The organism is Xanthomonas sp. NCPPB 1128 (genome assembly GCF_001043115.1).
GTDB lineage: Bacteria > Pseudomonadota > Gammaproteobacteria > Xanthomonadales > Xanthomonadaceae > Xanthomonas_A.
The window spans coordinates 1-56,106 of sequence record NZ_LFME01000033.1 but is presented as its reverse complement, the minus strand read 5'-3'; the positions used below and the strand labels follow the sequence as shown (position 1 = coordinate 56,106).

48 protein-coding genes (1 of these 48 only partly in view) are annotated in these 56,106 nt (G+C 69.9%); 22 read left to right on the top strand and 26 right to left on the bottom strand.

What is annotated here, in order from left to right; genetic code table 11:
* The 4 genes from recB to ACP93_RS22030 form a co-directional block, all read right to left on the bottom strand.
* Positions 1-2,002: the 5' portion of an exodeoxyribonuclease V subunit beta gene (recB, locus tag ACP93_RS17535; protein WP_048491946.1), read on the bottom strand. Its footprint begins 1,835 nt before the window's first position; only the first 2,002 of its 3,837 coding nucleotides appear in the window; the start codon lies at positions 2,000-2,002; its stop codon lies off the left edge, out of view.
* Positions 1,999-5,406: an exodeoxyribonuclease V subunit gamma gene (gene recC, locus ACP93_RS17530; protein ID WP_048491945.1), complete on the bottom strand. Its 3,408-nt coding sequence runs from the start codon at positions 5,404-5,406 to the stop codon at positions 1,999-2,001. The genes recB and recC overlap by 4 nt, the downstream gene beginning before the upstream one ends.
* A 607-nt stretch (positions 5,407-6,013) precedes the next feature.
* The gene (locus ACP93_RS17525; RefSeq protein WP_204243716.1) at positions 6,014-11,059 is read right to left on the bottom strand and encodes a putative Ig domain-containing protein; all 5,046 of its coding nucleotides are present in this window, start codon (positions 11,057-11,059) and stop codon (positions 6,014-6,016) included.
* 109 nt (positions 11,060-11,168) lie between these two features.
* Positions 11,169-11,342: a hypothetical protein gene (locus ACP93_RS22030; protein ID WP_157862438.1), complete on the bottom strand. Its 174-nt coding sequence runs from the start codon at positions 11,340-11,342 to the stop codon at positions 11,169-11,171.
* On the opposite strand from ACP93_RS22030, the gene ACP93_RS17520 reads away from it, so the two are divergent.
* The 4 genes from ACP93_RS17520 to ACP93_RS17505 all read left to right on the top strand — a co-directional run bounded on the left by ACP93_RS17520 (position 11,326) and on the right by ACP93_RS17505 (position 13,648).
* Entirely contained in the window at positions 11,326-11,877 is a 552-nt protein-coding gene (locus tag ACP93_RS17520; protein ID WP_048491944.1) for a phage tail protein, read from the top strand. The genes ACP93_RS22030 and ACP93_RS17520 overlap by 17 nt on opposite strands.
* 67 nt (positions 11,878-11,944) lie before the next feature.
* Positions 11,945-12,472, top strand: a complete 528-nt coding sequence (locus ACP93_RS17515) for a phage tail protein (protein ID WP_048491943.1) — start codon at positions 11,945-11,947, stop codon at positions 12,470-12,472.
* 59 nt (positions 12,473-12,531) lie between these two features.
* Entirely contained in the window at positions 12,532-13,068 is a 537-nt protein-coding gene (locus tag ACP93_RS17510; RefSeq protein ID WP_048491942.1) for a phage tail protein, read from the top strand.
* A gap of 10 nt (positions 13,069-13,078) precedes the next feature.
* Entirely contained in the window at positions 13,079-13,648 is a 570-nt protein-coding gene (locus tag ACP93_RS17505) for a GNAT family N-acetyltransferase (RefSeq protein WP_048491941.1), read from the top strand.
* On the opposite strand, the gene ACP93_RS17500 is transcribed toward ACP93_RS17505, so the two are convergent.
* Positions 13,641-13,928: a DUF6916 family protein gene (locus ACP93_RS17500; protein ID WP_017909947.1), complete on the bottom strand. Its 288-nt coding sequence runs from the start codon at positions 13,926-13,928 to the stop codon at positions 13,641-13,643. The two genes, ACP93_RS17505 and ACP93_RS17500, sit on opposite strands and share 8 nt — an antisense overlap.
* Before the next feature lie 327 nt (positions 13,929-14,255).
* On the opposite strand from ACP93_RS17500, the gene ACP93_RS17495 reads away from it, so the two are divergent.
* From ACP93_RS17495 to ACP93_RS17470, 6 genes are all read left to right on the top strand, one after another.
* Positions 14,256-15,047 carry an ABC transporter ATP-binding protein gene (locus ACP93_RS17495; protein ID WP_048491940.1) on the top strand — a complete coding sequence of 264 codons (792 nt, stop codon included), beginning with the start codon at positions 14,256-14,258 and terminating at the stop codon, positions 15,045-15,047.
* Positions 15,047-15,796 carry an MlaE family lipid ABC transporter permease subunit gene (locus ACP93_RS17490; RefSeq protein ID WP_010341089.1) on the top strand — a complete coding sequence of 250 codons (750 nt, stop codon included), beginning with the start codon at positions 15,047-15,049 and terminating at the stop codon, positions 15,794-15,796. Before ACP93_RS17495 ends, ACP93_RS17490 begins: the two co-directional genes overlap by 1 nt.
* 103 nt (positions 15,797-15,899) lie before the next feature.
* Positions 15,900-16,439 carry an outer membrane lipid asymmetry maintenance protein MlaD gene (mlaD, locus tag ACP93_RS17485; RefSeq protein WP_048491939.1) on the top strand — a complete coding sequence of 180 codons (540 nt, stop codon included), beginning with the start codon at positions 15,900-15,902 and terminating at the stop codon, positions 16,437-16,439.
* Positions 16,436-17,101 carry an MlaC/ttg2D family ABC transporter substrate-binding protein gene (locus tag ACP93_RS17480; protein ID WP_048491938.1) on the top strand — a complete coding sequence of 222 codons (666 nt, stop codon included), beginning with the start codon at positions 16,436-16,438 and terminating at the stop codon, positions 17,099-17,101. The genes mlaD and ACP93_RS17480 overlap by 4 nt, the downstream gene beginning before the upstream one ends.
* The gene (locus tag ACP93_RS17475) at positions 17,091-17,408 is read left to right on the top strand and encodes an STAS domain-containing protein (RefSeq protein WP_048491937.1); all 318 of its coding nucleotides are present in this window, start codon (positions 17,091-17,093) and stop codon (positions 17,406-17,408) included. The genes ACP93_RS17480 and ACP93_RS17475 overlap by 11 nt, the downstream gene beginning before the upstream one ends.
* A 3-nt stretch (positions 17,409-17,411) precedes the next feature.
* Positions 17,412-18,500, top strand: a complete 1,089-nt coding sequence (locus ACP93_RS17470) for an MlaA family lipoprotein (protein ID WP_048491936.1) — start codon at positions 17,412-17,414, stop codon at positions 18,498-18,500.
* Positions 18,501-19,557: 1,057 nt separating this feature from the next.
* Here ACP93_RS17470 and ACP93_RS17465 read toward each other — a convergent pair.
* Together ACP93_RS17465 and rmuC are read right to left on the bottom strand one after the other, a co-directional pair.
* Positions 19,558-20,100, bottom strand: coding sequence for a glutathione peroxidase (locus ACP93_RS17465; RefSeq protein ID WP_048491935.1), 543 nt, complete (start codon positions 20,098-20,100; stop codon positions 19,558-19,560).
* A 538-nt stretch (positions 20,101-20,638) separates the two neighbouring features.
* Positions 20,639-22,228, bottom strand: a complete 1,590-nt coding sequence (gene rmuC, locus ACP93_RS17460; protein WP_048491934.1) for a DNA recombination protein RmuC — start codon at positions 22,226-22,228, stop codon at positions 20,639-20,641.
* A gap of 384 nt (positions 22,229-22,612) precedes the next feature.
* On the opposite strand from rmuC, the gene ACP93_RS17455 reads away from it, so the two are divergent.
* The 6 genes from ACP93_RS17455 (at position 22,613) to ACP93_RS17430 (ending at position 27,967) form a co-directional block, all read left to right on the top strand.
* Positions 22,613-22,939: a hypothetical protein gene (locus tag ACP93_RS17455; protein WP_048491933.1), complete on the top strand. Its 327-nt coding sequence runs from the start codon at positions 22,613-22,615 to the stop codon at positions 22,937-22,939.
* A gap of 125 nt (positions 22,940-23,064) precedes the next feature.
* Complete coding sequence (locus tag ACP93_RS17450) at positions 23,065-23,793, top strand: MgtC/SapB family protein (protein ID WP_048491932.1); 729 nt, start codon at positions 23,065-23,067, stop codon at positions 23,791-23,793.
* 45 nt (positions 23,794-23,838) lie between these two features.
* Positions 23,839-24,909, top strand: a complete 1,071-nt coding sequence (locus tag ACP93_RS17445; RefSeq protein ID WP_048491931.1) for a sensor histidine kinase — start codon at positions 23,839-23,841, stop codon at positions 24,907-24,909.
* Positions 24,906-25,526 carry a response regulator transcription factor gene (locus ACP93_RS17440; RefSeq protein ID WP_048491930.1) on the top strand — a complete coding sequence of 207 codons (621 nt, stop codon included), beginning with the start codon at positions 24,906-24,908 and terminating at the stop codon, positions 25,524-25,526. The genes ACP93_RS17445 and ACP93_RS17440 overlap by 4 nt, the downstream gene beginning before the upstream one ends.
* Before the next feature lie 270 nt (positions 25,527-25,796).
* Positions 25,797-27,230: an amino acid permease gene (locus tag ACP93_RS17435; RefSeq protein WP_048491929.1), complete on the top strand. Its 1,434-nt coding sequence runs from the start codon at positions 25,797-25,799 to the stop codon at positions 27,228-27,230.
* A gap of 8 nt (positions 27,231-27,238) precedes the next feature.
* Positions 27,239-27,967 carry a DUF6882 domain-containing protein gene (locus tag ACP93_RS17430; protein ID WP_048491928.1) on the top strand — a complete coding sequence of 243 codons (729 nt, stop codon included), beginning with the start codon at positions 27,239-27,241 and terminating at the stop codon, positions 27,965-27,967.
* A 45-nt stretch (positions 27,968-28,012) separates the two neighbouring features.
* Here the strand turns inward: ACP93_RS17430 and ACP93_RS17425 are convergent, their stop codons facing one another.
* From ACP93_RS17425 to ACP93_RS17415, 3 genes are all read right to left on the bottom strand, one after another.
* Positions 28,013-28,414 carry a DUF2628 domain-containing protein gene (locus tag ACP93_RS17425; RefSeq protein WP_048491927.1) on the bottom strand — a complete coding sequence of 134 codons (402 nt, stop codon included), beginning with the start codon at positions 28,412-28,414 and terminating at the stop codon, positions 28,013-28,015.
* A 977-nt stretch (positions 28,415-29,391) separates the two neighbouring features.
* Positions 29,392-30,549 (bottom strand): glycerate kinase, encoded by a 1,158-nt coding sequence (locus tag ACP93_RS17420; protein ID WP_048491926.1) that lies wholly within the window; start codon positions 30,547-30,549, stop codon positions 29,392-29,394.
* An 87-nt stretch (positions 30,550-30,636) separates the two neighbouring features.
* Positions 30,637-31,818, bottom strand: a complete 1,182-nt coding sequence (locus tag ACP93_RS17415) for a class I SAM-dependent rRNA methyltransferase (protein ID WP_048491948.1) — start codon at positions 31,816-31,818, stop codon at positions 30,637-30,639.
* A gap of 258 nt (positions 31,819-32,076) precedes the next feature.
* Here ACP93_RS17415 and ACP93_RS17410 point away from each other — a divergent pair, with 258 nt between their 5' ends.
* The 3 genes from ACP93_RS17410 (at position 32,077) to ACP93_RS17400 (ending at position 34,944) form a co-directional block, all read left to right on the top strand.
* A complete protein-coding gene (locus ACP93_RS17410; protein WP_048491925.1) occupies positions 32,077-33,030 on the top strand; it encodes a TerC family protein in 954 nt (317 codons plus the stop codon).
* A 103-nt stretch (positions 33,031-33,133) separates the two neighbouring features.
* The gene (locus ACP93_RS17405) at positions 33,134-33,916 is read left to right on the top strand and encodes a rhomboid family intramembrane serine protease (protein ID WP_048491924.1); all 783 of its coding nucleotides are present in this window, start codon (positions 33,134-33,136) and stop codon (positions 33,914-33,916) included.
* A gap of 197 nt (positions 33,917-34,113) precedes the next feature.
* Complete coding sequence (locus tag ACP93_RS17400; RefSeq protein WP_048491923.1) at positions 34,114-34,944, top strand: acid phosphatase; 831 nt, start codon at positions 34,114-34,116, stop codon at positions 34,942-34,944.
* Positions 34,945-34,996: 52 nt separating this feature from the next.
* On the opposite strand, the gene ACP93_RS17395 is transcribed toward ACP93_RS17400, so the two are convergent.
* The 3 genes from ACP93_RS17395 to ACP93_RS17385 are packed head-to-tail and all read right to left on the bottom strand — an operon-like array spanning position 34,997 to position 38,796.
* Positions 34,997-37,174, bottom strand: a complete 2,178-nt coding sequence (locus tag ACP93_RS17395; RefSeq protein WP_048491922.1) for a methyl-accepting chemotaxis protein — start codon at positions 37,172-37,174, stop codon at positions 34,997-34,999.
* Positions 37,175-37,193: 19 nt separating this feature from the next.
* Positions 37,194-37,616, bottom strand: a complete 423-nt coding sequence (locus ACP93_RS17390; RefSeq protein ID WP_048491921.1) for a type 2 periplasmic-binding domain-containing protein — start codon at positions 37,614-37,616, stop codon at positions 37,194-37,196.
* Positions 37,617-37,626: 10 nt separating this feature from the next.
* Positions 37,627-38,796: a hypothetical protein gene (locus ACP93_RS17385; RefSeq protein ID WP_048491920.1), complete on the bottom strand. Its 1,170-nt coding sequence runs from the start codon at positions 38,794-38,796 to the stop codon at positions 37,627-37,629.
* 291 nt (positions 38,797-39,087) lie between these two features.
* On the opposite strand from ACP93_RS17385, the gene ACP93_RS17380 reads away from it, so the two are divergent.
* Positions 39,088-40,101 carry a TIGR00266 family protein gene (locus tag ACP93_RS17380; protein WP_048491919.1) on the top strand — a complete coding sequence of 338 codons (1,014 nt, stop codon included), beginning with the start codon at positions 39,088-39,090 and terminating at the stop codon, positions 40,099-40,101.
* Between the two features lie 212 nt (positions 40,102-40,313).
* On the top strand, positions 40,314-41,345 hold the full coding sequence (locus ACP93_RS17375) for a patatin-like phospholipase family protein (protein WP_048491918.1): 1,032 nt from the start codon (positions 40,314-40,316) through the stop codon (positions 41,343-41,345).
* Positions 41,346-41,596: 251 nt separating this feature from the next.
* Here ACP93_RS17375 and ACP93_RS17370 read toward each other — a convergent pair whose 3' ends face one another.
* Positions 41,597-43,798 (bottom strand): TonB-dependent siderophore receptor, encoded by a 2,202-nt coding sequence (locus tag ACP93_RS17370; RefSeq protein WP_048491917.1) that lies wholly within the window; start codon positions 43,796-43,798, stop codon positions 41,597-41,599.
* A 232-nt stretch (positions 43,799-44,030) separates the two neighbouring features.
* Positions 44,031-44,510, bottom strand: coding sequence for an Lrp/AsnC family transcriptional regulator (locus ACP93_RS17365; protein WP_048491916.1), 480 nt, complete (start codon positions 44,508-44,510; stop codon positions 44,031-44,033).
* Between the two features lie 126 nt (positions 44,511-44,636).
* On the opposite strand from ACP93_RS17365, the gene phhA reads away from it, so the two are divergent.
* Entirely contained in the window at positions 44,637-45,527 is an 891-nt protein-coding gene (gene phhA / locus ACP93_RS17360) for a phenylalanine 4-monooxygenase (RefSeq protein WP_048491915.1), read from the top strand.
* A gap of 63 nt (positions 45,528-45,590) precedes the next feature.
* On the opposite strand, the gene ACP93_RS17355 is transcribed toward phhA, so the two are convergent.
* The 11 genes from ACP93_RS17355 to ACP93_RS17305 all read right to left on the bottom strand — a co-directional run bounded on the left by ACP93_RS17355 (position 45,591) and on the right by ACP93_RS17305 (position 55,895).
* Entirely contained in the window at positions 45,591-45,929 is a 339-nt protein-coding gene (locus tag ACP93_RS17355) for a hypothetical protein (protein WP_048491914.1), read from the bottom strand.
* A gap of 248 nt (positions 45,930-46,177) precedes the next feature.
* Positions 46,178-47,254 (bottom strand): cupin domain-containing protein, encoded by a 1,077-nt coding sequence (locus ACP93_RS17350; protein ID WP_048491913.1) that lies wholly within the window; start codon positions 47,252-47,254, stop codon positions 46,178-46,180.
* A 155-nt stretch (positions 47,255-47,409) separates the two neighbouring features.
* The gene (locus tag ACP93_RS17345) at positions 47,410-48,066 is read right to left on the bottom strand and encodes an RpiB/LacA/LacB family sugar-phosphate isomerase (protein ID WP_048491912.1); all 657 of its coding nucleotides are present in this window, start codon (positions 48,064-48,066) and stop codon (positions 47,410-47,412) included.
* Between the two features lie 105 nt (positions 48,067-48,171).
* Positions 48,172-48,927 carry a 2-dehydro-3-deoxy-D-gluconate 5-dehydrogenase KduD gene (kduD, locus tag ACP93_RS17340; RefSeq protein WP_048491911.1) on the bottom strand — a complete coding sequence of 252 codons (756 nt, stop codon included), beginning with the start codon at positions 48,925-48,927 and terminating at the stop codon, positions 48,172-48,174.
* 56 nt (positions 48,928-48,983) lie between these two features.
* Entirely contained in the window at positions 48,984-49,838 is an 855-nt protein-coding gene (gene kduI / locus ACP93_RS17335; protein ID WP_048491910.1) for a 5-dehydro-4-deoxy-D-glucuronate isomerase, read from the bottom strand.
* A gap of 158 nt (positions 49,839-49,996) precedes the next feature.
* Positions 49,997-50,386, bottom strand: coding sequence for a VOC family protein (locus ACP93_RS17330; RefSeq protein WP_048491909.1), 390 nt, complete (start codon positions 50,384-50,386; stop codon positions 49,997-49,999).
* Between the two features lie 592 nt (positions 50,387-50,978).
* A complete protein-coding gene (locus ACP93_RS17325) occupies positions 50,979-52,037 on the bottom strand; it encodes a LacI family DNA-binding transcriptional regulator (RefSeq protein ID WP_010343057.1) in 1,059 nt (352 codons plus the stop codon).
* Between the two features lie 188 nt (positions 52,038-52,225).
* Positions 52,226-53,509: a TRAP transporter large permease gene (locus ACP93_RS17320; protein ID WP_048491908.1), complete on the bottom strand. Its 1,284-nt coding sequence runs from the start codon at positions 53,507-53,509 to the stop codon at positions 52,226-52,228.
* A gap of 2 nt (positions 53,510-53,511) precedes the next feature.
* Positions 53,512-54,030: a TRAP transporter small permease gene (locus ACP93_RS17315; RefSeq protein ID WP_048491947.1), complete on the bottom strand. Its 519-nt coding sequence runs from the start codon at positions 54,028-54,030 to the stop codon at positions 53,512-53,514.
* A 10-nt stretch (positions 54,031-54,040) separates the two neighbouring features.
* Positions 54,041-55,036, bottom strand: coding sequence for a TRAP transporter substrate-binding protein (locus ACP93_RS17310; RefSeq protein WP_048491907.1), 996 nt, complete (start codon positions 55,034-55,036; stop codon positions 54,041-54,043).
* Between the two features lie 34 nt (positions 55,037-55,070).
* Positions 55,071-55,895, bottom strand: a complete 825-nt coding sequence (locus ACP93_RS17305; protein ID WP_048491906.1) for a 2-keto-4-pentenoate hydratase — start codon at positions 55,893-55,895, stop codon at positions 55,071-55,073.
* Positions 55,896-56,106 lie beyond the last annotated feature (211 nt).

Below are 56,106 nucleotides of genomic sequence, written 5' to 3'. Positions count from 1 at the left end.
CCAGCAGTTCCAGCGCCTCGTCGGTGGCGAACAGGCTGCGGCGGCCGGCGGCGACCGCGGGAATGCCGGCGGCGGCCAGCGCCTGCTGGATGCGCGTGGCTTCGCCATGGCTGCGCACCAGCACCGCGATGTCACCGGCCTGCACGGGGCGGCCGAGCAAGCTGGCGCGGCCGTCGCGGGCCTCGGCCAGCCAGCCGCGGATCGCCGCCACGCAGGCGGCGGTGCACAACTCGCGGGCGCGACCGGCGCTCCACGGCTTGGGCTTGCCCGGCGCCTTGGCGGTGGCCGGCGGCGGCGGTTCCGGTGCACGCCACACGGTCAGCGCCGGGGCCGGCGCGCCACCGCGTTGCAGGTCGGCATCGACGCGCTTGCTGCCCGGCTGCACCGGGTGGAAGGCGATACCGTCGGTGAGGAAGGCCTCGGTGTAGCCGGCCTGCGCGTACAGCGCGTCGATCGCCGCCAGCAGTGCCGGGCGCGAGCGGAAGTTGTGCGCCAGCGGCGGCGCGCGTTCGGCGTCCGCGGCGGCGGCCAGGTAGGTGCGCACGTCGCCGCCGCGGAAGCCGTAGATGGCCTGCTTGGGGTCGCCGATCAGGGCCAGCAGTGGCCGCGTGTCGTCCGGTGCCGACAGCGATGGCGCGAGCGCCGCATCGTCCTGCGCCACGTTGGCATCGGCCGTCGCCGGGGCGAACACCTTGCGGAAGATCGTCCACTGGCGATCGTCGGTGTCCTGGAACTCGTCGACCAGGGCCACCGCGTACTGCGCGCGCAGCCGCTGCGCCAGGGCCTCGCCATGCGGACCTTCCAGCGCGCGCGCCACGCCCTCGACCAGGTCGTCGTAGGTCTGCACGCGGCGCTGGCGCTTGAGATAGGCCAGCCGCTCCGCCGCGTCGGCGCGCAGCGCGTGCAAGAGACACATGCGACGTCGCGTACGCCACTGCGCCAGCTGCGCCAACGCAGCGAGATAGCCATCGATGGCGTGGCTCAGCGACGAGGCCGGGGTGCGCTCGGCGTGCTTCTTGTTGGTGCCGGCCGCCAGTTCGGCGCCGGTGAGCTTGACCAGCTTCGGATGCGGCGGCACGTCCGCCGCCGGCGCCGCGGCGAAGGCATCCAGCCAGTGCCACAGCGCGGTCAGCCAGTCGGGCTTGTAGCTGACCTTGCTCAGCACGCCGGCCTCGATCGCCGTGGCGATCGCTTCGAAACAGGCGGTGCCGTGGGTGCGGAACGCCTCGGCCAGGGCCACACCGGCGCGCTGCGCGGCCTGCTGCAACACGGCGCCGTCCTCGGCGGCGAAGACCGGCGCGGCCGGCAGCAGGGTCGGATGCCGCACCAGTTCGCGCAGGTCGATGGCCATGCCGTCCGGCCCGCCCGGCCACAGCGCCACCAGATCCTCGGCCATCGCCGGATCGGCGGCGCGTTGCCGCCACAGGTCGGCGGCGACGTCGCGCAGCAGTTCGCGGTCGTCGGTGAGCAGTTGCGGTGCGGCGAAGGCCTGGCCGCTTTCCAGCGCATGCTCGCGCAGCACGCGCGCGCAGAAGCCGTGGATGGTGAAGATGGCGGCGAGGTCGATGTCCTCGGCGGCCTGCTGCAGGCGGCGGCGCAGGGCGGTTGGGGTTTCGGTGCCGGTGGCCAGATGCGCGGCGAGGATGGCGCGAGTGAGGGCGACGTCGGGTGGGTCTTGTTGTAGGAGCGGCTTTAGCCGCGACGGGTCTTCTGCGATGTCTGTCGCGGCTGAAGCCGCTCCTACGGAGCTTCCATCGGCGTCCGGCACCAGCGTCGCAGCAAGCGCCAGGCGCTCGCGGATGCGGCGGCGCAGTTCCTGGGTGGCGGCCTCGGTGAAGGTGACGGCGAGGAGTTGACCCAGGCGCAGGCCGCGTTCGACCACCAGGCGGGTGAACAAGGTGGCCAGGGTGAAGGTCTTGCCGGTACCGGCGCTGGCCTCGATCAGGCGCACGCCGTGCAGCGGGAGCTGCAGGTAGGGGTCGCGGTCGGGCATGGCGCTCATTCGGCGTCCTCCTGCGTGCCGCGCCAGCGCTGCCAGCTCTCGCTAAGCCGTTCGGGATCGAGCGCGGGGCCGGCGTCGCCCTGTTCGAGCAAGCCGAACACGCGCTGGCTGGTGGCGGCGAAGTCGGCGAAGCGCTGCGCATCGGCGAACGGGTCGCGGCCGCGGCCAACCAGGCGCAGTTCCGGGCTGTCCGCCTCGCTCCAGCCGAAGCTGGCCTGCCATTGCGCGGCGGCGTCCTTGATTGCCTTGTCCAGATCGCCGGCGCGCACGGCCTGGTAGTACTTCCAGCTGCTGTACGGCGCGAATGCCAGCGGCGCCTGGCGGCCGTGGCGATACAGCTGCAGCAGTTCGCCCAGCGCCTGCTGCGCCTGGGCGGCGGCCAGCGGTTCACGGTCCATCGGATGCGGGCCGAGGCTGTCGTCGTGGTCGAAGAAGCGCACGTAGGGCACCTGTTCGCCGGCGGCACGCAGCAGCAGCCATTCCAGCCCGTGGCGGATCGCGCTGCGCCCGCTCAGCGCGCCCACCTGCACGCGCGCCACGCCGGGCGCGTACCAGCCCGGCAGGCGGCCGTGCAGCGCGGTGCCGTCGAGGTCCACCTGCAGCCGCGGCGCCAGCGGTGCGTTGTCGCTGCCGCGCCACTGCCGGAACGCCTCGGCGTAGGGGCGCAACTGGCGTACGCGCTCGTCGAGCTGGCGCCGGCCCAGCGGCCCGGAGGGCAGCAGCGCGCGGGCGCGCAGGCGTTCGTACAGGGCGTCGGTGTCCTCGCGCAGCACCGCGTCGAACACCTGCTGCTGCAAGCCGTACTGGTCGAGCCCACGGCTGGGGGCCAGCAGCGGTTCCAGGTCGCTGTCGGCCTGCGCCGGATCGGGCAGGCGCAGGCCCAGACGCTGGCGCAGGAACTGCCCGGCCGGATCGACCAGCAGGCGGCGCAGATCGTCGATCGACAGCTGCGAAGGCAGCGCGTCGTCGGTAGAGGCCGGCAGATCGTCGATCCACGGTGCCAGCGGCTGCCGCTGCCCGACCAGGCTGTCCACCGCCGGTCGCCACTGCCGGCGGTAGCTGAAACGGCGTGGATCGGCGTCCTCGGCACCGGTGGCGCCGAACGCGGCCGCGGCGAACGGCTGCAGCGGATGCCGCACCACCAGCGCCGCGGCCGCGGCCGGGTCGGCGTGGTACTGCGCGGCGCAAGCCAGCAGTTCGCCGACCAGCGGCGAGGGTTCGCGCACGCTGCCGTCGCGTGCGTCGGCGCCCAGGTAGCTCAGGTAGAACACATCCTGCGCCGAGGCGAACAGCTGCAGGAACAGGAAGCGGTCGTCCTCGCGGGTGGAACGGTCGCCGTGGCGGCGGCGCGTGGTGCCCAGGTCGGCGGTGAGGCGGTTGAGCCCGGCGGCCGGATCGCGGCGCGGGAAATCGCCGTCGTTCATGCCCAGCAGGCAGATCACCCGGAACGGCAGCAGCCGCATCGGCACCATGCGGCCGAAGCTGATGCCGCCGGTGAGCAGCGGCGCGCGCGTGTCCGATTCGCCCAGCACCGCGGCGAAGTGCGCGCGCACCACCTCGGCCGGCACCGCGTCGGCGTAGTCGGCACGGGCGGCGTCGCGCGCGAACTGGTCGATCAGCGCACGAAGCCGCTCCAGCGCGCGCTGCTGGCGCGGCGCCGACGGACTCTGCGGCAGCAGCGCCTCGAGCAGGCCCAGCAGCACTTCGCGCCACTGCGCCGGCGGCATCGGCTCGGCCAGCGCCGCCTGGTGGCGGTCGAGCACGCGTAGCAGGCGCAGCAGCGTGTCCAGCGCGGCCAGCGCGCTGCCTTCCAGTTGCGGCCACGGCGCGACGCCATCGATGTCGTCCTCGGCGCCGCTGGCGTGGCCGAGCAGCAGCCGGTCCAGGGCGAAGCGCCAGGTATAGGCGTCGTCGGCCGGCGCCTGGTGGCGCTGCCGGTGCGCCGCGTCCAGGCCCCAGCGCGCGCCGGCGGCGTGCAGCCAGCTGCGCAGGCGTTCCAGCCCGGCCTCGTCCAGGCCGGCGGCCTCGGCGATCGGCGCGCTGGCGATCAGGTCCAGGATCTCGTGCAGGCCGAAGCGCGCGATCGGCAGGCCGAGCAGCGCCAGGAACACCTCGGCCAGCGGCTCGCTGGCCAGCGGGCTGGCGTCGGCCAGCGCATACGGCAAGGCGTCGTCGCCGGCGTGGCCGCCGAACACAGCGTCCAGATACGGCACGTAGGGGTCGATGTCCGGCGACAGCACCGCGATCTCGCGCGGCTGCAGCGGTGGCTCGAAGCGCGGATCGTCCAGCAGCGCGCGCACCTGGTCGTGCAGCACCTGCAGTTCGCGCAGGCGGGTGTGGCAGGCGTGCACCTGCAGGCTGGGATCGTGTGGATCCACCGCGGCCAGCGGTGCCGGCCTGGCCGGCGCGCGGCGATGGAACAGGTCGCTCTGCATGCGCCGCAGCAGGCTGTCGCCGAGGCCTCCATCGGCCAGCGCACGCCGACCCGACTCCAGCGGATCGGCATAGACCGCGATCTCGGCCAGCGGGTGCACCACCTCGTAGTCGCCGATCAGCGCCATGAAGTCGCGCCCGGCCGCGCCCCAGGCCTGCAGCAGCGGATTCTCCTGCACCTGTTCGGCGAACAGGTCCACCGCCCCGCCCTCGCGGCGGCGCTGCCACAGCGTCTGCAGATCGCCCCAGTAGCCCTGCGCCGGCGTCGGCAGGTAGAAGTGCAGCGTGCCGGCGCGCGCCTGCGTGGCCAGCACGCGCAGCACGTCCGGGGAGATGTTGAGCACGGCGAAGGCGAACAGGCGCCGCGGCAGGCCCTGCGGCAATGGCCCGTCCGGGCGTGCGTAGCGGTCCAGGTATTGGCCGATGCGCCGCGCGCGGTAGGCGCGACCACTGGCGATGCGCCGCCACAGCCGCGCCTGCGGATCGTCCGGGTCGGCGCCGCCTTCCCAGCGCAGCAGCCAGTCGCGGCGCCAGGCCTGGTACTTCTCGAACACGTTGCTCAGCTCGCCGGCCAGGCTCCACGGCTTGAGCGCATCGCCGTCGGCCAGATAGCCGGCCAGCGGCGCCAGCGCGGCATCGTTGCCCAGGTCGCCCTGCAGCGCGGCATACAGGCGCCAGTGCATGGTCGCCATGTCCAGGTCGTCGGCGGCCGCGCCGAGATTGCGCTCCAGCGCGCGCGCGACGAACTCGCCGGGGGTGAGGAATTCCAGGTTCGCCGCCACCCCGTGCACCGCGGCCAGGGTCGACTGCAGCCAGCGCCGCATCGCCACCTGCGGGATCAGCACCACCTCCGGCGCCAGCAAGGGCTGCTCCGGCGGCGGCCGGCGCAGTTCTTCGGCGAGCAGGGCGGCCAGGGTATCCAGCGCGTTGGACGGATACAGCCGGAAATCGGGCGCGGATGGGGCAGGCATGTGCGGGCATTGTGCCGGATGCGCGGGTGCGGCGCCTTTGCGCGAGGCTCTTCCCTTCTCCCATCGGGAGAAGGTGCCCCGCAGGGCGGATGAGGGTACGGGCACAGCCTCGTGCACCCAAAACTGCGCGAGTCGCTTCGCGCCGCACCCTTACCCCAACCCCTCTTCCGGTGGGAGAGGGGCTAGCCGTCTCCTTCTCCCACCGGGAGAAGGTGCCCCGCAGGGGCGGATGAGGGTATGGGCACAGCCTCGTGCGCCCAACCATCGCGAGAAGCTTCGCGCCAGACCCTCACCCCAACCCCTCTCCCGGTGGGAGAGGGGCTAGCTGTTCCCTTCTCCCATCGAGAGAAGGTGGCCCGAAGGGCCGGATGAGGTCCGGGCGCAGTCTCGCGCACCCGAACATCGCGAGACGCTTCGCGCCGGACCCTCACCCCAACCCCTCTCCCGGCGGGAGAGGGGCTAGCCGCTCTCTTCTCCAATCGGGAGAAGGTGCCCCGCAGGGGCGGATGAGGGTATGAGCACAGCCTCGTGCGCCCAACCATCGCGAGACGCTTCGCGCCAGACCCTCACCCCAACCCCTCTCCCGGTGGGAGAGGGGCTTAAAGCGTCAGTACTTCTTCTCGACGTTGAACATCCAGGTCTGGTCGCTGCCGCTGTCACCGTCGGTGACGCCGCGATACTCCACGCGCGTGGACAGGCCCTGGTCGGTGCTGAACACCACGCCCACGCCCAGCATCAGCCGGTTGCGGTCGTACACCGTCTGCCCGGTGCGGTACAGGGTGCCGCCGACGATGTCGGCATACCCCAGCGTGGCGTCGCCACGGCCCTGGAAGTCGTGCTGGTACTCGAGCCGGAACTGCGGCGTCAGCCGTCCCCAGGACATCTGCCGGCGCCATTCCAGGCGCAGACCGAGGTTGCCGGTGGTGGTGGCCACGTCCATGTCTTCGTAGCGCAGCGCATACGGCGCCATCGCCGCTTCGCTGTAGGCATCGAGCGTGGCGCGCGCGGCGTCCACCCGCGCATACGGGGTGATCTGCCAATCGCCGCGCTGCAGGTCGGCACCGGCCGACAGCGACGCGATCCACTGGTGGCCGCTGCGGTCGCCTTCGGCCAGCGCGCCGTTGTCGGTGACGTAGCGGCGCAGGTCGTAGGACAGCAGCTGATAGCCGACCAAGGTGTCGAAGAACAGGGTCTGACCCGGGTGATAGCTGGCATACAGCGCCAGCGTGTACGCCGTGGACTTGCTGCGACTGCCGTCGCGGCCGACATCGCTGTCGTCGCGGCCCCAACCCACGCCCGCCCCGAGCGCGAAGGCCGAGGAGACGCGGTAATCGGCACCCAGGCTCAGGCCATCGGTCTGGAAATCCACGCCGGCGCGCTGCGACTGCTTGTCCAGGCTGCCGGAGCGGATCGCACCGCCCACCCACAGACCGAGGTCGCCTGCCGCGGTGTCGCGCTGCGCTGCCGACGCGGTATCGGCGCAGCCGTCCATGGCGCCGTCACGCAGGTCGCGATTGGCCGGATCGCACGCTTGCGCGTCGAGGTTGCGATCGCTCTGCAGTGTGCGGTCGCGCTGGCGGCAGTGCGAGGTGGCCTGGAAGCTCATCCCGTTGTCGAAGCCGCGTGCGCCACGGTGGGTCGCTTCCAGGCGGCGCTGGAAGTTGTCGATCTGCGCCTTGGCGAAGCGCCGGGTCGATTCGGCCTGCGCGTCGATCAAACCACGCACTTGCGCATCCTGAGTCGGATCCGGGCGCGGCGCGATCACGAACACGATGTCCGCCGCGGCCGAGGTCGCATACGCGTTGGACAGGGTGAAGCGCACCGTGGCGTTGCCGGAGAAGGCCGGGTTCGGCACGAAGGTCAGCACGAAACCCGGACCGTCGTCCGCGGCCGCCGTCGGCACACCAGCGGCCTTGGCGGCGGCCCGGGTGATCGTGGCGGTGCCGGCGTTGGCCGGCAGCACCGCGACCACGGCAGCGGCCACGAACGGACCGCCGGTGGCGTTACGGGTGACGTCCACGGTCTGCGCCTGTCCGGTCACCGCCGGCACTGTCGCCGACACCGCGATGGGGCGGGCGTTGACGGTGATGGTGACGGTCGCCGGCGCCGAGCTGCCGCCCGCGCCGACGGCGGTGTAGGCCACGCTGTCCACACCCACGTAACCGGCCGCCGGCGTGTACACCAGGCGCCGGCCTTCGACCGTCGCGGTGCCATGGCTCGGAGCGGTGGCGATGGCGATGCTGTCGATGCTGCCGGTGTCGTTGCCGGTCACCTCCAGGGTCAGCGGGGTATCCACCAGCGTGGCGCCGGTGTCGTTCGCCGCCACCGGTGCCGGTACCGCCGAGGCGATGGTCAGGGTGTAGGCCTGCGTGACCGAGAAGCCGTTGGCGTCGCTCACCTTGAGGCTGAAGGCGAAACTGCCAGCAGCGCTCGGCGTGCCGGACAGCACGCCCGCCGGGGTCAGGCTCAGCCCGGTCGGCAGCGCGCCGCTGACCACGCTGTAGCTGTACGGCGCAGCGCCGCCGCTGACGCTCAGGGTCTGGGTGTACGCCGTGCCCGCGGTGCCGGCCGGCAAGGTCGGCTGACCCACGATCAGGGTCGGCGCGGCAATGCTCAACGTATAGCTGCGGCTGGCTTGGCCGGGAACCCCGGCGGTGCTGTCGGTGACGGTGGCGGTGAAGGCGAAGCTGCCCGCCTGGGTCGGGGTACCGGACAGCACGCCAGCGGCGCTCAGGCTCAATCCGGCCGGCAGTGCGCCGGTGGCAATGCTGTAGCTATAGGGCGCTGTCCCGCCGGTGGCGCTGAGTGCTTGGCTGTAGGCGCTGCCCGCGGTACCGGCCGGCAGTGCCGGCGGGGCCAGGGTGAGCGTCGGCGACGCGACCGTCAGGGTGAACGCCTGCGCCGCAGTGAAGGCGTTAGCGTCGGTGACGCGCACGGTGAACGCGAAATTGCCAGCCGTGGTCGGCGTGCCGGACAGCACACCGCCGGCACTCAGGCTCATCCCGCTCGGCAAGGCGCCGGCATTGAGCACATAGCTGTACGGCGCAGTGCCGCCGCTGGTGCTCAGCGCCTGGCTGTAGCTGGCGCCGATCGCCGCCGCGGGCAGGGTCGACGGCGTGATGGTCAGCGCGGGCGCAACGATGGACAGGGCATAGGCATGCGAGCCGCCGAAGCCACCGGCATCGGTGACGCCGACGACGAAGCTGAAGCTGCCGGCCACGGTCGGGGTGCCGGATAGGACACCGGCGCTGCTCAGGCTCAGGCCCGCAGGCAGGGCACCGGAGCTGAGCGCGTAGGTGTAGGGCGCCGTGCCGCCGCTGGTGCTCAGCGTCTGGCTGTAGGCGGTACCCGCGGTCCCGGACGGCAGTGCGGACGGAGCCACCGTCAAGGTCGGCGAAACGATCGCCAGGGTATAGCTGCGCGCCGCCTGTCCCGCGGTCCCGGAGGTGCTGTCGGTGGCGGTCAGGGTGAAGCTGAAGTTGCCGGCCACGGTCGGGGTACCAGTGAGCGCGCCGCTGGCACTGTTGACGGTGACGCCGGCCGGCAAGGCGCCGGCACTGACCGTGTAGGTATACGGCGCAATACCGCCGCTGGCCTGGGTGATCGCCGCGCTGTAGGGCTGCCCGGCGGTGCCGTTGGACAATGTCGTCGCCGGCAGGGTCAGCGTCGGTGCGGCCACGGTCAGGGTGTAGGCGCGGCTGCCGCTGGTGGGCGTGCCGCTGTCGGTGGCGGACACGGTGAAGTTGAAGCTGCCGCTGGCAGTCGGTGTGCCGGACAGCACGCCGGTGCTGCTCAAGGTCAACCCGGCCGGCAGCGCGCCGCTGATGATGGCAAAGCTGTACGGCGCAGTGCCGCCACTGGCGAGCAGGGTCTGGCTGTAGGCGCTGCCTGCGGTGGCGGCGGGCAGTGACGCCGGCGAGACCGTCACCACCGCATCGTCGTTGAGGATGGTGCCGGTTGCGCTGGCACGGGCGATGGTGGCATTGCTGGCCCCGGACAGGTTGAGGCTGAAGGTTTCGTCCGGTTCGACGGTGGTGTCGCCATTGATGGTGACCGCCACGCCCTGCGAGGTGGTGCCGGGGGCGAAGGTCAGCGTACCGGAGCGGGCGACATAGTCGCTGCCGGCGGTGGCGGTGCCATCGGCGGTCGCGTAGTTGACGGTGACGGTCTGGCCGCTGGCGGCGCTGAGGCTGACGGTGAACGTCGCCGTGGTGGTACCGCTGTTGCCCTCGGCGACGCTGACGTCGCCGACCGACAGCGCCGGCACGGCATCGTCGTTGACGATGGTGCCCACTCCCTGCCCGCGGGTGACCGTGGCGCCGCTGACGCTGGTGACGTTGACGAAGAAGGTTTCGTTGGGTTCGTTGAGCGTGTCGCCGACGACCTGCACGGTGAAGGTGGCGCTGCTGCTGCCGGCCGGGATGGTCATCCCGGTCACGCTGGCGGCGATGTAGTCGGTGCCCGCGGTTGCCGTATTGTCGGCCGTGCCGATGTTGAAGCTGACCCCGCCGCTGGCGGCCGGCTGGCTGAGCGACACGGTGAAGGTCGCGCTGGTGGTGCCGGAATCGCCTTCATTCACCGGCACGTCGTTGATCGACAACGCCGGCTGGTCATCGTTGAGGATGGTACCGGTGGCGCTGTTCGGCGAACCGACCGTATAGCCGCTGCCCGCATTGAGGCTGATCACCACGGTCTCGTCGGGTTCGACGGTCGTGTCCGGCGTTGGGTTGACGGTGATGGTGCCGCTGGTCTGGCCGGCCGCGATCACCAAGGGCGAATTGATCGTGGCGTAGTCGGTGCCGTTTGTGGCGGTACCGCCCACGTTGAAACCGATCGAGAGCGCCGACGGCGAAGGCTGGCTCAGCGCGACGGTGTAGACCAGGTTGGGGGCGCCATCCTCGGTCACGCTGGCTGGCGAGACCGTGATGCTGGCGACCGGGAAATCGTCGTTGACGATGGTGGCCGTGGCGCTGGACGGGCTGCCGACGGAATAGCCGGTGCCGCCGGCGACGCTGAAGATCGCCGTCTCATCGGGTTCCACCGTCGTGTCGGCGACGGGGGTGATGCTGAAGCTGGCCGAGGACGCGTTGGCCGGCACCACGACGCTGCTGACCGCGCCGGTATAGTCGGTCCCGCTGGTGGCGGTCCCGCTGCGGGTCAGGTTCACCGTGGTCGGCGAACTGTTGGTCTGACTCAGCGTCACCGTGTAGACGAAGGCCGTGCCGCTGTCCTCGTTGGCACTGGACGGCGAGACCGCGATGCTGGCTTGCCGCGTGGGGTTGATGGTGATGTTGAAGACGATCTGGTTGGCAGGAGTCTCGCTGTCGAGCAGATAGAACGTATCCGAGGTCGCGCCGTCCCCGTTGTTGGTATAGGTCACCCGTTGAGTGCCGGCGCTATCGAGCTGACCGGTGAGGACAGCGCTGCCGTGCGAGGGTTGCGAACCGTCGCTCATGCCAAAGTTGTCGACGGGATTGTCGCAATTGCTGACGTCGAACGTCACCGACTGGCCCGAGTTGATGGTCGCGGTCTGCGGCGTCGTACAGAACGGTCCGGCGGCCAGACAGACCTGCGACACCGCCAGCAACAACAGCGCCATCAGCCAACGCAGCGTCAAGCGCACGCCGCTCGACGCGGTGTATTTCGTAGACATATTTCGATTCCCCTAAATCGCGCCACCCCATGGGCGCTGGCAGCCATCCTGGTGCCTCGGACTTCGCGGAACATCGGCCCGACAAGCATCGGCCACGCGCGTTGCGCGGCTATTGGAACAACAAGTCGGACGTCACGTAAAGCAACAAATGCGTCACGTCTGTCTGGTTCAGCAAAATCGTCGCTTGCATGTCGCGCAAGTCGTGATTAAGTAATGCGGCGCCCGACACGAGGTCGGTCGCCACCAACTCCGGGGGGGAGATCCGCATGAGCGAGTTCTTCATCGGTCAGATCATGCTGACCGGTTTCGCGTTTGCGCCGAAGTATTTTGCGCAATGCAACGGGCAATTGCTGCCGATCAATCAGAACCAGGCCTTGTTCAGTCTGCTCAGCACGCGCTACGGCGGCGACGGCAAGACCACGTTCGGCTTGCCGGACATGCGTGGGCGTACGCCCATGGGCTATGGGCCGTCGGTCGACCCCGCGTGGCAACCACCCGCGGTGCCGCTGGGGCAGGCCGCCGGCGCGGAGACGGTGACGCTGGTGGGCGACAACCTGCCCGCGCATCTGCACATCATGGATTGCAGCAGCGCCAACGGCGACAACCGTGTGCCGACCGGACGCCTGTTCGCGAACAACGTCGTCAACCCGGGGCCAGGCACACCGCATGCGCTGTATGCCGCGCCCGGCACGATGGTGCCGCTGGCGCAGTCCACCATCGCCAACAGCGGCGGCGGCCAGGCGCATCCGAACCTGCAGCCGTACACCACGCTGAATTTCTGCATCGCGCTGTCCGGCATCTTCCCTTCGCGCAACTAGGCGTCTCCGCACTCGGGCGCAGGGCGCGCTGTCTGCGCGCGGCGCTTCATCGACCAGGAAGGACCATATGGGCACTCCATTCATCGGCGAAATCCGCATGTTCGGCTTCGGCCGCACTCCCCAGGGCTGGCAGGCCTGCGATGGCTCGCTGCTGCAGATCTCCGAATACGAGCCGCTGTACCTGCTGCTCGGCACCACGTACGGCGGCAACGGCACCAGCACCTTCGGCGTGCCGGACCTGCGCGGGCGCCTGCCGATCCACCAGGGCCAGGGACCGGGCTTGAACAACTACGTCCTCGGCCAGCGCGCCGGTACCGAGACGGTGACGTTGGTCGACCTGCAGATGCCGGCGCACACGCATACTGCCCAGGCCACCACCGCCGCGGCGACCGCACCGGCGCCCGCCGGCTTGGTGCCCGCCGCGGTCAACGGTGCCGCGTTCTACGCCAGCGACGTCACCGGCGCCACCATGGTGACGATGTCCGGGCAGAGCACCTCGTACGCCGGCGGCAGCCAGCCACACAACAACGTCATGCCGACGTTGACGGTGCAGTACTGCATCGCCACCACCGGCATCTTCCCGCAGCAGGCCTGATCCATGCGCCGCGCCGACCCGGCTGCGGCACGCATCCGTTCCATCGGAGGAACCCGCTCATGACCGAACCCTACATCGGCGAAATCCAGCTGTTCGGCTTCGACTACAACCCGTATGGCTGGGCCCTGTGCAATGGCGCCGTACTGCCAATCGCGCAGAACACCACCCTGTTCTCGCTGCTGGGAGTTGCCTATGGCGGCAACGGCAGCAGCACGTTCCAGTTGCCGAACTTCTGCGCGCGCGCCGGCTGCCAGCAGGGCCAGGGACCGGGCCTGTCTCCGCATACGCTGGGCAGCAACGTCGGCTCCGCCTCGGTGAGCCTGCAGAGTTCACAGATCCCGCTGCACCAACACGGCGTCAACGCTTACTCGCAGGCCGACCCAACCAAGAAGACCGGCACGCCCGTCAGCGGCGCGGCCCTGTCGTCGTTGAACGTCAACAACGAGCGGCCATTCCTGGCGGTCGCGCCGGACAAGCAGTTCTCCCCGACCATGTTGATGCCTACCGGCACCGGCCAGGCGCACGAGAACCGGCAGCCGTATCTGGCGGTGAACTTCTGCATCGCGCTGCAGGGCGACTATCCGGTCTTCAACTGAGACCGGTGTGATGTCGATCGCCGCGTCGCCTGGCTTTCCGCAGCGGGACGCCGGGCTCGCCGCGCCGCCCGCACTGGGCGCGCGCGGCATCGTCCTGCGTCCTGCGCAGGCAGAGGACCTGGACTGGCTGCGCGCGCTGTACGCCAGCACGCGCCGCGACGAGTTGGCCGCGGTGCCCTGGCCGGAACCGGCCAAGCGCGCCTTCCTCGACCAGCAGTTCGCCTTGCAGCATGCGCAGTATCTGCAACATTTTCCCGGCGCCGACTTCCTGATCGTGGAAGACGCACGCGCGCGGCTGGGTCGGCTGTATCTGGACCGCAGCGCGGATCCGCACGTCCTGGTCGATATCAGCCTGCTGCCGGACTGCCGTGGCCAAGGCATCGGCGGCGCGCTGATCGCGCATGCACAGGCGCTCGCGAGTGCGGACGGGCGCGCACTGACACTGCATGTGCTGCACGCCAACCCCGCGGCGCAGCGGCTTTATGCGCGGCTGGGCTTCGTCGCCGGCGAGGCCGGCCAGACACATCTGGCCATGCGCTGGGATGGCCACGGCACGTGGACAAGCGGCTCGGTCAGTTGAACACGGCCTGATACAGGAAGCCGTCGCGTTCGCGCGCGACCGGCACCAGGAAGATCCCGATCTCGCCCAGGCGCGGATGGCGCATCTGGTAGGTCTGCTGCGGAAACAGAAACGCCGAGCCGTTGCGGAACAGCAGCGAAAATGGCGCGCGCCGCGCCGCGGGCGGCGTCGGCAGCGGCCGCGCTTCGACCAGCACGAACGCGACCTCGCCTTCGTTCAACTGCGCCGAGAACGTCTCGTTCACGCTTCCGGCGAAGTGTTCCAAGCTCAACAGCTCCATCCTTGACTCCAGGTGTGGTTCGGCACGGTCGCCATGGCGGCATCGTCGCGTGCCGTCGCGAAGCGCACAAGCGCTGTACGGACATTTGTCCACACCGACGTGGGTCACACGCAAGTGCGGCTGTGCGACGCCGGTGCGATGGCGACCAGAGGTGCGCGGTACCCGTCGCCGACGAGCCAATGCGCGGCCGTATGACACGCTGTTGCATGAACAGGGCGAAGCGGGCGCGCACACCGAGCCGCGCGGTGCCACAATACTGCACGGGCCAGTTCGGTTAAGTTCAGCCGAACGGATCGATCCTATGTTGTATTTTCGTTAAAGGCCGCAATGGCGTCTTCCGAATCCAATCTGGTGCAGTTGTCGGGCGTGCGCATCGACCGCGGCGGGCGGGCGATCCTGCGTGACGTGTCGCTGAGCGTGCCGCGCGGCAGCATCACCGCCGTGCTGGGCCCCTCCGGCAGCGGCAAGTCCACGCTGTTGGCGGCATTGACCGGCGAACTGGTGCCGGCGGCGGGCACGCTGCAGGTGTTCGGCAAGCCACTGCCGCGTGGCAGCCGTGCGTTGCGCGAGACGCGCAAGAGCATCGGCGTGCTGCTGCAGGGCAATGGCCTGCTCACCGATCTGAGCGTGGCCGAGAACGTGGCACTGCCATTGCGCGCCCACACCCGTCTGCCCGAGCCGGTGCTGCAGCGGCTGGTCGCATTGAAGCTGCACGCCGTGGGCCTGCTGGCCGCCGCCGACGCCTGGCCGCGCGAGCTGTCCGGCGGCATGGCGCGGCGCGTGGCGCTGGCACGCGCGCTGGCGCTGGATCCGCCGCTGATGATCTACGACGAACCCCTGACCGGGCTGGACCCGATCGCCTCCGGCGTGATCATGAGCCTGATCCAGCGCCTCAACCACACCCTGGGCCTGACCAGCATCATCGTCAGCCATCACGTCCACGAGACTCTGCCGATCTGTGACCAGGCCGTGGCCATCGCCAACGGCGGCGTGGTCTTCGCCGGCACCCCGCAGGACCTGCAGGCCAGCGCCGATCCGCTGCTGCAGCAGTTCCTGCACGGCCGGCCCGATGGCCCGATCCCGTTCGATGCGCCGCAGCGCGCGCGGAGCGCCGCCTGATGGCCATCGTCGCCCCGATCCGTTCCCTGGGCCGCGCCGGGCTGTTCTTCCTGACCGTGCTGCGCGGCTCGCTGCCGACCCGCGACCTGCTGGCCGAGCTGATCCGCGAGATCTACAAGGTCGGCGCGCGCTCGCTGCCGATCATCGCCGTCGGCGGCGCCTTCGTCGGCCTGGTGCTGACCCTGCAGGGCTACCGCACGCTGCAGACCTACGGCGCCTCCGATGCGTTGTCGACCCTGCTTGGGCTGTCGCTGTACCGCGAGCTGGCGCCGGTGCTGACCGCGCTGCTGTTCATCGGCCGCGCCGGCAGCTCCATCGCCGCCGAGCTGGGCCTGATGCGCGCCACCGACCAGATCAAGGCGCTGGAGCTGATGGCGATCGACCCGGTGGCCAAGGCGGTGGCGCCGCGCTTCTGGGCGGCGGTGCTGACCGTGCCGCTGCTGACCGGCATCTTCTGCTCGCTGGCGATCAGCGCCAGCTACTTCGAGGCGGTGGGTGCGCTTGGCCTGGACCGCGGCACGTTCTGGTCGGCGCTGTCGAGCAGCGTGGATTTCTGGGACGACTTCGGCGTGGCGATGCTGAAGTCGGCGGTGTTCGGCGGCACGGCGGCGCTGGTGGCGGCCTATGTCGGCTTCCACGCCGAGCCGACCATCGAGGGCACCTCGGTGGCCACCACCCGCGCCGTGGTCAATGCCTCGCTGCTGGTGCTGATGTTCAATTTCGTCATGTCGGCGCTGCTGTTCCGCTGAGCGGCGCCAACGCGGGGCCGGCCGGCGACGGCAGGCCCCGCGGCAACATCCCGGTCGCGGCACTGGCGCCGCGGCCACGCTGAATCAACAAGGTAGACACGTTATGGCTCTCCGTGGTCCCCGTCTCGAGTTCGCCGTCGGCGCCTTCCTGCTGCTGGGCCTGGCCTCGCTGCTGGTACTGGCGTTGGCTTCCACCAACCGCCAGTGGGGCTTCGGCGGCCACCGCTACGACCTGATCGCACGCTTCTCGCAGATCGGCCAGCTGCGTGCGCAGGCGCCGGTGAAGATCGGCGGCGTCATCATCGGCCAGGTCGCCAAGATCGACCTGGACCCGACCAAGTTCGACTCGGTGGTCACCCTGTCCATCGACGAAAAGTACAAGGACCTGCCGGCCGATACCTCGGCGGCGATCCTGACCAGCGGCCTGCTGGGCGAAAGCTACGTCGGCCTGCAGCCCGGCGGCGACCCGGATACGCTCAAGCCGGGCCAGGAAATCGCCTTCACCCAGCCGGCGGTGGACCTGATCCAGCTGGTCGGCAAGTACATGTTCGGCGGCGGCAGCGCCGGCGGCGACAAGAACGCAACACCCGCTGCCGCACCCTCTGCCGACCCCACCACGCCCGCAACGGAACCCAAGCCATGACGATCAAACTGCTTTCCGCCGCTCTCGCCGCCGCGCTGGCCGAGGCCGCGCCTTCCGCCGCGCTGGCCCAGGCCGCCGCGCCGGCCGCCGCCGCCCAGGCCGGTTCGGCCAGCAAGGTGGTGCTGGAGAACAGCACGCGCATCCTGACCACGCTGGAACAGCGCCGCAGCGAGTTCAAGAACAACCCCACCGCGCTGCGCCAGTTCATCGACAGCGAGATGAACAAGACCTTCGACCGCGACTACGCCGCCCGCCTGGTGCTGGGCGTGCACGGCCGCGGCGCTTCCGACGCCGACGTCAAACTGTTCGGCGACGCGATGGCCGACAACCTGATGCAGCGCTACGGCACCTCGCTGCTGACTTTCGAAGGCAAGCCGCAGGTGCGGGTGAAGTCGGAAACCCCGCTGCCGGGCGGCCGTGGCGTCAAGGTCTCCACCGAACTGCTGCGCAGCGGCGGCGACCCGGTGCCGGTGGACTACCTGCTGCGCAACACCGGCGCCGGCTGGAAGATCTTCGACGTGATGGTCGAGGGCGTGTCGTACGTGCAGACCTTCCGCAACCAGTTCGACACCCCGCTGCGTAACAAGTCGATCGCCGAGGTCGCGGCCGAGCTGCGCAACGGCACGCTGCAGGCGGCACCGGCGGGCAACAGTGGCAAGTGATATGCCGCAGGTGCGCCGCGACGGCGACACGCTCGCGCTGAGCGGCGTGCTCGACCGTGCCGCGGCCACCGCGCTGTGGCCGGCAGCGCTGCGCGCGCTGCCGGGCGCACGCGCGCTGGACCTGAAGGCGGTGTCGCGGGTGGACAGCGCCGGTCTGGCGCTGCTCGCCGAACTCGCCGCACGCCTGCGCGCCCAGGGCCAAGCCGAGGTCGCCATCCATGGCGCCCCGGCTGGCCTGACCGATCTGAGTGCCGCCTACCGGCTGGCCTCGACCCTGGACTTCCACTCTCCCCCTGCGGCGAGCTGACACATGAACGTGCTGCGTATCCTCACCTCCCTGACCCTGGCGGCCGCGCTCGGCGCCTGCGCCGGCGCGCCCAAGCGCACGCCGCCACCGCCTCCGCCACCGGCGGCACAGACCGCACCGGCCCCCAGCGACAGCGCCGCCACCGCCGATGCGAACGCCATGCCGACGGCAGACGCCGCAACCGGCATGGACGCCAGCGCCTCGCCGGCGCCGGCCAGCGCGGCTGCGGCTGCGGCACCGCCTCCGGCAAGCGCCACGGGCGCGGCCGGCGCCAACGGCGCACCGACCTCGGCCGAGGACGACTACGCCGCGCTGTACGGCGGCGATCCGTACAACCCGGTGGCCGATCCGACCCTGCCGGAGGGCGTGCAGGCACCGCAGAGCTACGACCCGTGGGAGAAGTACAACCGCAAGGTGCATGCCTTCAACAACGTGGTCGACCGCGCCGTGGCGCGACCGCTGGCGCGTGCCTACGTCAACGTGGTGCCGCGGCCGGTGCGGTTGGGTGTGACCAACTTCTTCGACAATCTCAGTTCGCCGCTGACCATGGTCAACCAGTTGCTGCAGGGCCGTCCGCTGCAGGCGGGGCAGACCCTGAGCCGGTTCCTGATCAATAGCACGCTGGGCATCGGCGGCATTTTCGACCCGGCCACCGACGCCAACCTGCCGCGACGCAGCGAGGACTTCGGCCAAACCCTGGGCGTATGGGGCTGGCGCCGCTCGCGCTACCTGGAGCTGCCGCTGTTCGGACCGCGCACGGTGCGCGATACGTTCGGCCTGGTCGGCGACGCGCCGCTATCGCCGCTGCAGCAGATCGAGGAAGACCGGGTACGCATCGGCCTGCAGGGCCTGCAGCTGGTCGACACGCGGGCGCAGCTGCTGTCGCTGGACAGCTTGCGCGACCAGGCGCCGGACGAGTACCAGTTGACCCGCGATGCCTGGTTGCAGCGCCGCAACTATCAGATCGAGAGCGACATGCGCGGGCACAAGCGCCAGGACGACGACCTGCCGGCCTATCTGCGCGAGGAAGAAACCAACCCGACGGTGCCGGTGGACGCGATGCCGGTCCCGGAGTGGCGCGGCGGTCGCTGAGTTCGGCGGACCACGCGCCTACGAAAAGCCCGGCTTCGGCCGGGTTTTTTGTGTCTGAAACTTTTGCTGCCATCGTCTGTGGGTGCAGCGCGATGTGGGCGGGAATGACCGCTCGGTTTGCAGCTTGGCGCCAAGTGTTTTCGGCCGATGCCGGCCAGCATGCAGCAGGCCCTGCTGTTGCTGTTGCTGTTGCTGTTGCTGTTGCTGTTGCTTCTGCTGGTGCTTTGCCTTTGACTTACCGGGTCCCGTCGTGGCTGCGAACCTGGAGCGCGCAGCGCGGAGGGCGCGTTGCGGGGTGTGTTTGACCAGCCTTCGGCTGTGGTAAAGCGCTTCTTTTGGTTACTTTTCTTTGCACAAGCAAAGAAGCGCTTCTCAACAGCCGAAGGCTGATCAAAGTAACTCGCCGCCAGGCGAAAGCTTTGCTGTTGCGGCGGTGGCGGTGGCGGTGGCGGTGGCTAGATTGTAGGAGCGGCTTCAGCCGCGACCACTGTGACGTGGCATGCAAAGCGTGTCGCGGCTAAAGCCGCTCCTACAGTGCTTCTCGTCCGACACTCAAATCTCAAGCAACAGCAACAGCTTTCGCCCTTGCGGGCTAGTTCCTTTTCTTTGCTCGTGCAAAGAAAAGGAACCAAAAGAAAGCACGCCCTGCCTTCGCGCCCTCCGCGCTGCGCGCTCCGGGTTCGCGTCCATCACGGGGATCCGCGGAAGGGGCATCCTGCCCCTGCCGCGGACGGCGTACATCCATGTACGCCGCCCTTCGGGTTTTTCCCCGTGCTGGCCGCCGCTTCGGAAGGGAACCCGGTAAATCAAAAGCCAGGGCAACAGCCAAAGCCAAAGCCAAGCAACAGCCAAAGCAACAGCCAAGGCAGCGGCAACGGCAGCGACATCGGCTTCGAGGCTGCACGCCTTACGTAGGAGCGGCTTCAGCCGCGACAAGCGACGCCAGACAACAAGGACATCGATGACCTCTCCCGCTCGGTCACCAGCTATCTAGAAGGCACAACAGCAGCTTCAACTCGTCCAAGCACCGCCAGATGGCCGCGAGCACAGCGCGCCATTACCCCAACGCCGCGTCGATCGCCGCGCGCAGGCGCGGATCCTCGGCGGTGACGTCCGGGGCGAAGCGGCCCAGCACCTGGCCGTGGCGGCCGACCAGGAACTTCTCGAAGTTCCACAACACGCCCGGCGCCGGATTCGGCTCGATGCCGTAGCCGGCCAGCTTCTCGCGCATCGGGCCCTCGCCCTCGGTCTGCGGCTGCGCGGCGATCAGTGCGCGGTACAGCGGATGCGTATCCTCGCCGGTGACCGCGATCTTGGCGAACATCGGGAACGTCACGTCGTAGGTGAGCTGGCAGAACTGCTGGATCTCCGCCTCGCTGCCCGGCTCCTGGCCTTTGAAGTCGTTGGCCGGGAAACCGAGCACTTCCAGCCCGGCCGCCTGCTTCTCGCGGTACAGCGCTTCCAGGCCGGCGTACTGCGCGGTGAGACCGCACTTGGAAGCGACGTTGACGATCAGCAGCACCTTACCGTCGAACGCGGCGAGGGTGGTCGGCTGGCCGTCGATGCGGGTCAGCGGGATGGCGGTCAGCGACTCGGACATGGGGCACTACCTCGATCGAAAGGAGCGCCAGCATAGTCGCTGCCGGCGCAGCATGCGCAGTGCCGTGACCGCGTAACTCAGCGCACCGACAGCTAGCCTGTGTAGGTACGTAACACCCGCTTTTGCTGCGGATCATGTGATCCCGTAGGAGCGGCTTCAGCCGCGACAGCCGCGTCCGCAAAACCTGCTCGCGACTGCCGCAGAAGGAACAAGAGCCGCCGCTACACATGTGTCTCTCGTCGTGATCAGAAGCGCGCGTATCGGCCAGCGGGCGAGCAGGCGAGCAGGCGAGCGGCCTGGAGACGACAACGCATCCGCGATGTCGAATCGCATCAACACTGCAGGCAAGACAAGGACACCCGCATGCTGCGCCATCTGCACAGCGCGCGCGTAAGAAGCGGCCGCGCTGGCCCGTCTAGGTCGCGGCGCTGCATCCAACATGGCGCGTGCTGATCGCATGCCATCTCTCGTCGACGTAACCGCCACGGCGCCCTGCCATCCCAACTCGCCGCACCGCCGCCGCGGGCACCGCAAGCCCTCACTCCCGGTCGTCGTCTGCCGCCTCTTCCGCCTCCGCATCATCCAGCGGCAGCGACAGTTCCAGCAACGGCGCGGCCTGCGCGTCGGCCAGGGTCTCGACGCCGCGCAGGCGGCGTTCGATGGTGCGGGTCTTGCGGCTGGCCTCGCCCAGGCTCTTGCCGACGGTGCTGATCTGCTTCTCGGCCTTTTCCAGGATGCCGGCGAACTTGCCGAACTCGCTCTTGACCGCGGCCAGCACGCCCCACACCTCGCTGGAGCGCTTCTCGATGGCCAGGGTGCGGAAGCCCATCTGCAGGCTGTTGAGCAGGGCGGTGATCGTGGTCGGGCCGGCGACGACGATGCGGTGTTCGCGCTGCAGCAGGTCGGCCAGGCCCGGGCGGCGCAGGGTCTCGGCATACAGGCCTTCGGTGGGCAGGAACATCACCGCGAAATCGGTGGTGTGCGGCGGGGCGATGTACTTGTCGCAGATCGACTTGGCCTGTACCCGGATCGCACGCTCCAGTTGTGCACCCGTCGCCTGCACCAGCTCCGGATCGCCCTGCTCCTGCGCGTCGAGCAGGCGCTCGTAGTCCTCGCGCGGGAACTTGGCGTCGATCGGCAGCCACACCGGCGTGTCCTCGTGGCCGCGGCCGGGCAGGCGCACCGCGAAGTCGACCATCTCGTTGCGTTCCGGGCGCACCCGCACGCCGCGCGCGTACTGCTCCTGGGTCAGGGTCTGCTCGAGGATGTTCTCCAGCTGCACCTCGCCCCAGCCGCCGCGGTTCTTGACGTTGCTCAGCACGCGCTTGAGGTCGCCGACGCCGGTGGCCAACTGCTGCATCTCGCCCAGGCCGCGCTGGACCTGCTCGAGCCGTTCGGAGACCAGCTTGAACGAGGCGTCCAGGCGCGTGTTGAGGGTGGTCTGCAGCTTCTCGTCGACGGTGCCGCGCATCTGCTCGAGCTTGGCCGCGTTGTCGGCCTGCAATTCCTTCAGCCGCTCTTCCAGGGTGCCGCGCATCTCGCCCAGGCGCTGCTCGTTGCGCTGGATCAGTTCGCTCAGACGCAGGCCGAGCGTGTCGGCGAAGCGCTGCTGCGCGTCCGCACCTTCCTGGCGGCCCTTGCGCGTGTCCTCGAGCAGGGCCTCGCGCAGCGCGCCCAGTTGCGTGTCGATGCGCGCGATCAGCTCGGCCTGCTGCTGGCCGAACTGGGCCATGCGCGCATCCTGCTGCTGGCCGAAGGCGTCGAGCTGGCCGCGGATCTCGACCAGGCGCTGGCTCAGCAACTCGGCCATCCGCTGCTGCGCGGCGCCGGCCTCGACCCGGCCGCGCCGCGCGTCCTCGGTCAGCGCCTCGCGCAGCAGGTCCAGGCGCTGGTCGGTACGGGTGGAAAGATCCGCCAGGTTGCGGGCGAAACCTTCGCTGCGCGCATCCTGCTGGCGCGCCAGGCTGTCGAGCTGCTCGCGCAGTTCGCCGCGGCCGCTGCGCTGCTCTTCGCGCAGGGCCGACTCCAGGGCGGCATGGTTGCCTCGCCGCAGCAGCACGGCCAGCAACAGGACGATGACGGCGCACAACAGGCCGGCGAGGATCAGGAAATGGGCATCGTTTTGCATGCGGCCAGTGTAGCCGGCCGCGTCTCAGTCGCTGCGCCAAGCGCCGGTAGGCGGACGGGGCCGGGATATACCTTGGTATCGCCGCCATGGCCTCATGCAGGCTGGTGTGCCTATGTGCCCCATGCCAAGCTTTGCGGCATCCGCTCCTGGCTTGCCCAGTGGGCGGCGCCGCGGCATCAGGCCGCGCCCGGCCGTCGCGCATCGCGCGATCCGTTCCCCTGACACCGGAGGCGAGCATGGACCCCGATCCGCATCGACGCGGCGTCAGCGCCGCATTCCCCTGCCAATCCCCCCGCCTGGTCGCTGCCTGGCGCTGAGCCGGAAGACGCCCGCCGCCCGCAGGCCGCGACGTCCTTGCCGGCCACGCGCCGCAAGGAGGTCGTCATGTTCGCGTTCTCGCTGTTTTCCCGCCGTTTCCGTCTGCAGCGCGGCCTGCAGCGCGCGCTGCGCGCCGCGGTCGCCATGCGCCGCACCGAGGCGCTGCGGCATCTGCTCGTCGCCCACGGCCCGCGTGCCTTCGCCCTGGCGCTGTCCGCACAGTCGCCGCGGGTGATGGCCGATGCGCTGTCGCAGCTGCCGGTCGCCGACCGCATCCGGGTCCGTGCGCGCCTGCCGCATGCGGCGCAGCGGCGCCTGCACGAGGCCGGGGCGAGCGCCCCGGCTGCGCACTGGTTGCACGCCGCGCTGGCGTGGTGGCCCGGGGTGCGCTGAGCCGCGCGCCTGCCGCCGCGATGCGGGCTGCCATCTTGCCCCGGCATCATGCGCACCCCGCATCCGCTCATTTTCTTTCCCGAAGCCGCCATGATCGCTCCCCTCGCCTACCGGAACGCGCCCTGATGGAAGCCCTGCGCCTGTTCAATCTCGGCTCGCTGCTCGACACCCTGGTGAGCCTCACCGCCGCCTTCGTGCTCGGCGCGATCATCGGCTTCGAGCGCCAGGTGCGCCAGCGCACCGCCGGGCTGCGCACCAACACCCTGGTCGCGGTCGGCGCGGCGATCTTCGTCTCGCTCGGCGATCGCCTGTTCGAAATCCACGGCGGCACCCAGGGCGCGGTGCAGGTGGTGGCCTACGTGGTCTCCGGCATCGGCTTCCTCGGCGCCGGCGCGATCATGAAGGAAGGCGCCAACGTCACCGGGCTCAATACCGCGGCCACGCTGTGGGGGTCGGGGGCGGTCGGCGCCTGCGCCGGTGCCGGCCTGGTCGCCGAGGCGGTGCTGGCGGCCATGTTCGTGCTGCTCAGCAACACGCTGCTGCGGCCGATGGTGAACCGCATCAACCGGCATCCGCTGAAGGAATCCTCGCTGGAAGCCACCTACATGTTCTATGCGATCTGCGCGCGCGAGGTGCATGGCGACGTGCGCGAGCGGCTGATCGAACTGCTGGAGGAGGCGCATTACCCGGCGCGCGAAGTCGAGCAGCATCCGTTCGGGCAGAAGGACGTGGAGATCGCCGCCACCCTGTACGCCACCGCGGTGCGCGCCGAGGAACTGGATGCGGTGGTGCAGCGCCTGGAGAGCGAGCCGGGTGTACAACAGGCGTTCTGGAACGCCGGCGTCGAAGGCTGAGCCGGCCATGTCCAGCCCTACGTCCTCCCTCATCCTCCGCCGCCGATGATCGCCTGGTTCAAGCCGCTGCCGCCGCACCGCCGTCTGCTCGGCCTGGCCCTGCTGGGCCTGGTGCTGGGCGCCATCTTCGTCGCCGACACGGTCACCGACTACGCGGTGGCGGCGGCGCTGTTCTACACCGTGGCGATCCTCGGCGCAGTGCGCTTGCTGGCCCCGCCCGGGCTGGGCCTGCTTGCCGGGATCTGCGTGGTGCTGGTCGTGCTCAGTTTCCATTTGACCCATTCCGGCGCCTACCGGGTCGGCGTGATCAACTCGGCGATCAGCATCGTGGTGGTGGCGGTGACCGCGTCCATCGCGGTGCGCATGGAGCGCGCCAAGGCCGCCGCCCACGCGGCGCAGGCGCAGTTGCTGCGGCTGGCGCGGGTGCGCAGCCTGGGCAGCCTGACCGCCTCGATCGCGCACGAGGTCAACCAGCCGCTGGCGGCCATCGTCACCAGCGGCAACGCCTGCCAGCGCTGGCTCGACCAGCAGCCGCCGAACCTGGACAAGGCGCGCGCGGCGCTGACGCGCATCCTCGCCGACGCCGAACGCGCCGGCGAGGTGATCGCACGGGTGCGCAGCCTGACCCGGAGCGAGGCGCCGCAGCAGCGCGCCTTCGACCTCAACGCCGCAGTGAACGAGGTGCTGGCGCTGTCGCAGGGCGAACTGGAGCGCAGCGCGGTCAGCGTGCACACCGAGCTGTCGGCGCTGCTGCCGCCGGTGTCGGCCGATCCGGTGCAGATCCAGCAGGTGATCGGCAACCTGTTGCTCAACGCGATCGAGGCGATGGCGGCCACGGCGCCGGCGCAACGCACGCTGCGCATCGTCACCGAGCGCGAGGACGCGCGTTCGGTGCGGCTGAGCGTGGCCGACAGCGGCGAAGGCCTCTCCGCGCAGGCGCAGGCGCACCTGTTCGATGCGTTCTGGACCACCAAGCAGGGCGGCATCGGCATCGGCCTGAGCATCAGCCGCAGCATCGTCGAGGCCGGCGGCGGGCGCATCTGGGCCGAACCCGGCCGGCCGCGCGGTGCGGTGTTCTGCGTGTGCCTGCCCATCGCCAGCGGAGCCCACCCATGAACGCCGACGCGACCGCACGCCCGGTGGTGTACCTGATCGACGACGACGCCTCGATCCGCGCCGCGCTGGAGGACCTGTTCGCCTCGGTGGACCTGCAGGTGCACGCCTTCGCCTCGACCCGCGAGTTCCTGGCGCATCCGCGCGCCGACGCGCCGAGCTGCCTGGTGCTGGACATCCGCATGCCCGGGCAGAGCGGCATGGACTTCCACCGCAACATGCACGAGGCCGGACTGGCGCTGCCGACCATCTTCATCACCGGCCACGGCGATATTCCGATGAGCGTGGAGGCCATGAAGAACGGCGCGATCGAGTTCCTGACCAAGCCGTTCCGCGATCAGGACCTGCTCGATGCGATCGGCCAGGGCACCGCCCGCGACCGCGCCCGCCGCGCTGCCGATGCGGCGCAGGCCGAACTGCAGGCGCGCTGGGCGCGGCTGAGCGCCGGCGAACGCGAGGTGGTGGAACTGGTGGTGCAGGGCCTGTTGAACAAGCAGGTGGCGGCGCGGCTGCAGCTCAGCGAGATCACGGTGAAGGTGCGCCGCGGCAATGCGATGCGCAAGCTGGAGGTCGGCTCGCTGGCCGAACTGGTGCGGCTGGCGGAGCGGCTGGGGCGGTAGTCGGTTGCGAGAACCCACGCTTGCCGCGGGCGGCGGAACACGTCCTGACGCAACGGTATTCCGTAGGAGCGGCTGCAGCCGCGACGGGCGTCATCGGGAAAGCCCGTCGCGGTTGAAGCCGCTCCTACGACAGCGCAATCGCAGCGTGAGAAAGCCGAACGCGTACTTCGCATCGACCCGCACAAGCGCCGTGCCACGCCGCAGGCATAGCTTTGCTGCACTGCGTTCGGCGACACTGCCGGGCTTGTCACTCCCGCACCCGAGGCCCGCATGTCGTTCCTGTTCCGGCGCAAGTCGCTCGACCTGGTCACCGTCCACGAGGCCGGCCGCCGGCTGGTGCCCTCGCTGAGCTGGCCGCATCTGGTGGCGCTGGGCATCGGCGCGATCGTCGGCACCGGCATCTACACCCTGATCGGGGTCGGCGCGCAACTGGCCGGGCCGGCGGTGCTGGTGTCGTTCGCGGTGGCCGGGGCGATCTGCGCCTGCGCCGCGCTGGCCTACGCGGAGATGGCGACGATGATGCCGGCCGCTGGCAGCGCCTACACCTACAGCTACGTCGCGCTCGGCGAAGCGATCGCCTGGGTGGTGGGCTGGAGCCTGATCCTGGAGTACTCGCTGGTGGTCAGCACGGTGGCGGTGGGCTGGTCCGGCTACTTCGTCGGCTTCCTGCACTGGGCCAGCGCGCAGAGCGGCATGGACCTGAACCTGCCGGCGGCGCTGACCGCCGGGCCGCACGCAGGCGGCATCGTCAACCTGCCGGCGGTGCTGATCACCTTCGCCGTGGCCGGCCTGCTGATGGCCGGCACCAAGGAAAGCGCCACGCTCAACGCGGTGCTGGTGGTGCTGAAGCTGATCGCCCTGGGCATCTTCGTGGCGGTGGCGCTGCCGGCGTTCCAGAGCGCCAACCTGCACCCGTTCATGCCCTACGGCTTCCCCAAGACGGTCGGCGCCGATGGCGTCGCGCACGGGGTGATGGCCGCGGCGGCGATCATCTTCTTCGCCTTCTACGGTTTCGATGCGATCTCCACCGCTGCCGAGGAAACCAAGAACCCGAAGCGCGACCTGGCGATCGGCATCGTCGGTTCGATGATCGGCTGCACCCTGATCTACATCCTGGTCGCGCTGGCCGCGGTCGGCGCGATGCGCTACGACGTGTTCGGCGCCAGCGCCGAGCCGCTGGCGCTGATCCTGCGCGAGCTCGGCCACGGCAAGGCGGCGGCGGCGATCGGCGTGGTCGCGGTGATCGCGCTGCCGACCGTGCTGCTGGCGTTCCTGTACGGACAGAGCCGGATCTTCTTCGTGATGTCGCGCGACGGGCTGCTGCCGCGCGGGCTGTCCAAGGTCAACGCGCGCACCGGCACGCCGGTGGCCACCACCCTGTTCACCGCGGTGCTGGTGGCGGCGCTGGCCGGCGTGGCGCGGCTGGACGAGATCGCCGCGCTGGCCAATGCCGGCACCCTGGCCGCCTTCATCGCCGTGGCCGCCTGCATGCTGGTCCTGCGCCGCCGCGAACCCGGCCGCGTCCGCACCTTCCGCACGCCGCTGGCGTGGCTGGTCGGGCCGCTGGCGATCGGCGGCTGCCTGTACCTGTTCTGGAGCCTGCCGCATACCACGCAGATCTGGTTCGGGCTGTGGAACGCGCTGGGTGTGGTCGCCTACCTGCTGTACGGCCGCCGCAACAGCCTGCTGCAGCGCGCGCCGTAGACGCCGCGATGAGTCCGGAATTCCAGGCCGCCCTGGCACGGCACATCGGCAGCGCCTACGCCCGCCAGCAGGCGCTGGCCGACGTGCTGGGCGAGCGCGACTGGCGCGTGGACCTGGGCGAAGGCCGGGTGCGCTTCGGCGAGGATCTGTCGTTTCCGCTGCAGCTGCTGGGCACTGCCGCCGAGGCCAGTGCCAGCTGGCTGTGGGCCTGGGCCAACACCGCCAGCCACCTGCCGCCGGCCCTGCTGACCGAAGCGGAAGCGCTGCGCATGCATGGCGAGCGCGAAGGCATCGCCGAGCTGGCTGCGCCATCCTCGGCGCTGGGCGAGGATGGCGGCCATCACATCGCCCTGCTCGCCGGCGCCCTGCGCGGGCGCTGCTACTACCGTGCGCCGTACGACGGCGGCGCGCTGTTCTTCCTGCTCGATGACGTACCAGCTGCGGTCTTCGCACCTTGCGACGACGCCCGCGTACTGCGCCTGCTCGGGGAACTGCCGATGCAGTTCACGCTCGACCACCGCGCCATGGGCGAGGGCCTGCTGGGGGATCAGGGCTATGCGCTGCAGCGCGAGGCCGCGCAGACCGTGGCGACCCGCGGCAATACCCGCATCGTGCTGGCGTTCGATGCGCAGCAACGGCTGGCCCGCGTGCAAGGCCAGTTGGCGCCGGCGCCGGCCGCCGCCGTGGTCACGCCGAAGCCGGTACCGGCCTGGCAATTCTGGAAACGCAAGCGCTGAGCGCGGCGGCGTGGCGCACCCGCGCCGCGCCGCCACGCCCGGCCGTTACCACCAACGCACGCCTTCGAACGGGTTCCAGCTGACGCTGCCCTTGCGCTGGTCCAGGTAGTAGGCGTAGTTGGCGGCCATGCCGACCAGCAGCGAGTAGGCGATGCCCAGGCCGCGGCCAATCACGTCGGGCAGGAACGCCGCGACGATGCCCACCGCCAGCGAGATGCCGATCAGCCCCAGCGCCTTGCGCCACATGCCGAGGATGAAGAAGTAGATGAAGCCGAAGAACAGGGCGAAGAAGTTCATGTTGATCTTCAACCGGTCCATGAACGGCAGCGCCTTGAACGCGGCCTTGTACTCGGGCGTGGACGGGGCGCCGTAGCGGTCGAAGAAGTCGAAGCGGAACTGCCACTTGGGGCTGAGCGGCGCGCGTTGCGGGAGATTGGGGGTTTCCATGGCGAAAGCATCCGTGTTGTAAACGTTTTCAGTTTACCTGAATGGGCCAGCGCACGCCAAATGGGCGCGGCTGACGCACCAGTTTGGTGCTGGCCTGGGGAGTTGGGATTGGGGATTCGGGATTGGTCACAGCGGGCTGGCGCCGACCTCAGGCCTGGCTTCGGGACCGGTCTCCCCTCCCCGCTTGCGGCAACCACGGTCATCGCGTCGGGACTGAAGTCCCTCCCACAAGACTTGCTGCGCGTGGCGCATCCGCTGACGAATACCCACTTGTGGGAGCGGCTTCAACCGCGACGCGTGGGGCAGCGGCCTCGCGGGGCCCTGCGGCAACCACCGGTCGTCGCGTCGGGACTGAAGTCCCTCCCACAGGGCTTGCCCGCACGTGCCGTATTCGCTGGGGAATGCCCACGCGTGGGAGCGGCTTCGCGGCGACGCGTGGGTCAGCGGCTTCGCGGGGCGCCGCGGTAACCACCGGTCATCGCGTCGGGACTGAAGTCCCTCCCACAGACTTGCTGCGCGTGGCGCATCCGCTGGCGAATACCCACTTGTGGGAGCGGCTTCAGCCGCGACGCGTGGGGCAGTGGCCTCTCGGGACCCGGCGGTAACTACCGGTCGTCGCGTCGGGACTGAAGTCCCTCCCACAGGGCTTGCCCGCACGTGCCGTATTCGCTGGGGATGCCCACGCGTGGGAGCGGCTTCAGCCGCGACGCGTGAGTCAGCGGCTTCGCGGGGCGCTGCGGTAACCACCGGTCATCGCGTCGGGACTGAAGTCCCTCCCACAAGACTTGCTGCGCGTGGCGCATCCGCTGGCGAATACCCACGTGTGGGAGCGGCTTCAGCCGCGACGCGTGGGGCAGTGGCCTCGCGGGGCCCTGCGGTAACCACCGGTCATCGGGTCGGGACTGAAGTCCCCCCACACGGGATTGCCAACGCCGCGGCTTGCAGCGCGCCGCCAAGCCGAGCCGACGGCTGGGCCGCTATTGCGCCCGGGAGCCGCCCAGGCGCTGGCCCAGCGCGATCGCTGCGGCCACGTTGCGCGCCGCCTGGCGCAGGGCGGCGGCGGCGTCGGCCAGCGCGGCTTCGCTGGTGGAGACCCGCTGCACCGCGCCGAACAGCGCGTCGATCCCCTGCGCCTGCAGGTCCACCGCGCCCTCGCCGAGGCCGCCGGCGATGGCCAGCACCGGCACGCCATGGCGCCGGGCGATGCGGGCCAGGCCGACCGGGACCTTGCCCTGCGCGCTCTGCCCATCCAGGCGGCCCTCGCCGGTGACCAGCAGGTCAGCATCGGCCAGGTGCGCTTCCAACCCCAGCGCCTGCGCGACGATCTCCACGCCCGGCCGCAGGCGCGCGCCGAGGAAGGCGACCAGGGCCGCGCCGATGCCGCCGCCGGCGCCGGCCCCGGGCAACTGCGCCACCGCCACGCCCAGCGTGCGTTCGATCGCGGCGGCGTAGTGCTGCAATCCGGCGTCGAGCTGCGCGACCATCGCCGGCGTGGCGCCCTTCTGCGGCCCGAACACCGCCGAGGCGCCGGTCGGCCCGGTCAGCGGGTTGTCGACATCGCAGGCGACCTCGATGGGGCAGTCGCGCAGCCGCGGATCCAGCCCGGCCAGGTCGATGCGCGCCAGCGCGCCCAGCGCGGCGCCGCCGGGAGCCAGGTCGTGGCCATGCGCGTCCAGCAGGCGCACGCCCAGCGCCTGCACCATGCCGGCACCGCCATCGTTGCTGGCGCTGCCGCCGATGCCGATCAGCAGCCGGCGCGCGCCGGCATCCAGGGCGGCCAGGATCAGTTCGCCGACGCCGCGCGTACCGGCGGCGAGCGGATCGCGCTGCGATGGCGGCACCAGCATCAGCCCGCTGGCCGCGGCCATCTCGATCAACGCGGTGCCGCCGTCTTCGCTGAGGCCGAACTGCGCGGCGACCGGCGCGCCCAGCGGGCCGGTCACGGTACACGCGACCCGGCGCCCGCCGCCACCGGCGACCAGCGCATCCACGGTGCCCTCGCCGCCGTCGGCGAACGGCAGCAGCGCGTACTCCGCGGCCGGGAACACGCTGCGGAAGCCGGCCGCGATTTGTTCGGCCGCCTGCGCCGCGGACAGGCTTTCCTTGAACGCGTCCGGGGCGATGACGATCTTCATGCGGCATGTGCGGCCGTCAGGGACTCACGCGCCAGAACCGGTGCGACCCGCAGGAACAGCCGCTCGGCCTTACGCATGCGCGGCGCGCTAGTCCAGCACGCGGCAGAACACCGCCTTGAGGTAGCGCGATTCCTGCACGTGGGCCATGAACGGGTGGTCGGCGCCGGCGCCGGCCACCTTCAGGATCTGGATGGTACGGCCGGAGAAGTAGGCGGCGCGGCGCAGCATGTCCAGGAACTCGTGCTCGGCGACCAGGCCGGTGCAGGAGAAGGTGGCGAACAGCCCGCCCGGGGCGACCACGCCCAGCGCCAGCTTGTTCATGTCCAGGTACTTCTTCAGCGCCGGGATCACCTGGTCGCGGTCGCGGGTCATCTTCGCCGGGTCCAGGATCACCACGTCGTACTGGTCGCCACGGGCGGCGGCATCGCGCAGGTACGGGAAGATGTCGGCCTGCACGAACTTGGGCCGCACGTCGTTGAGGCGGGCGTTGCCCTTGGCGATCTCGATCACGTCCTCGTCGATGTCCACGCCGACCACCTCGGTGGCGCCGCGGACCTTGGCGTAGACCGCGAAGCCGCCGGTGTTGCAGCACAGGTCGAGCACGCGCTTGCCCTCCACCTGCTGGCTCAACCACTGCCGGTTCTCGCGCTGGTCGGCGAAGAAACCGGTCTTGTGCGCGCCGGCCGGGTCGGCACGGAAGCGCACGCCGTACTCGCTGATGATCGCCGGCTCGGGGCGCTCGCCGCTGCTGGACACCGGGCGGTAGTCGAAGCTCTCCTGCTTCTGCACGTGCTCCTCGGCGAAGCTGTAGAAGCGCGCGCCGGGGAACTGCGCGCGCAGCGCGGCATAGATCCACTCGCGGTGGCGGAACATGCCGGCGCTGAAGAACTCCACCACCAGCAGGTCGCCGTAGCGGTCCACCACCAGGCCGGACAGGCCGTCGCCCTCGGCATGCACCACGCGCCAGGCGTCGCTGACCGCGTCCAGCTTGAGCACGTCACGGCGCAGCGACACCGCCTCGGCGATCTTGCGCGCGAACCAGGACTCGTCGACGGCGATGTCGGGATGGGTCTCGAGGATGCGCACGGCGATGCGCGAGTGGCCGTTGTAGAAGCCGCGGCCGACCCACGCGCCGTCCACCCCGACCACGTCCACCAGTGCGCCCGGCTTGGGCTTGGCGGCGGGTTTTTCGACCAGTTTCTGGAAGATCCAAGGATGGCTGGAGCGCCAGGCGTTCTTGAGGCGGACTACGGGCAGGGGACTATTCATGAATGCCATTGTAGCCGCCCCGATTGACGGCACCGCCGGCAGCGGCAAGAATGCGCGCAGAAGGGGAGTAGCTCCCGACGTTGTCGCCGTCAATTCGAGCCCGCGGGCTCCGGTGCAACGGCAGCCGGTCCATCGGCTGCGAGCGAGACCTTCGCCGCAGTGGCGAAGGCACCCTCTGGACGACATCCGTCGTCTCCGTCCGGAACGCCTCCGCCGCCGCGGCCCCGAGGTTCCCTGTTCACTGACGGAAAATTCCCAATGGAAACGATAGGCAACGTGTGGTTGTGGGGCGGTTTCGCGATCGTGGTGGTCGTGGCGCTGCTGGCGGACCTGGTGCTGATGCGCCACGGCGGTCCGCACAAGGTCACCTTCAAGGAAGCGCTGTGGTGGAGCATCGGCTGGATCGCGCTGGCGCTGGCGTTCAACGCGGGCCTGTGGTGGTACCTGCGCGAGACCATCGACGTGGCCACCGGCAACCGCCTGGGCCTTGAATTCCTGACCGGCTACCTGGTCGAGAAGTCGCTGGCGGTCGACAACATCTTCGTGTTCCTGATGATCATGAGCTACTTCGCGGTGCCGGAGGAGCAGCGCCAGCGCGTGCTGGTGATCGGCGTGCTCGGCGCGATCGTGCTGCGCGCGGTGATGATCTTCGCCGGCTCGGTGCTGCTGACCAAGTTCCACTGGCTGCTGTACGTGTTCGGCGCGTTCCTGCTGCTGACCGGCATCAAGATGTGGTTCTCCGCGGGCAAGGAGCCCGACCTGGAGGCCAACCCGGTGCTGCGCTTCATGCGCAAGCACCTGCGCCTGACTCCGCAGTACCACGGCAACGCGCTGAGCGTGACCCAGGAAGGCAAGCGCTGGTTCACCCCGCTGTTCGCGGTGCTGATGCTGATCGCGATCACCGACGTGATCTTCGCGGTGGACAGCATCCCGGCGATCTTCGCGATCACCACCGACCCGTTCATCGTGCTGACCTCCAACGTGTTCGCGGTGCTGGGCCTGCGCGCGATGTTCTTCCTGCTGGCGGGCATGGCCGACCGCTTCCACCTGCTGCCCTACGGCCTGGCGATCGTGCTGGTGTTCATCGGCACCAAGATGCTGATCATCGACCTGTACAAGATCCCGGTGCTGGTGTCGCTGCTGGCGGTGGCGGTGGTGATCGGCGCGACCATCGTGCTGAGCCTGCTGCGCCCGGCCAAGCCGGCGCACTGACGCGGCGCGGGCACCGCGGCCGCGGATTGTCCCGCGGCCGCGGCCAGTCCCTCCCATCGGCGGCGCCTTGCCTTGGAGGCCGGGTGCCGCCATCCAGGGATGCATGGACACCTCTTCGCTTCCCTCGCCCACGCCGGAACCCGATGCGCAGGGCCGCTTCGATCGCGCACGGATCCTGCGCGCGTTCAATACCAGCCTGGCCTTCGTGGCGGTGCTGGTGGCGGTGTTCGCCAGCCAGGGCCTGTTCGACTGGCGACCCTGGGCGGTCGCGCCGCACACGGCCGCCGGCCTGCTCGGCGTACTGACCGCGCCACTGCTGCACGGCTCGCCGGAGCACCTGGGCGCCAACGCCGGTGCGCTGCTGATCCTGGGCACCCTGGCCGGCAGCGTGTATCCGCGCGCCACCCTGGCCGGGCTGCCCTTGCTGTGGCTGGGCTCGGGCCTGGGCGCCTGGTGGCTGGGCGATCCCGGCAGTCATCACCTGGGTGCCAGCGGCGTCGCCCACGGGCTGCTGTTCCTGGTGTTCGTGCTGGCGCTGTTGCGGCGCGACCGCGCCGCGATCGCCGCCAGCATGATCGCCTTCCTGTTCTACGGCGGCATGCTGGTGACGGTGCTGCCGCACGAGGACGGGGTGTCCTGGCAATCGCACCTGGGCGGTGCGGTGGGCGGCGTGGTCGCGGCGCTGCTGCTGCGCCATCGCGATCCACTGCCGCCACGCAAGCGCTACAGCTGGGAGGACGAGGAGGACATGGACGACGCCCTCGTCGCCGACGACGAACTGGAACCGCCGCCGCCGACCCAGGTGCCGGTGCTGTGGCAACCGTCACCGGCGCCGCGCGGGGTGGTGCTGCGCTTCCCGCCGCGCGAGGAGCGCGACGGGGGCTGAGGCGGGAAGGGTGCTTCCAGAATGCGCCAATCTGCATCCGTAGGAGCGGCTTCAGCCGCGACGGGCGTTACCGGGAAGGCCGGTCGCGACTGAAGCCGCTCCTACGCGCAATCGCGCGCCGCGGCATGCCGCCTCGGGCGACCTGTCCCTGCGCCACGCCGTACACTGACCGGTCCGCCGTCGCTGTCCGAGTTCGCATGTCCGTGTCGCCCGCCTGTCGTGTCCGTCTCGCCGCCCCCGTGCTGGCGCTCGCCCTGGCCGCCTGCAGCGGCCCCGCGCTGCGTGTGCCGTCGCCTGCGCCGGACAAGGCGGTGGGCTATCTGCCGGCCGCCGCGATCCCGGACAGCCTGCAGCTGCTGCCGGCACCACCTGCGGCCGGGTCGCCCGGCGAGGCGCTGGATCTGGGGGTCAGTCACGAGGCACTGGCCCTGCGCGGCAGCGCGCGCTGGCAACAGGCCGCGCGCGATGCCGATCTGAGCTTCCCGAATGGCGCCGGCCAATTCGCCTGCGCGCTGGGCGTGGCGATCGATGCACAGCACACCCCGCACCTGTACACGCTGCTGGAGCGCAGCCGCATCGACGCCAGCGCCGCCACCAAGGCCGCCAAGCGCCAGTACCGGCGCGCGCGACCGTTCCTGCGCAACCAGCAGGCGGTGTGCACCCCGGGCGACCTCGACGACCTGCGCCAGAGCGGTTCCTATCCGTCGGGACACAGCGCCATTGGCTGGGCCTGGGCGCTGACCCTGAGCGAGATCGCGCCCGAGCGCGCTGATGCGCTGATCGCGCGCGGCCGCAACTACGGCGAGAGCCGGCTGGTGTGCAACGTGCACTGGCAGAGCGACGTGCTGGCCGGCCGCTTCATGGGTGCGGCCACGGTCGCGCGGTTGCACGACGACCCGGCCTTCCGCGCCGACCTGGCCGCGGCACGTAGCGAGATCGCTGCCGCGCGCGCCGCCGGGCAAGCGCCGGCCAACGACTGCGCCGCGGAAGCCGCCGTGCTGCAGGTACGCCCGGCCAGCGCGCTGTAACGCACTCGCGTCCCGCAGCCGCAAGGCGGCCACGGGCGCGGTTGCCGTCACCTCACGCGTCGAGCGCGTCCTCCACGGCCGCGGCCGGCGACGCCGCCGTCGCGGTGGCGTCCACCACCCGCAACGCCGGCGCCGGCTTCGGTGCCTGTTGCGGTGCCGGCGCGCCCAGGCGGAACAGCGCGACCGACTGGCTCAGCTGCCCGGCTTCCTCTTCCATGGCGCGCGCCGAGGCCGTGGCCTCTTCGACCAGCGCCGCGTTCTGCTGGGTGGCCTGGTCCATTTGCGCCACGGTGGTGTTGACCTGTTCGATGCCCGCCGACTGCTCGCGTGAGGCAGCCGAGATCTCGCCCATGATGTCGGTGACGCGCTGCACCGAAGCGACGATCTCCTGCATGGTGCTGCCGGCCTGGCCGACCAGGGCCGAGCCGTCGGCCACGCGCTGCACCGACTCGTCGATCAGGCCCTTGATCTCCTTGGCCGCATTGGCCGAGCGCTGGGCCAGGGTGCGCACCTCGCTGGCGACCACCGCGAAGCCGCGGCCCTGTTCGCCGGCACGCGCGGCTTCCACCGCAGCGTTGAGCGCAAGGATGTTGGTCTGGAAGGCGATGCCGTCGATGACGCCGATGATGTCGCCGATGCGCCGGGAGGAGGAGGCGATGCCCTCCATCGTGTTCACCACCTGGCCGACCACGTTGCCGCCCTGCACGGCGACCGCTGCGGCGCCGGCGGCCAGGCGGTTGGCCTGCTGCGCGTACTCGGCGTTCTGCTTGACCGTGGAGGTCAGCTCTTCCATCGATGCGGCGGTTTCTTCCAGGCTCGCCGCCTGCTGCTCGGTGCGCCGCGACAGGTCGTCGTTGCCGGCGGCGATCTCGGCAGCGGCCGCATCGATCGCGGCGGAAGAGTGCTGGATGCGGCCGACGATCTCGGTCAAACGCGCCACGGTGGCGTTGGCATCGTCGCGCATCCGTGCGAACACGCCTTCGAATTCGCCGTGCATGCGCCCGGTCAGGTCGCCGCTGGCCACCGCTTGCAACAGCGTGGAGAGGGCGTTGAGGTTGCGGTCGGCCGTGCTCATCAACTGGTTGAGGTCGACCAGGATCTGCCGGAAGTCGAAGTCGAAGGCGGCCTCGTCGCTGCGCGCGGTGAAGTCGCCGGCCGCCGCCGCCGCGGCCATCCGCTTGATCTCGCCGTTGATCCGCAGCAGGTTGCGGCGCACGTCGTTGAGCGACTCGGTGATGACCGCGCGTTCGCCGGGCAATGCGTCCAGTTCCTGCGACAGGTCGCCGCGCGCATAGCGCTTGATCAACTCGACCACGCGCAGGGTCACCGCGATGTGCCCTTCGACCAGGGCGTTGCCGGCCTGGACCATGCTGCCGAACTCGCCGGGGAACTCGCTGGCGACGATGCGATGGCTGGTGACGCCGGCCTCGTGCCGCGCCCCCATCTCGGTCTGCGCCTGGATCACGCGGCGCAACTGCCGCTGCATGCTGTCCATGGCCTGCAGCAACTGGCCGACCTCGTCGCCGCTGTCGATGGCGATGGGGTTGTCCAGCTTGCCCTGCGACACCGCATGCGCGGTGCGGATGGCACGCCGCAACGGACGGGTGATGGCACGCGCCACGATCCAGCCGAAGACGATGCAGGCGACCGCACCGAGCACGCCCACGATCAGGCCGCCGACGCTGGCGGCGATCGAGCTGTCCACGGCGTTCTGCACCGTGGCGCGGAAGCGCGCGTCGGCGCTGTGATGCATCGCGTTGAGATGCGTGCGATAGCGCTCCAGCGACGGCGCCATCGCCTCCATCTCCGCCGCATCGGGTTCGCGCTGCTGCGCGAACGCCGCGGCCACCGCCGCCGCGTGCGCGTAGTACGTATCGAACTCCTTGCCCAGGCGCGCCAGTTCCTGTGCATTGCCCGGATCGGTCTGCTGCAGCTTCAGGTAGGACGCATGGATCTGCGCGGCGATCGGACGCGTCGCGTTGAGCATGTCCATGTCGCCGGCCGCCGCCGCGCCGTTCAGTCCATTGATGATCTTGTCCAGCGCGGCGACGTTGCGCGTCATGGTGTCCAGCACCGGGAAGTGCACGTCGCGGATCGCCTCCAGATGCCCGTTGTTGCGCTGGAACACCACGGTGCTGAAGCCGATGTAGCCGAGCAGGCACAGGATCGACACCGCCGCCGGCAGCAGGATCTTCCAGAACAACGGCAGGGAAAGCAGACGTCTCATCATGGAGGCTCTCCGGAGGCGGTTAGGGCTTGAAGACGACCTTGACGCTGGCATCCTGCGCGCCGGCATCGATGTAGCCGATCGCGCCAGGCGAGGCGGCGACCGCCTTCTTGACCGCATCGTCGCCGGCCACGTGCTTGGGACGCTGCGCCTTGCCGGTGAACATCAGCTGCGACCAGTACGACTTGAGCTGCGCGGCATCGCGGCCGGTGACCTTCTTGTAGAACTCCTCGCGCGCCTTGGCACCCTCGTCCTGGTCGATCGGCGTGGCCTGCGCGCCGCCCGGCAGGCTGTTGGACTTGGCCAGGAAGATCTGCGACACCTGATCCTTGCTCAGGCTGTCCACCGGGCTCTTGGACGACATCACCACCACCACTTCGGCCTGCGCGGCGGTGGAGAACAGCAGGGCCAGCGCCGCAGCGCCGGCAATCTTGTAAGCATTCATGGCGTCGTCCTCAGAACACGAAATCGAAGGAGGCCGACAGCAGGTTGTAGCTGCCGCCAGGACGGAAACCCGGCTGGATGTTGCCGAGGCTGCCGTACGAGCCGGCGTTGTTGACGATATGGCTGGCCTGGAACTTGAAGGCCACGTTCTCGTACACGTCCCAGCGCAGCGAGGCGGTGTAGCTGTGGCGGCCATTCTCGGCGAGCGCGACGGCGCGGGTCATCAGCCCCAGCGGATCGGCGCCCGGCGCGATCACCGGTGCCTTCTTGTCGACGTTGGCGTAGGTCAGCGACGGAGTCAGCGCGCCGAAGCGCGCACCGGTGCTCACGTAGCCGGAGGTGGTCTTGCCGTTGAGCGAAGGCGAGTAGTCGGCGCGGATGACTTCGGCACGCGCGAACCACGGGCCCGGATCGTAGCTGTAGCCGGCGCTGGCGAAGCTGCCGGCGACGCCGACGGTGTCCAGGCGCTCGGCCAGGGCCGGGTTGATCCGGCGGTACAGACCGAACAGGCGGTCCAGATCGTCGTTGCGGTAGTCGGCATTGCCCTTGATGTAGGCCACGCGGTAGGTGGAGGCGCCCTGGTCCAGCACCAGCGACAGGCCACGCATCGCGTGCACTTCGGCCTTCTTGGAATCGATGCGGCCGTAGAAGCCCTGCACGCTGAGCACGCTCTGGCCGACATTGCGCGTGTACACGCCTTCCACGCCGTCCATCGCCATCAGGTAGTTGTAGACCTCGTACGGCGGACGCACCCACGGCGTGGCGTAGCCGACGCGCTGGTACTCGGACAGCATGTACAGCGGCGCGGTGATGCGGCCGACACGCACCGCGAAATCCGGGGCGAACTGGTACTTGACGTGGGCCAGGGTGACCTTGGGCGCATACGAGGCGCGCTCGGCGTATTCGCTGGTGACCTGCAGCACGCCGCTGAACTTGTCGGTAAAGGTGGCGTTGACCTGCCCGGCGATGCGCGAATCCGGACGCGGCGAGGTGCGCTGGCTGGCGCCGGCACCTTCGGTGGTCTGCAGGTCGGGCGTGAAGTCGGCACGGTCCTCGGTGGAATGCACCAGACCCAGGGTGCCGAACCCGCTGAAGGACAGCTCAGGGCCGTCCTGGGCCTGGAGGTTGCCGGCGGACGCGAGTGCGAGCGCACCGCTCAACAGTAAAACTTTGAATTTCATTGAATTTTCCCAAGTACATGGCGGGTTGGCGATGGACGACGGCCCGATCGCATCCCTTCCCGGTGGATGCGACCCGTGACGGCAGTGAGCCGATAACGGCGATCGCGCCGCGTTCTTGAGCGCTGTCATGGTTTTTACGACGAACGGTCCGCAAAACCCGCTGACCAGCGCTGGCGGCGACGCCGCCACGGGCGGGCGGTGGCGGCGGTGGCGACCCTGCCGTTGGGCAGATGTCGGCCGTCGCGGCAGCCCGCTAGACTCGCCGGCATTACCCGCCAAGGACCTGCACCCATGACCCAGTGGTACTTCCTGACCGGCAGCGAACAGACCCGCTCCGGCCCGTTCGACGATGCCGATGCAGTCACCTTCGCCCGCAACAACCCCACGGCGCTGGCCTGGAGCCAGGGCCAGAACGGCTGGCTGCCGGTGGCGCAGATCGCGGCCCTGCAGGGCGGCGCGGCGTTCCTGCCGCCGGGCCTGCCGCCGCCGCCGGCCGCCGGCGGCCGCGCCGACGAGATCGACTTCCGCATCGTCGGCCACGAGATGCAGTTCGTGGAGATCGAGCTGGACCCGGGCGAGAGCGCGGTGGCCGAGGCCGGCGCGCTGATGTTCAAGGACGCGGCGGTGCAGATGGACACCGTGTTCGGCGACGGCTCCGGCGGCAACCAGAGCGGCCTGATGGGCAAGCTGCTGTCGGCCGGCAAGCGCCTGGTCACCGGCGAGAGCCTGTTCACCACGGTGTTCACCCACCAGGGCCAGGGCAAGGCCAAGGTCGCCTTCGCCGCGCCCTACCCCGGCACGGTGCTGGCGATGAAGCTGGACCAGCACGGCGGCCGCCTGATCTGCCAGAAGGACAGCTTCCTGGCCGGCGCGCGCGGGGTGTCGCTGGGCATCCACTTCCAGCGCAAGATCATGACCGGCCTGTTCGGCGGCGAAGGTTTCATCATGCAGAAGCTCGAGGGCGACGGCTGGGTGTTCGTGCACGCCGGCGGCTGCGTGGTCGAGCGCGAACTGGCCGCCGGCGAGCGGCTGGACGTGGACACCGGCTGCGTGGTCGCGTTCCATTCCTCGGTGGACATGGACGTGCGCCCGGTCAGCGGCATCAAGAGCATGTTCTTCGGCGGCGAAGGCATGTTCCTGGCCACCCTCACCGGCCCCGGCAAGGTCTGGCTGCAGTCGCTGCCGTTCTCGCGCCTGGCCGGACGCATGCTCGCCGCCGCTCCGCAGGGCGGCGGGCAGAACCGCGGCGAAGGCTCGGTGCTCGGCGGCTTCGGCCGGATCCTGGACGGCGACAACAACTTCTGAAGCAGCGCGCTTTAAGCCCCTCTCCCCCCGGGAGAGGGGTTGGGGTGAGGGTACGGCACGCGAAGCGCCTCGCAGTAACAGGAGCACAGGCCCCCACACCTCCGGTGCAGCCCCCAGGCCGCCACAGCATGACCTCCAGTCGTGGGCGGTGCAGGAGGATGCGGCTATCCTCGCGCCGGCTCCTCCCTTCTTCTTCCTTCCGCGACGCATCCATGACCGTGCTCCGTTCCCCGCGCCTATTGCTGTCCCTGTCCCTGTTCGGCCTGCTTGCCGCCTGCGGTGGCGAGCCCAAGCCGGCGCCGCCGGCCCCGGTAGTGAGCGGACCGGCACCGGTGCCCACGCCGGCAGCCCAACCGCTGCGCATCGGCATCGCCCTGGGCGGCGGCGCGGCCAAGGGCTTCGCCCATATCGGCGTGATCAAGATGCTGCAGGCCAACGGCCTGGAACCGACGGTGGTGTCCGGCACCAGCGCCGGCAGCGTGGTCGGCGCGCTGTACGCCAGCGGCATGGACGCGTTCCAGATGCAGCAGGCGGCGGTGGCGCTGGACGAGAGCAGCATCCGCGACATGCGCCTGTTCTCCGGCGGCCTGGTGCAGGGCCAGGCGCTGCAGGACTACGTCAACGCCCAGCTCAAGGGCAAGCCGATCGAGAAGCTGGCCAAGCCGTTCGCCGCGGTCGCCACGCGACTGGAGGACGGCGAGCGCACCGTGTTCGTGCGCGGCAACGCCGGCCAGGCGGTACGCGCCTCCAGCAGCATCCCCGGCGTGTTCGAACCGGTGACCATCGGCAAGTTCCACTACGTCGACGGCGGCGTGGTCAGCCCGGTGCCGGTGGACGCCGCGCGCCAGCTCGGCGCCGACTTCGTCATCGCCGTGGACATTTCCAGCAAGGCCAGCGGCAAGAACCCGGGCAGCATGCTCGGCACCGTCAACCAGTCGATCGCGATCATGGGCCAGCGCCTGGGGCAGCAGGAACTCGGCCGCGCCGACATCGTGATCCGGCCCAAGGTCAACGACATCGGCGCCGCCGACTTCGCCCAACGCAACGCCGCGATCCTGGAAGGCGAGAAGGCCGCGCTGGCAGCGATGCCGCAGATCAAGGCCAAGCTGGCGCAACTGCAGCAGCAACGCGCGGCCGCCGCAGCCGCGGCGGCAAAGGCCGCGCAACCGGCGCCGCCGCCGTGCGAGCCGCAATCGCGGCTGGGCCGCCTGCTGCGCCGCGACGATCCCTGCAAGAAGGACTAAGGCTTGCTCCCCTCTCCCCCCGGGAGAGGGGCCGGGGGTGAGGGTACGACCGCCAGTACCGCTCGCGGCACACGCAGCCCCGCCTGCACTACGCCGCTGCCAATCAGCACCGCCTGCGCAGGCTGAAACAGACAAGGCAACCACTCCGCCTACCGCTTCCCTCTCCCCCCCCGGAGAGGGGCTGGGGGTGAGAGTCCGACTGCTCGCGCAAGTTCCTACTCGACGCAGTCCCACCGGCACCACACCGCCGCTCAGTACCGCCAGCGCAGAGTGAAACTCACGAAGCGCGGCTCGCCGTAGTTCTGGTAGTCCAGGTTGGCCCAGTACTTCTTGTTGAGCGCATTGGTCACCGCCAGGGTCGCGGTCCACTGCGTGCTGAGCTGGTAGTTGGCGTTGAAGTGCACCAGCGCGTAGGGATCCTGCACCACGGTGACCGGGCGCGTGGCGGCGCTGCCGTCGCCGAGCGGGCGCTGGATGTTGTAGCCGCGTACCGCGCTCTGCCAGCTCACGCCGCCGCCCAGGCTCAGGCGCTGCCAGGCGCCGGGCAGGCGCACCTGGGTGGACAGCTGCAGGTAGTCCTCCGGCAGGTTGGCGTAGATCGCGTCGGTGGGCGCGCGGGTGACCTTGGCGCGGGTGTAGCCGGCGTTGAGCGTCCAGCCCGGGCGCAGTTCACCGTTGTATTCCACTTCCCAGCCGCGGCTCTTGGTGCCGTCGACGCCGATGTAGGCCGAGCTGCCGTCGGGCAGCGAGGCCTCCGGCTGGGTCATGTCGCGCACCGCGTAGTTGTCCTGCTTGGCCTCGAACACCGCCGCGCTGAGCAGCCCGCGGCCGTCGGCCAGCTGTGCCTTGACGCCCGCTTCCAGGTTGGACCCCTGCACTGGCGCCAGCAGGTTGTTGTCCTTGTCCTTGTAGTTCTGCGGATTGAAGATCTCGGTGTAGCTGGCGTAGGTGGAGATGGCCGGGGTGATGTCGTAGACCACGCCGACGTAGGGCGTGACCTCGTCGCTGACCCGGTAGCGGCCGCTGGTGCCGGTGTAGCTGCCATCGGCCGCGAAGGCCTGGGTGCGGGTCTGCCAGGAACTCAGGCGCGCGCCGGCGATCAGCGACAGCGGTTCGGCCAGGCGCAGCCGGGTGGAGGCGTACACGCCCCGCTGGGTGGTGCGCGCCTCGCGCCGCGCGCCGGTGCGGGCGGCGGTGATCTGGCCCACGTCGCCGTGCCAGTCGTAGACGTTGGGGATGTAGTAGCAGCGCTCGCGGCCGCAGGTGGTCCAGTCGCCCGGATAGCGCAGCGCCAGGGTCGGCGTGTTCGACTGCAGGTCCTGCCAACTGCCGCCCAGGACCAGGTCGTGGTCGCGGCCGAACAGCGGGAAGCTGCCGGACAGGTACACGTCCAGGCCGTCGCGGGTGTCGGTGGCCTGCCCGGCGGCGGCGCGCAGATAGATGCCGCTGCCGTCGCGCTTGGGATAGCCGCTGCCGTAGACGCGCAGGTTCTCGACCTCACCCTCGGTGCGCGCCAGGTTGACCTTCAGCAGCCAGTTCTCGCCGAAGCGCTGTTCCAGGTTGGCGAAGGTGGTGCGGGTGTTGCGCTGCCAGCGCGCCCACTTCGGCGCCAGGTTGGTGGAGGTGGGCAGGTCGGCGAAGCTGCCGTCGGCGAAGAAGTACGGCACAGTGCCCCAGGTCGAGCCGACCGGATCGTTGTCCTGGCGTTGGTAGCCGACGGTGACCGTGGTGCTGTCGGTGAGGTCGCCTTCCAGCACGGCCATGCCGGACATCTTCTGCTCGGTGTAGTGGTCGTAGTAGTAGCCGCGGTCCTGCCAGGCGGCGACGAAGCGGCTGCGGAAGCGGCCGTCGGCGGTCAGCGGCGCGGTGACGTCGGCCTGGGTGCGGCGGAAGTCCCAGGTACCGAGCGAGGCCGCGAACGCCGCATCGAAGGTCTTGCCGGGGCGCTTGCGCAGCAGGTTGACCGTGGCCGAGGGAATGCCGGCGCCGCTGAGCAGGCCATTGGCGCCGCGGATCACTTCGACGCGGTCGTAGAAGACCATGTCGTATTCCTGGTTGGTGGAGCCGCTGTAGGTGGGCAGGCCGTCGACCTGGAAGTCGGTGATCTGGAAGCCGCGCGCGAAGTACAGCGGGCGCTGGGTGTCGTAGAAGGACACGTTGACGCCGGTGACGTTGCGCATGACGTCGTTGATGCTGAACAGCGATTCCTCTTCCAGCCGCTGCTGGCCCAGCACGCTCACCGACTGCGGCGTCTCCTGCAGCGTCAGCGGCAAGCGGGTGGTGGTGGACGGCTGCGCACGGCTGGGGCTGCCGCTGACCTCGACCTTGTCCAGCGTGGTCGGCTGCGCGTCGGCCGCGGCCGAGGCCTCGGCGGCGAGCAGCGGTACCGAGGCGGTGGAGAGCGCGGACAGCACGGCGAGGGACAGCAGGCGGCGTGGAGCGGAGCAAAGCATGGATCGATCTCGCGAGGGTTGGGCACGGGGCGACACGGTCGCGCCGCGGGTGACAGGAAAGGGACAGGCGCAGCCGCGCTCCACGGCGGAAAACCGGCGTGGCTGGCCCGGCAGGGCTGGCGGAGGGCTGTGGCCGTGGATGGCCGTCGCAGAACGCAAATGTAAATCGTTAGCAACAACTTAACAAGGGCTGCCATGTACCGACACGCGGCGGCACATCAGCATCGGGCCATTAGCCGCGCGGCAATGGCAGGCCGGCGAAGTCCTTGACGGTGCGCAGCACGAAGCTGGAATTAACGTCGGCGACGCCGGCGGCATTGAGCAACTTGTCCAGCAGAAACGCGGAGAAGTGCGCCAGATCGCGGACGTAGACGTGCAGCAGGTAGTCCATGTCGCCGGTCAGCGCATGGCAGGCGACCACTTCGTCCCAGCCCTGCACGCTGTCGGCGAAATGGGCGATGCCGCTCTGGCCGTGCTTCTCCAGCTGCACGCGAACGAAGGCCTGCAGGCCCAGGCCGATCGCCGCCGGCACCAGCCGCGCCGCGTAGCCGGCGACCACGCCTTCGGCCTCCAGCCGCTGTACCCGGCGCAGGCAGGCGGAGGGCGACAGGTTCACCTGCGCCGCCAGCTCGGCATTGCTGGCGCGGCCCTGCCGCTGCAGCAGGGCGAGCAGGCGCAGGTCGGTGCGGTCGAACGTGGGCGATTGAGTCATTTATTGCTCTGCAACATGGATTCTACGCAACAATCTTGCGCGCACAGCGCAGATCCCTGCAACTTCGCAAGCTCATTGCGCGCCCGCGCGCCTACCATCGTGGCATTCCCTTCCGGAGCCTCGACCATGGACACCGCACCGCGCCGCGTCGAACACCAGCAGACCGACAAGGGCTACGTGCCGGTCTACACCACCGCGGTGGTGACCCAGCCATGGGACAACTACAGCGCCGACGACCACGCCACCTGGGGCACGCTGTACACACGTCAGCGCGAGCTGCTGGTCGGCCGCGCCTGCGACGAGTTCCTGCAGGCGCAGGACGCGATGGGCATGAGTCCGCAGGCGATCCCGCGCTTCGACGCACTCAACGCGGTGCTGCAGGCGACTACCGGCTGGACCCTGGTCGGCGTGGAAGGGCTGCTGCCGGAACTGGACTTCTTCGACCACCTGGCCAACCGCCGTTTTCCGGTGACCTGGTGGATCCGCCGTCCCGAGCAGATCGACTACATCGCCGAGCCGGACCTGTTCCACGACCTGTTCGGCCACGTGCCGCTGCTGATGAACCCGCTGTTCGCCGACTACATGCAGGCCTATGGCCGCGGTGGGGTGAAGGCGCACGCGATCGGCCCGGACGCGCTGCAGAACCTGACCCGGCTGTACTGGTACACGGTGGAGTTCGGCCTGATCGACACCCCCGACGGCCTGCGCATCTACGGCGCCGGCATCGTGTCCTCCAAGGGCGAATCGCTGTATTCGCTGGAGTCGGACGCGCCCAACCGTATCGGCTTCGAACTGCAGCGGATCATGCGCACCCGCTACCGCATCGACACCTACCAGAAGACCTACTTCGTCATCGACAGCTTCGAACAGCTGATGCAGGCGACCTCGCCGGACTTCACCCCGATCTATGCGGCATTGGCGGACCAGGCGCACCTGCCGGCCGGCCAGGTGCAGGCGCAGGACCGCGTGTTCCATGCCGGCAGCGGCGAAGGCTGGGCGGACGGCGGCGACGTCTGAGAGGCGCACAACGGTCGCGGCGGGCCTGCCCGCACGCGACCGTCGCCTGGGCGCACTGCGCGCTCAGTCGTCGCCCATGACGGCGATACCGGTCACGCTGGCCGGTTTCAGGTTGCAGCCGTTCAAGTAATTGTAGAGGGCGCTGTCGCTGACCTCTCTGCCACGGATCGGCGACGTGGTCAGCTTGAACGGCCCCTGCGGACCCGCTGGCAGCGGCACGCCGACGACGCTACGCGCCGGCACGCAGCCGAGGATGTAGGTGCGCATGTTCGCGACGGTGGGTCGGCCACCGGCGTTCTGGAATTCGAATTCGAGGTCCCAGTTGCTGTTGGCCAGCGCCGGGGCGGCGCAGCAGAGCAGGCAGGCGGCGGCGAGGAACGAAAGGCGTTTGCTGGCGTGCATGGCAGTCTCCCGAGTGGATGTCGCAGCATGCGAAGCGGCTGCGTCCGCAAGGCTCGCCCCGCGCGCCGGTCTCCGCACTCGGCTACCGCCTGAGATCGCATCGCGCGCATGCCGATTGCGCAATGCAGGCGGCGCAGGCACGCCCCTCTCCCGCCGGGAGAGGGGTTGGGGTGAGGGTACGTGCGCCAAGCGCGCGCCGAACACCACCCAGGTGCCGATGATATGCCGCGATCCGAGCGGCAACGCCGTCAGCGCGGATACACCAGCAACAGCACCAACGGCTCATCGCCCACCTGCTGCAACGCATGGGTGCTGCCGGCACGGGTCAGCAAGGCATGGCCAGCGCGCACATCGTACTGGGTTCCGTCCACCACGTAGCTGCCGCGGCCGCTGACGATGTAATAGATCTCGTCCTTGTGCTGCGGATGCAGGCCGATGCCGGCGCCCTTGTGCAGCACGCGTTTGCGCAACACGAATGGCAGGTTCTGCACATCGGCGAAGAACGGATAGGCCGTGGTCGGCCCTGCGCCGCCATGCGGGCCGGGCTGGTCCCGGGCCAGCGCGTCTTCGTGCAGCACCTGCGATTGCGCCGATGCATGGGCGGGGCGCACCACGTCGCAATCCAGATCGCGCACCAGCGCCGGGCGCAACGCGGGCAGCGCCTGCACCACATCGCGCAGCACCAGGCAGGCCAGGGCGTTTGCGCCGGCGATGCTGAAACGGCTGACAACGGCAGGGTCCTGTTCGGGAACGAACAGGTAAGGACGCGCCCCCCGCTCGCCCAGCGCACGCAGCCAGACCCGGCTGCTGGCGTCGAGGTCGATCAGCGCGACCTGCTGCGTGCTCGCCAGCCGTCGCAATGCCTGGATGTCCTGCGCGGGGGTATCCAGCGGCACACCCTCCATGAACGACGGTCGCGCCACCGGCGTGACCAACACGGGCGTGGCGCCCTTGGCGCGTGCATGCATCAGCGCGCGGGCAACCGTTTGCTGCAGGTCGTCATCGCGGCTGGAGTCTTCGCGTTTGACGTCATCGTGGCCGAACTGGATCAGCACCACGTCGCCACGACGCAGTTCGCTGGCGATCGTGTCGAGCGGACCTTCGGCGGTGAAGCGGCGCGCGCTGCGCTCGTCCCCGGCGTGATTGCGCACCTGCCACGCGTTCGGATCCAGGTAGCTCTGCAAGACCTGGCCCCAGCCGGCCTGTGGCGCGCGCGCGGGGCCGACCTCGGCAGCAACGGCATCGCCGACGATGAACATGCGCTGCGGTTCGGCGCAGGCGACGCCAGCGACGAACAACAGCAATGCGGACAGAAACAGGCGCATGGGCACTCCGCTGCGCTGGGGCTGCCTGGCACCCGCGTCGGTCGACGCAATCACGCCAGACAGACAGGGGGCAGCGCGGTAGGCGTCGGCCGATCCTTCGGCCCTCACCCCAACCCCTCTCCCGTGGGAGAGGGGCGCGAGCATCGCACCTGCGATCAGGCCGCGGCGGCGTCGGCCTTGCCCAGCACGCCGGCGACGAAGGCGCGCAGCTCGGCGTCCTTGGCGTTGTCGAAGAAGCACTGCTGGAAGCGCGCGCCGCCCACGGCCTGCTTGACCAGCTCCGGATCCAGCGCGCGCAGGCCGTCCAGGTAGGACTTGGCCAGGGCCTGCTTGACCTGGGTCAGGATGCCGGCGTTGGCCTGCTGCGATTCGCGGCGCTCGGCCGGGTAGCCCATGCCGCGCTCGCCGCTGAAGGCCTTCTCGAAGATGTAGCGCACGTTGATCTCCGCGCCCCAGCCGTAGCCCTTGGCGAAGGCCAGCGCCAGCGCGTTGCCGTTGTTGACCTGGGCGAACAGGTAGGCATCGGTCGGCTCGATGCAGTAGCCGCAGAACACGCCCGGGTGCGCGTTGAGCGACATCATCGCGCCCTGGCCGGTGCCGCAGCCGGCGACCACGAAGTCCACCGCGCCGGCATTGAGCAGCAGGCCGGCGCAGATGCCCAGGTGGATGTAGGTCAGGCGGTGGTCGGCGTCGCCGTCCATGCCGACGTTGAACACGCTGTGGCCCTGCGCGGTGGCGACGTCGTTGAGCTGCTGCAGGATCACCGGGTTCTTGGCGGCCTGGCTGAACTCGTTCATTAGGGCGATTTTCATGGGGGTCCTTTGGGTGGGGGATGTGTTTGGTTGGGATAATTCGGCGGTAGTCGCACCCTCATCCGCCCTTACGGGCACCTTCTCCCGAAGGGAGAAGGAAGAGGGTTAGCGGGCGAGCCAGCCGCCGTCGACCGGGATCACGGTGCCGTTGACGTAGTCCGAGGCGCTGCTGGCCAGGAACACCGCGGTGCCGCCTAGGTCTTCCGGCACGCCCCAGCGGCCGGCCGGGATGCGGTCCAGGATCGCCTGGTTGCGCGCGGCATCGGCGCGCAGCTGCGCGGTGTTGTCGGTGGCCATGTAGCCCGGGGCGATGGCGTTGATGTTGACGCCCTTGGCGCCCCACTCGTTGGCCAGCAGGCGGGTGATGCCGGCGATGCCGGACTTGCTGGCGGTGTACGAGGGCACGCGGATGCCGCCCTGGAACGACAGCATCGAGGCGATGTTGATGATCTTGCCGCTGCCCTGGGCGATGAAGTGGCGGCCGGCGGCCTGGCACATGAAGAAGGCGGACTTGATGTTGACGTTCATGACGTCGTCCCAGTCCTGCTCGCTGAAGTCCACCGCATCGGCACGACGGATCAGCCCGGCGTTGTTGACCAGGATGTCGAGACGGCCGAGCCCGGACAGGGTCTCGTCGAGGATGCGCTGCACCGGCTCGATGCTGATCAGGTTGGCTTCGATGGCGATGAAGCGGCGGCCCAGCGCGGTGACCTTGGCCTCGGTCTCGGTCGGCGCCTGGATGCCGGCGGCGGCGATGTCGGCGCCGGCCTGCGCCAGCGCCACGGCGATGCCTTGGCCGAGGCCGGTGTTGGCGCCGGTGACCAGGGCGACCTTGCCTTCGAGACTGAACGGATGGGTCATTGCGGGGGCTCCTAGAAGGGATGCGGATGGCAGGGACAGGGGCGAGTAACGGCGGCCTACTTGAGCTGGCAGATGTCCAGCACGTGCATGTCGGTGTAGTCGAGGTTCTCGCCGCCCATCGCCCAGATGAAGGCGTAGTTGGCGGTGCCGGCGCCCATGTGGATCGACCATGGCGGCGACACCACGGCCTCGTTGTTCTGCACCACGATGTGGCGCTGCGCGTCCGGCTCGCCCATGAAGTGGTAGACGCGGTCGTTGGTGCCGAGGTCGAAGTAGAAATAGACCTCGCTGCGGCGGTCGTGCAGGTGCGGCGGCATGGTGTTCCAGACGCTGCCCGGCTTGAGCACGGTCAGGCCCAGCAGCAGCTGCGAGGACTGGCAGGTGGCCGGCACGATGTACTGGTAGATGGTGCGTTCGTTGCTGGTCTCCAGCGCGCCGCGGTCCAGCGCCACCGCCTCGGCGATCGACAGCCGCTTGGTGGTGAAGCGCGCGTGCGCCGGGGTCGAGGCCAGGTAGAACTGCGCGGGCGTGGCCGCGTCGTCGGAGGCGAACACCACCTCGGCGCTGCCCATCGCCACGTACAGGCCGTCCTTCGGGCCCAGCGGATACGCGGTGCCGTCGACGGTGACGGTACCGCTGCCGGCGCCGACATTGATCACGCCCAGCTCGCGCCGCTCCAGGAACGGGTGGCCGGCGGCCGAGGCCGGTTCGGTCTGCGCCGGCAGCGTCAGCGCCCGCGTGCGCGGGGCGGCACCGCCGAGCACGAAGCGCTCGTAGTGGGTGTACTTCAGGGTCACCGCATCGTCGACGAACAGGCCATCGAGCAGGTACAGGTCGCGCAACTGGTCGTTGCTGGCGCCCTTGATCACGTCGGGATGGGTCGCGTAGTGGGTCTTGCAGTACAGGGACATGGGGCGCTCCAGTGCAGGCGACGGCATGTGGCAGCCCGCCACGGAGGACAGTCTAGCGGGTCTGGTAAACCGGTGTCATTCCGCAGTGCACGAACGGCCGGGATTGGGGAGTGGGGATTGGGGATGGAAGGCACTGCGCCGCGTGGCGGCGCAGTGGCTCAGCGCGGCAGCGGCTGGCCGACGTCGATGCGGTTGCCGTCGGGGTCGGCGAAGACGAAGCAGCGCAGGCCGACGTCGGCATCGCGGATCGCCTTGATGATGCGGACGCCCTGCGCCTGCAGGCTGTCGTACAGGGCCGCGGCGTCGTCGACCATCAGGTGGGCGACGTTGCTGGTGCTGCCGCGGTGGTCGGGGCGCAGGGTCAGGTGCAGTTCGGCGTCGTCCTTCTTCAGGATCACGAAACCGACCGGGCTGCCGTTCTGGAACACGCTGCGGAAACCCAGCCGTTCTGTGTAGAAGGCGACGGCGCGGGCGATGTCGGCGACGGGGACGGTCGGCGCCAGGCGGCCGAAACGGACCGCGGTGGCGGCAGGCACAGGGGACGACATGGCGAAGGCTCCTCGCAGGAAGGCCGCGTGGGTCCGCCCGGACGGTGCCGGAACGGGGCGGGCCTTCGATGGGCGGAGCGGTGTCCGCACGGTCGGCGGGCAGTGTAGACCGTTTGCAGCGGGTGGGGAGGCGGGGGGCGGGACACGTGCCCTGGCCGAAATGTGGGTGCGACGCATGGATGGCGTTGAAACGCCCACGCCCCGCGGTCAGCGGGCGCTTCACTGCTGCTTGGGAACGGCTCCCGGTCCCCTGGGGATCGTTCGCCACGGCAGTTTCGTTCGTGCGCGTCGCGGCTGAAGCCGCTCCCACAGGGGCTTGCGGCGAGCCCGCCGGGTGCACTGTGGGAGGGACTTCAGTCCCGACGACGGAGGGTGTCAGTCGGCTCTCAGCTTCGCTTGTCGCGGCCGCTTGACCGCTGACTCCAATACGCCTGGCACCCGTATCGCAGATCGCTGAATCCACTCCCGCAGCGACGGATCGCGAATCACGGATCATGCCTGTCTCCGCTAGCACCTGGCAGGCCAACACCTCCGCTCGCCACCACGCGCTCCGGCGTCGCGCGCGCGCCGGTAGCCCGCCGCGCCGCCGCGCTCAGTCTTCCGGCGGCTGGCAGGAGTCGCGCACGATCAGGTGCGGTCGCACGCTGGCCACCGCCAGCGACGGCGTGCCCTCGGGCTGGATCAGCATGGCCGCGGCGGTGCGGCCGGTGTCGCGGGTATGCCGGCGCACCGAGGTCAGCGACGGCCACAGCCGCGAGGCCAGCGGGCTGTCGTCATAGCCGATGATCGACAGCTGCCGCGGGATGTTGATGTTGGCGCGCAGCGCGACCTTGTACACGCCGGCGGCCATTTCGTCGTTGCCGGTGAAGATCGCGCTGGGCCGCTGCTTGCCCAGCAGCAGCTTTTCCGCCGCGGCCACGCCCGATTCGAAGGTGTAGCCGGCCTCGACGATGCGCGCCGGCGGCAATTCGATGCCGCGCCGGGTCAGTGCGTCGATGAAGCCGGCGGTGCGCTCGTGCGCGGAGCGGTAGGCGCTGGGACCGGTGATCAGGGCGATGTCGCGGTGGCCCAGCGACAGCAGGTAGTCGGCGGCCTCGGCGGCACCGTCCCGGTCGTGGGTGACCACCATCTGCGAGGTGTCGTCCAGCGGCAGCGAGGCGATGCGGGTGTAGCGCACGCCGATGCCGGCGAGCATGTCGGCCAGCGCCTGGTCCTCGGAGGCGCGCGGCACCAGGATCACCCCGTGCAGCTTCTGCTGCTGCACGAAGCGGCGCACGCCCTCGATGTAGCCCGGGCTGCGGCTGTCGCAGGGGTGCACCACCAGTTCGAAGCTGGAGCCGCGCAGCGCGTCCAGCGCGCCGTACTGCATGTCCACGATGTACTGCGCGGTGGGGTTGTCGTAGACCATGCCGATCAGGAACGAGCGCCGGAAGGCCAGCCCGCGCGCCAGCGGGTCCGGCGCATAGCCGACCTCGCGCATCAGCGCCTCGACCTTCTCGCGGGTGTCTTTGCGCACCAGCGGCGAGTTGTTGATGATCCGCGATACGGTCTTCTTCGACACCCCGGACAGGCGCGCGATGTCGTTGATCGTCGCGGCCTTGCCGTGGGCGGAAGCGGGAGCATCGGCGGGACGGGGCTTGTTCGGCGCCATGGACGGAAAACCGGACGAAAGAGAGGGGATTCTACTGGGTGTCATGCTCGCTCCAGCGCACGGTCATGGAAGCGGTGTAAGCGCACCATGCCGGGACCCGGGACCCGGGACCCGAGGGCCTGCGCCGGCAGCGGCGATCGGCGTGAACGGCACGCGGATCGCCGCCTGTCGCACGTCGGCGGGCTCGTTCAGGCGCGCAGCGCGCGCGGCAGCCACAGCGACAGTTCCGGGAAGAACGCCACGATCAGCAGCACGCACAGCGCCGCCAGCCAGAACGGCCAGATGGTGCGCATGCTCTGGGCGACGGTGATCTGTCCGATCGAGGTGCCGATGAACAGGACCGAGCCCACCGGCGGGGTGATCAGGCCGATGCCGCCGGCCAGCACCATCACCAGACCGAAATGGATCGGGTCGATGCCGTAGGCCTTGGCCACCGGCAGGAAGATCGGCGTGCAGATCAGGATCTTCGGCGCCAGATCCATGAACATGCCCAGCAACAGCAGCATCACCACGATCATCAGCAGCACCGTGTGCTGGCTGTGGGCGATGGACTGCAGGAAGTGCACCGCCGCCGCCGGCACCTGCAGGTAGGCAAGCAACCAGCCGAACACCGCCGCGGTGGCGATCACGAACAGGATCACCCCGGTGGTGCGCGCGGCATGCGTCACCGCGGCGAAGAACTCGGCCCAGCGCAGCTGGCGGTACAGCAGCGCGGTGACCAGCAGCGCATACACCACCGCGATCGCCGCGCTCTCCACCGCGGTGAAGATGCCGGCGCGGATGCCGACGAAGATCAGCGCGACCAGGCCCAGGCCCGGCAGCGCGCCGACCAGGCGCAACGCCACCGCGCGCCAGCCCGGGAACGCCTCGGTGCCATAGCCGCGCGAGCGCGCCACCGCATAGCCGGTGATCATCATCGCCGCGGTCATCAGCAGCGCCGGCACGATTCCGGCGGCGAACAGGTCGGCGATCGACAGGCCGCCGCCGGCCGCGGCCGAGAACAGGATCAGGTTGTGCGAGGGCGGCACCAGCAGCGCCACCAGCGCCGCGGTCATGCTGACGTTGACCGCGTAGTCGCGGTCGTAGCCGCGGTTGATCATCTGCGGAATCATGGTGCCGCCGACCGCCGAGACGTCGGCGATGGCCGAGCCGGACACGCCACCGAAGAACAGCGAGGACAGCACGCTGACCTGGCCCAGGCCGCCGCGCATGCGCCCGACCAGCGAGGACGCCAGCGCGATCAGGCGATCGGAGATGCCGCCGCGCAGCATCAGTTCGCCGGCGAAGATGAACAACGGGATCGCGATCAGTGACGCCGAGCCGCTGCCGGCGGAGATCTGCTGCACCAACACCACCGCCGGCAGGTCCAGATACAGCAGCGTGGCCAGCGCCGCCGCGCCCAGCGCATACGCCACCGGCACGCCGATCAGCAGCAGCACCACGAACAATCCCAACAGGATGGCGATGGCCATGCTCAGTTCCTCCCCATGGTGGTGCCCGGGCGCAGCACCCGCCAGGCCTGGTACAGCGCGAACACGCTCATCAGCGCGCCGCCGATCGACAGCGGCAGGTAGTTGATGCTCTGCGGCATCTGCGCGCCGGCCATCTTGATGTCCAGCCCGTCCAGCAGCAGCACCGCACCCCACCACGCGATCACCGCGCCGATGGCGGCCACCAGCAGCGGGCGCAGCAGGTCGATGACGCGGCGCAGATTGGCGTGCAGCGTCTCGGCCAGCAGGAAGAAGCCGAAGTGGCGGCGGGTGTGCACGCCGGCGGCGGCGCCCAGGCTCATCGCCGTGCTCAGCAGCAGCAGCGTCACCGGCTCGGTCCAGCTCGGCGAGTCGTTGAGCACGTAGCGGGTGAACACCTGCCAGCCCTGCACCACCACCAGCCCGAGCAGGGCGGCGGCAGCGGTGCCGATGGCGAGGTTGGCGATCCGGTCCAGCAGCCGCTGCAGCGGCGGCACCGGGAGGGCGGGGTCGTGGTCGGTCATCGGCATGGGCTCAGGCGAAATCGCGGATGCGGCGGTAGAGGGCTTCGATCTCCGGCTGCTGCCGGTATTCGGCCAGCAGCGGCGCGGCGGCCTTGCGGAAGGCGGGCATGTCGACCTCGTTGATGGCCACGCCGTAGTCGATCACCTGCTGCCGCGCCTGCGCCTCGGAGGCGTCCCACAGCCGGCGCATCACCGTCACCGATTGCCGCGCGGTCTCCAGCACCAGCGTGCGCTCGTCCGGTGCCAGCGTCTCGAAGCTGCGCCTGGACATCACCAGCACGTCCGGCGCGTAGGAGTGGTCGCTCTGCGACCAGTAGTGCGCGGCCTCGAAGTGGCGGCTGGACTGGAAACTGCGCATGTTGTTCTCGGCGCCGTCGATCATGTGCGTCTCCATCGCCGAGAAGGTCTCGCCCAGCGACATCGGCGTCGGGTTGGCGCCGAGCATGCGCATCAGCTTGAGGAAGATGTCCGAGGACGCCACGCGCAGCTTGAGCCCGTGCAGATCCTTGGGCTGCCGCAGCGGATGCTTGGTGTTGTAGAAGCAGCGCGCGCCGGAGTCGTAGATCGCCAGCCCGACCAGGTCGCGTTGCTCGAAGCTGCGCAGGATGCTGTCGCCGACGTGACCGTCGATCGCCCGGCGCAGGTGCGCCACCGAGTCGAACACGTACGGCAGGCACAGCGCCTGGGTCAGCGGGAAGGTGTTGTTGAGCGCGCCGGAGTACACCCGGGTGATGTCGATGGCGCCGAAGCGGGCCATGTCGATCGCCTCGGACTCGCGGCCGAGCTGGCCGGAGTGGTACTGGCGCAGGCGCAGGCGGCCGCCGGTCTTCTGCTCCAGGGTCTGCCCGAACCAGCGCACCGCCTCCACGGTGGGATAGTCGGCCACGTGCACGTCGGTGGCGGTGAGCAGGCGGGTGTCGCCGCGCTGCGCCAGCGCGCCTAGCGGCACGCCGGCCGCCGCCGCGGCGGTGAGTCCCGCACCCAGGAATCGTCTACGAGTGATCATGCTGCGCCCTCCCGCGCGTCATTGCCGTCGCAGCCTAGGCCGCGACCGCCCTGCAGTGAAGTTCGCCATAGCCGTCGAAGCGGATCGTCGCCTGCTGGCCGATGGCGATGTCGTGGATGCCGGTAGCGTTGCCGGTAGCGATCAGCTCGCCGCGGCGCAGCGGCCGCCCGCGCCTGGCCGAACGCGCCAGCGCGAATGCGAACGCCGCGCGCAGCCCGCCCGGCAGCAGCGTGGCGCCGCCGGTGCCCACGCATCGGCCCTCGATCCAGGTCTCGGCACGCAGTGCGGTCTCGTCCAGCGTGGTCCAGTTGGGCACCTGCGGCCCCAGCAGCAGGCCGTTGTTGTTGCCGAAATCGGAGATCACTACGCGCGGCCCCAGCTGGTTGATCGTGGCCAGCGGACTGCTCGCCACCTCGACGCCGACGAACAGCGTCGCCGGCACCTGCGCGGCCTGCTCCGGGGTCCAGTGCAGCTGGTCGGCCGGCACGTCCGCGTCCAGGCGCAGCACGTACTCGGCCTCGACCGCGCCGAAGCCGCCGTCGAACACCGGGATGTCCGCTGTTCCACCGGTAGCATTCCACAGCGCAGCGGCGAAGATCGGGCCCAACAGGCGCTCGTCCCCGGAATGGTCGCGGCGCTCGGGGGCGATGTAGCCGACCTTCCAGCCGACCACGCGGTCCGGCCATTGCGCGATCGCCAGGTCCTGCACGCGGTAGGCGGTCTCCAGGTCGTCGGGGATGACGCCGGGGAAATCAGGCAGCGCCCGGCCCTGGCGGCGGGCCTGGACGAAGCGGGCCGCGATGTCGGCCAACGCGGGCGGTGGCGTCTGCGACGGGCCGGAAGGAAGGCTCAAGGGCATCTCCGCAAGGAATGGGGGGGATCGGAATTGCTGCGCCGCGCATCGACAGCGCGCTGCGCCGTTGTATATGGTAAACCGGTGTCATTGGCAATGTGCGGTGCGGCAAAGGGCTGGGCCGCGGTGCGGCCGGGATTCGGGATTCGGGATTCGGGATTCGGGATTCGGGATTCGGGATTCGGGATTCGGGATTCGGGATTCGGGATGGCAACAT

What these genes read in the sequence shown, in the direction of transcription:
- recC (WP_048491945.1), bottom strand. Translation starts at nt 5,406, where the DNA reads ATGCCTGCCCCATCCGCGCCCGATTTCCGGCTGTATCCGTCCAACGCG.
- ACP93_RS17525 (WP_204243716.1), bottom strand. Translation starts at nt 11,059, where the DNA reads ATGTCTACGAAATACACCGCGTCGAGCGGCGTGCGCTTGACGCTGCGT.
- ACP93_RS17520 (WP_048491944.1), top strand. Translation starts at nt 11,326, where the DNA reads ATGAGCGAGTTCTTCATCGGTCAGATCATGCTGACCGGTTTCGCGTTT.
- ACP93_RS22030 (WP_157862438.1), bottom strand. Translation starts at nt 11,342, where the DNA reads ATGAAGAACTCGCTCATGCGGATCTCCCCCCCGGAGTTGGTGGCGACC.
- ACP93_RS17515 (WP_048491943.1), top strand. Translation starts at nt 11,945, where the DNA reads ATGGGCACTCCATTCATCGGCGAAATCCGCATGTTCGGCTTCGGCCGC.
- ACP93_RS17510 (WP_048491942.1), top strand. Translation starts at nt 12,532, where the DNA reads ATGACCGAACCCTACATCGGCGAAATCCAGCTGTTCGGCTTCGACTAC.
- ACP93_RS17505 (WP_048491941.1), top strand. Translation starts at nt 13,079, where the DNA reads ATGTCGATCGCCGCGTCGCCTGGCTTTCCGCAGCGGGACGCCGGGCTC.
- ACP93_RS17500 (WP_017909947.1), bottom strand. Translation starts at nt 13,928, where the DNA reads ATGGAGCTGTTGAGCTTGGAACACTTCGCCGGAAGCGTGAACGAGACG.
- ACP93_RS17495 (WP_048491940.1), top strand. Translation starts at nt 14,256, where the DNA reads ATGGCGTCTTCCGAATCCAATCTGGTGCAGTTGTCGGGCGTGCGCATC.
- ACP93_RS17490 (WP_010341089.1), top strand. Translation starts at nt 15,047, where the DNA reads ATGGCCATCGTCGCCCCGATCCGTTCCCTGGGCCGCGCCGGGCTGTTC.
- mlaD (WP_048491939.1), top strand. Translation starts at nt 15,900, where the DNA reads ATGGCTCTCCGTGGTCCCCGTCTCGAGTTCGCCGTCGGCGCCTTCCTG.
- ACP93_RS17480 (WP_048491938.1), top strand. Translation starts at nt 16,436, where the DNA reads ATGACGATCAAACTGCTTTCCGCCGCTCTCGCCGCCGCGCTGGCCGAG.
- ACP93_RS17470 (WP_048491936.1), top strand. Translation starts at nt 17,412, where the DNA reads ATGAACGTGCTGCGTATCCTCACCTCCCTGACCCTGGCGGCCGCGCTC.
- ACP93_RS17465 (WP_048491935.1), bottom strand. Translation starts at nt 20,100, where the DNA reads ATGTCCGAGTCGCTGACCGCCATCCCGCTGACCCGCATCGACGGCCAG.
- rmuC (WP_048491934.1), bottom strand. Translation starts at nt 22,228, where the DNA reads ATGCAAAACGATGCCCATTTCCTGATCCTCGCCGGCCTGTTGTGCGCC.
- ACP93_RS17455 (WP_048491933.1), top strand. Translation starts at nt 22,613, where the DNA reads ATGTTCGCGTTCTCGCTGTTTTCCCGCCGTTTCCGTCTGCAGCGCGGC.
- ACP93_RS17450 (WP_048491932.1), top strand. Translation starts at nt 23,065, where the DNA reads ATGGAAGCCCTGCGCCTGTTCAATCTCGGCTCGCTGCTCGACACCCTG.
- ACP93_RS17445 (WP_048491931.1), top strand. Translation starts at nt 23,839, where the DNA reads ATGATCGCCTGGTTCAAGCCGCTGCCGCCGCACCGCCGTCTGCTCGGC.
- ACP93_RS17440 (WP_048491930.1), top strand. Translation starts at nt 24,906, where the DNA reads ATGAACGCCGACGCGACCGCACGCCCGGTGGTGTACCTGATCGACGAC.
- ACP93_RS17435 (WP_048491929.1), top strand. Translation starts at nt 25,797, where the DNA reads ATGTCGTTCCTGTTCCGGCGCAAGTCGCTCGACCTGGTCACCGTCCAC.
- ACP93_RS17430 (WP_048491928.1), top strand. Translation starts at nt 27,239, where the DNA reads ATGAGTCCGGAATTCCAGGCCGCCCTGGCACGGCACATCGGCAGCGCC.
- ACP93_RS17425 (WP_048491927.1), bottom strand. Translation starts at nt 28,414, where the DNA reads ATGGAAACCCCCAATCTCCCGCAACGCGCGCCGCTCAGCCCCAAGTGG.
- ACP93_RS17420 (WP_048491926.1), bottom strand. Translation starts at nt 30,549, where the DNA reads ATGAAGATCGTCATCGCCCCGGACGCGTTCAAGGAAAGCCTGTCCGCG.
- ACP93_RS17415 (WP_048491948.1), bottom strand. Translation starts at nt 31,818, where the DNA reads ATGAATAGTCCCCTGCCCGTAGTCCGCCTCAAGAACGCCTGGCGCTCC.
- ACP93_RS17410 (WP_048491925.1), top strand. Translation starts at nt 32,077, where the DNA reads ATGGAAACGATAGGCAACGTGTGGTTGTGGGGCGGTTTCGCGATCGTG.
- ACP93_RS17405 (WP_048491924.1), top strand. Translation starts at nt 33,134, where the DNA reads ATGGACACCTCTTCGCTTCCCTCGCCCACGCCGGAACCCGATGCGCAG.
- ACP93_RS17400 (WP_048491923.1), top strand. Translation starts at nt 34,114, where the DNA reads ATGTCCGTGTCGCCCGCCTGTCGTGTCCGTCTCGCCGCCCCCGTGCTG.
- ACP93_RS17395 (WP_048491922.1), bottom strand. Translation starts at nt 37,174, where the DNA reads ATGATGAGACGTCTGCTTTCCCTGCCGTTGTTCTGGAAGATCCTGCTG.
- ACP93_RS17390 (WP_048491921.1), bottom strand. Translation starts at nt 37,616, where the DNA reads ATGAATGCTTACAAGATTGCCGGCGCTGCGGCGCTGGCCCTGCTGTTC.
- ACP93_RS17385 (WP_048491920.1), bottom strand. Translation starts at nt 38,796, where the DNA reads ATGAAATTCAAAGTTTTACTGTTGAGCGGTGCGCTCGCACTCGCGTCC.
- ACP93_RS17380 (WP_048491919.1), top strand. Translation starts at nt 39,088, where the DNA reads ATGACCCAGTGGTACTTCCTGACCGGCAGCGAACAGACCCGCTCCGGC.
- ACP93_RS17375 (WP_048491918.1), top strand. Translation starts at nt 40,314, where the DNA reads ATGACCGTGCTCCGTTCCCCGCGCCTATTGCTGTCCCTGTCCCTGTTC.
- ACP93_RS17370 (WP_048491917.1), bottom strand. Translation starts at nt 43,798, where the DNA reads ATGCTTTGCTCCGCTCCACGCCGCCTGCTGTCCCTCGCCGTGCTGTCC.
- ACP93_RS17365 (WP_048491916.1), bottom strand. Translation starts at nt 44,510, where the DNA reads ATGACTCAATCGCCCACGTTCGACCGCACCGACCTGCGCCTGCTCGCC.
- phhA (WP_048491915.1), top strand. Translation starts at nt 44,637, where the DNA reads ATGGACACCGCACCGCGCCGCGTCGAACACCAGCAGACCGACAAGGGC.
- ACP93_RS17355 (WP_048491914.1), bottom strand. Translation starts at nt 45,929, where the DNA reads ATGCACGCCAGCAAACGCCTTTCGTTCCTCGCCGCCGCCTGCCTGCTC.
- ACP93_RS17350 (WP_048491913.1), bottom strand. Translation starts at nt 47,254, where the DNA reads ATGCGCCTGTTTCTGTCCGCATTGCTGTTGTTCGTCGCTGGCGTCGCC.
- ACP93_RS17345 (WP_048491912.1), bottom strand. Translation starts at nt 48,066, where the DNA reads ATGAAAATCGCCCTAATGAACGAGTTCAGCCAGGCCGCCAAGAACCCG.
- kduD (WP_048491911.1), bottom strand. Translation starts at nt 48,927, where the DNA reads ATGACCCATCCGTTCAGTCTCGAAGGCAAGGTCGCCCTGGTCACCGGC.
- kduI (WP_048491910.1), bottom strand. Translation starts at nt 49,838, where the DNA reads ATGTCCCTGTACTGCAAGACCCACTACGCGACCCATCCCGACGTGATC.
- ACP93_RS17330 (WP_048491909.1), bottom strand. Translation starts at nt 50,386, where the DNA reads ATGTCGTCCCCTGTGCCTGCCGCCACCGCGGTCCGTTTCGGCCGCCTG.
- ACP93_RS17325 (WP_010343057.1), bottom strand. Translation starts at nt 52,037, where the DNA reads ATGGCGCCGAACAAGCCCCGTCCCGCCGATGCTCCCGCTTCCGCCCAC.
- ACP93_RS17320 (WP_048491908.1), bottom strand. Translation starts at nt 53,509, where the DNA reads ATGGCCATCGCCATCCTGTTGGGATTGTTCGTGGTGCTGCTGCTGATC.
- ACP93_RS17315 (WP_048491947.1), bottom strand. Translation starts at nt 54,030, where the DNA reads ATGACCGACCACGACCCCGCCCTCCCGGTGCCGCCGCTGCAGCGGCTG.
- ACP93_RS17310 (WP_048491907.1), bottom strand. Translation starts at nt 55,036, where the DNA reads ATGATCACTCGTAGACGATTCCTGGGTGCGGGACTCACCGCCGCGGCG.
- ACP93_RS17305 (WP_048491906.1), bottom strand. Translation starts at nt 55,895, where the DNA reads ATGCCCTTGAGCCTTCCTTCCGGCCCGTCGCAGACGCCACCGCCCGCG.